Here is a 57,671-nt window from a genome sequence, read left to right as displayed (position 1 = left end):
ACTTTTTATACCGTTTTTCTAAAGGATGTCATCTGTGGAGATATGCACTACGGAAAGCACAGCTACGACTATCAGGAAGGAACCCTTGTATTTATCGCTCCCGGGCAGGTAAGCGGTGTTACCAATGAAGGGAAGTCGATACAGCCGGGAGGATATGCTTTGCTGTTTCATCCCGATCTTATCAAAGGAACCAATCTTGGTAAAAATATCAAAGACTACAGTTTCTTTTCTTATGATGTCCACGAAGCACTTCATCTGTCAGAAAAAGAAAGAGAAATTGTTCTGGAATGTTTTAAAAACATCAAACTTGAACTCGAACAGTCCATTGATAAGCACAGTAAATCACTGATCGTTAATAATATTGAATTGTTTTTAAATTACTGCATGCGTTTTTACGACCGCCAGTTTATTACCAGAGATCATATCAATCAGGGTGTCATTGGAAAATTTGAAAATCTGGTGGATGATTATTTTAAATCTGATAATCCTAAAAATATAGGTTTTCCGATGGTCAATTACTTTGCAGAAAAACTTAATCTGTCTGCCAATTATTTCGGAGATTTAATCAAGAAGGAATTAGGAATTTCAGCCCAGGAATTTATTCATAATAAACTGATTGATGCTGCTAAAGAACAGATCTTGAATCCGTCAAAATCCATCAGTGAAATTTCCTATGATTTAGGTTTTAAGTATCCACAGCATTTTACAAGATTATTCAAAGCTAAAGTCGGAGTTTCTCCAAGCGAATATAAAACCTTAAACTAACTCTTCTACCGTTCACATAGTGGCATTGTTTCATAAACATTGCAATTTCACCTATAAATATTGGTGAAGATTGGTGCTTCAATAGTCTTGCTGATATCGTATGGCTGAGGTTGCTGACACTTAAATTCAACAAAGTAATTTATACCCAATAAATTTTCTCATTTCAAAAAACTAAATTAATTTTAATAGATAAAATTTTTCACGGTTTTTAAAATGACAGTTCAGCACACCAAAACTCACATTTTTCAGACTTCTTTCGGGAAAATTATAGCCTTAAAGGAGGATGGCGTCATCAAAGCCAAAAGCATCCGTTATGCCCGTTCAGAAAGATTCAAAAGAGCTGTTCCAGAGCAGCCCTCAGATTCAGAAATTATATTTCCTGATAAAACACCGGTATGCCCGCAGACGATAAGCCCTCTGGTGGAAAAAATGATCGGCCCTACCCATATTGAAAATTTTCATCCCGATGAATCTACACAGTTTCTTTCCGTTATCCGCCCGGACAAATTTACAGAAAATGAAAAGCTTCCCGTTGTCGTGTGGATTCATGGAGGTTCACACGAGATCGGCTGCGGAGATCTGCCAACTTCTGACCCCAGTGAGTGGGTAAAAGAACAGCAAATTATTGTTGTTACGGTTTCCTACAGGCTGGGAATTTTCGGTTTTTTGGGAGGAGATCAAAAAAGACCACCTAATTTGGGACTGTTTGATTTAATAGAAGCCTTACATTGGATCAGGAACTATATCACTGATTTTGGCGGTGACCCAACAAATATTACTCTTTTAGGACAGTCCTCGGGAGGTGATGCAATTGCCCATCTGATGATTTCGGAAGGGGTAGAAGATTTGTTTCAGAGAGTGATCATCCAAAGTGCTCCTTTGGGTCTTCGCCATAGCCGGAATAAAATGTCTGCAGAATTTCTGAAGAAAACAGAATTTTTTAAAGATGAAACAGATGTTTTAAGAATAGCAGATGAATATAGAAAACACGTACCTGCTGTCATCAAATATGGACTGAAAGCAGCGATGCCTTTCGGAACCCAATATGGATTTCCTCCCTTATGCGAGGAAAATGAAACCGTTGGGAAGTGGAAATTAGCAGCCGGAAAATACGATATCCTTATTGGTCTGAATGATAATGAAACTGCATTTTACCTTAAAACGTCTGATGCTTTAAATAAATATTTCGGAAAAGGATTTGGTTTGAAAATTTTGGATAAAGCCGTACGAAAAACGACCGAATTCATCTATGGAAAACCTGCAGAGGATTTTGCACGAAACATCGCAGAGGCTGGTGGGAATGTTTATCTTTTCAGGATTCATTCAAAGCCGGAATACAATCATATAGGAGCGGCACACTGTATGGATCTCCCACTTATTTTCGGAAATGAAGAAGCTTGGGAGTCTGCGGGACTGCTTAAAGATATTCCCTGGGAATTTATTCACAAAAATGGTAAAAAACTGAGAGCAATATGGGCAGAATTTGCCAGAACAGGAGAGGTTTCCAATGTTTCTGAAAGACCAGAAATTCTTGAGATAAGAAAATATACTTGATTTGAGGAATGAATAAGTTAAATCCTTTATTTGTGATTAGTCTTTACTATTTTGGTTGATATTTTATTATATTTGGGTAATCAAATCTTAAAATACATTAACTATGAAAACGAAACTTTTTTTAAATGTTCAGAAACTGAATCGTGAGCAACTCAAAAATTTAAAAGGAGCAGGACCGATCCGTGACAGAGTATGCTGTACCTCCAACGAAGAAGGATATTGCTGTGAATGGGCTATTAATATACAGAACTGCCGATATATATTCTGCTAAACAGACCAGCTACAGCATCAGCAAAATACTAAAGCATACAGGGCCATCAATATACATCTTTAGCCATGTATGCTTTTTATTGATCCTTACAACTACTCAGAAATCCATACACTGACGTTACCGGCAGGAACCGGAAAATTTCCCCAGCCGTTCTCATCAATCACTACTTCATCCTTACTTCTATTCAGCATATCATGGAATTTTTTGCCGGAATAGCGTTTCCCCATTTCCATAGGCTTGCTGTAAGCTTCTTTATTACTGAGAACCACAGCACACCCGGAATATTCATCATCTCCTTCACGGACCCAGCCAAGACAATTGGCATCTTCAAAATAATCCCTCTGCGCTCCATATGCATGATCTTTCCGGGCTTTAAGAAGTTCTTCGATGCCGTCTACTTTCTGTAAGAAAATTTCCTGGTCATTTCCATCTCCACCTTTGTCAGTATAATGAGCACCATACAGGTCTGGATAAAATACACACGGATATCCATTTTCACGAAGGAGAATCAACGCATAAGCTAATGGCTTAAACCATGCTTCCACCGGAGCTTCAAGGTCCTGAAGAGGCTGTGTGTCATGATTATCTACAAGGCTTACTGCATGCATAGGATCTGCCTGGGTAAGCGTTTCATCGAAAATCCTCCGCAGATCATACGATCCACCCTCATTGGATGCAGTATGAAAATTATTCTGAAGCGAACTGTCAAAAAGGCTCATACAGCCTTCAGTCACCTCAATGTATTTTTGAAGCAGATTAAGCTGTCCGGGTGCCCAGTACTCTCCAACAGCAAAAATATTCTTTCCTGAATTGGAGCGGAGCATCGTCAGCCATTCCTTATAAAAATCAAATGAAATATGTTTTAGAGCATCGAGTCTTACTCCGTCAAAATCAGTCAGGTCAAAATACCACTCGGCCCAGCTGTTGAGTTCTTCACGTACAAAAGGATTGCGGTGCTCAATGTCGTTGTACATCAGGTAATCGTAATTTCCTTTCTCATCATCAATCATCTCTTCCCAGTCGTTACCGTATTCAGACTGTATTTTAAAAATATGGGAATCCATACCTTCAGCATAATCTACGCCACTGAAACACGTAAAGTTCCATTCAAAATCAGAATATTTCTTTCCTCTTCCGGGAAACGTGAATTTGGTATAGGATTCTATTTCGATGACATCGGAAATGATTTTTTCCCTGTTGTTTTCATCTACTTTTACCGCTTTGAATTTTTCCAGCTCATCGCCACCGGCCTTATGTCCCAGAACAATATCAACAATAATATTTATATTCCGTTCTTTTAAGGCTTTGATCGCTTTTAAATAGTCATTCCGGGTTCCGTATTTTGTGGGAAGGCTGCCTTTCTGATCAAACTCTCCAAGGTCATACAGATCATACGCATCATATCCTACCGAGTAGCCTCCATTCGTACCTTTATAGGCTGGCGGAAGCCAAACCGAAGTGATTCCTAATGTTGCCAGATGGGCAGCCCGTTCTTCTGCTTCCTTCCATAATTTTCCGTTTCCTTCAGAATACCAGTGGAAAAATTGAATCATCGTCGCGTTCATAGGCTTTTATTTGGTGGGTTTCCTACAAGATAGTGAAAAATTTTCACCTATTCATTTTCAAACTCTTCGAACGGGATTTTTAGTTGAATAGAAACCTGCTTTTTCTCTTCCGTGTTGAGGTGGGAGAGCGACAGTCCCAGTAATCGAACCGGTTTGTCAAAAGGTCTCAGTTCCCAAAGTTTTTTTCCGGTATTAAAATACTGTTCAGGAGAATTAAAATATTCTTCTTTTGTAAAGCTTCTTGTAAAAAGAGAAAAATCTTTATACTTAATTTTTAAAGTTAGGGATCTTCCAAGAATATTATTTTTTTGGAGCCGCTGATGAAGCTCCTGACTCAGATGGTCCAGTTTCTCGTTGATTTCCTGATCGTCAAACAGATCTTCAAAAAAAGTTCTTTCCACAGCGACACTTTTCTGGATCCGGTGCGGCTTTACTTCAGAATGATGAATGCCGCGTACAACATGATAATAATAGCCTCCTGATTTTCCGAAAAGCCTGACAAGTTCTTCAAGGGATTTTTTCTTTAAATCTTTTCCTTTATAAATTCCGAGACTAAACATTTTGTTGGCCGTAACCTTTCCGACACCATAAAATTTTTCCACAGGAAGCTCTTCAAGAAAACCCTCAATTCTATCGGGATGAATGGTTTTCTGTCCGTTGGGTTTATTGATATCGGAAGCTACTTTGGCGAGAAATTTATTAACCGAAATCCCTGCAGAAGCAGTAAGCCCGGTCTGTTCGAATATTTTCTGACGGATTTCTCTGGCAATCTGATTGGCAGATTCTATATCTTTTTTATTTTCCGTGACGTCCAGATATGCTTCGTCAAGAGACAAAGGCTCCACCAGATCGGTGTATTCATGAAAAATTTCACGGATCTGTTTTGATATTTCTTTATACCGTGCAAAGCGTGGTGGAACAAAAATAATGTGCGGACACTTTTCCTTGGCTGTTTTGCTCGGCATTGCAGAACGCACTCCGTACTTTCTGGCTTCATAACTGGCCGCTGAAACGACACCACGGTGTTCTCCTCCTACAGCAATAGGCTTCCCCTTGAGTGAAGGATCATCATGTTGCTCAACAGAAGCATAAAATGCATCCATATCAACATGAATAATTTTACGGGTGGGAAAAGAAGAATCCATACCGCAAAGATATGGATTCATTTATTTTGAATTAAATTTTGATCATGTTTTCATTCTCATCGTCACGAGTAATGATTCAAAGCCTGCTTTTTCATAAGCTTTAACGGCAGATTCGTTTTGGGCATAGACATCCAGTCTTATTTCAGAAATGTTTTTTGACTTTGCCCAGCTGATCAGTTCGTCCAGAATCAGCTTGTTGACCCCCTTTCCTCTGTGTTCAGGTTTTACATACATAAAACCCAGATAGGCGTACTCTTCAAAATTAGAATAATTATTATCGGGTCTTTTGATCTTTGCATAACCGGATGCGATGATCTCATCATTTTCTTCTGTGACAAGTACTAACGAATCTTCGGATTGTACCAAATGAAGCAGGTCATAATAATGAATCTCTCCATCCATGAGGGTGCTGTTAAAAGGTCTTTCTGCTAAGACTATTCCCTGTTCAAATTCTAAAAGGATTTTAAGATCCTGTTCTGTAGCTTCTCTTGTAATCATTATTTTAAAAGACGGTTTATCGTTTCCTGAATTTCCGGATCTTCGGGAGAAATGGCGTAATATTTTGCGATAGAAGACTTCTGATCTATGATCATATATCTTGGAATCCAGTTGAGGTCAATATAATTATTGAAATTATTTTTCCATCCGGAAGAAAACCAGTAGTTGTCTTTATCCTTCATATTGAATTTGTCCAGACTTTTGTTAAAACCTTCCTTAGATTTTTCAAGTGAAAGGAATACAAAATCTACATTGGGATTATTTTTCTCAAGCTCTTCGGCTTTTGGAAGCGCTTTCAAACAGTCTATACACCATCCGGCCCAGAAATCAATGATCAAAACTTTTCCTTTGTGCTGATCCAGAATTTGCTGGACAGTAATGTTTTTCCCTTCTTCATTCTCCAGTTTCTGTCCCAAAGCTTCTTTAGAAAATTTGGTTTTAAGTACTTTGGGCTGTTGCTGTGCAGAACTCAGTCCAAAAATACTGATCATAAAAATTAATGCTAAATTTTTCATGCTTTCAATTTCATATACAAATCTAATCAATGAGGCGCAATTTATGATTGAATTTTTATGAATTAGGAAAAATTTATGAAATCGAAAATTTCTATAAAGATCTACTGATAATTTTTGATCAGACCTTTTACTACAGCGATTACATTCGGCATAGCCTTGTTGGCAGCATTCAGAACTTCTTCATGAGAGACCGCAAAAGCAACATCCGGTCCGCCAAGGTCGGTAATCACGGAAATACAGAAAGCATCCATTCCCATATGTTTGGCAACAATGACTTCAGGAACAGTACTCATTCCAACCATATCGCCGCCGATAGCTTTAATCATACCGTATTCCGCGGGTGTTTCAAAGGTTGGCCCCTGTAAAGCTACGTAAACTCCCTGATGGATTTTAATATGGTTGTCGATAGCCGCTTTTTCAGCTACTGCAATCATTTTCTTGTTATAAGGTTCGCTCATATCCACAAATCGGGGACCGAACGAGTCTATATTTTTGCCACGAAGCGGATGTTCAGGCATCATATTGATATGATCTTTTAAGATAACAATGTCTGCAACGCTGTAGTCTGGATTGACCCCTCCGCAGGCATTGGAAAGGATAAGGTTCTTGATACCTAAAAGATGGAAAACTCTTATCGGAAAAGTGACTGTTTCCATAGAATGGCCCTCATAATAATGAAAGCGGCCGCTCATCATCAGAACTTTTTTTCCTTCTAAAATTCCGTAAATTAATTTTCCGCCATGACCTGCCACGGTTGTTTGCGGAAAGTTGGGAATTTCCGGATACTCCAAAATATGAATAGCTTCCACTTCATCCTGCAGCTTACCCAATCCCGATCCTAAAATGATCGCGAAGTCCGGAGTTTCTTTGATAATATTTTTAATGAAATCTGCGGTCTGCTTAATTTTTTCTAACATAATCTAAGATAATTTGGTTGAATTCTTCCTTTTTATCAATGATGACATTGATAGGCCAGTAGTAAACAATTTCTCTAAGATAGTCAAAAGTTTTCAGACGTACATAATCCTTTTCTGTAGTAAGGATCAGTTTGTATTCGCCTAATTTTTTATACTCTGCAGTGATTTTTTTAATATCATCATCTGTGAAATTATGATGGTCTCTGAATTTTAGATGCTTCACCCGTTGTGAGAATTTCGCAAGATGCTCAATAAGGGGTTTTGGATTGGCAATTCCTGTAATCAGAAGGATGTCATAATAATTCAGGTTGTTATCCGGAAGCATTTTGTCTCTTCCATATACATTTTCATCATAACCGATGGAGGAGAAAAATACTTTTTGGTTGTGTGAAGGTCTGATCCTTGAAATATAATACCGCTTGGTTTCTTCGGTAAGTTCGTCAGGACATTTGCTGACCATGATGATATCTGCTCTTTTCGAACCGTTTCTGGATTCTCTTAAGTCTCCGGCCGGAAGTAGGTGGTCCTTAAAGTAAGGATCATTGAAATCGGTCATCAGAATATTGAACCCTGCTTTGATCGCTCTGTGCTGTAAAGCATCATCGAGAACAAGTACATCAAGATCCATATCATCAATCACCTTTTTGGCGCCCGGTACTCTTTCTTCGGAAACAGCAATCACAAAACGGTTTTTGAAGCGCTCGAAAAGCTGCATGGCCTCATCACCCACAACCTTATAGTTGCTGTCATAATTGGTGACTTCGTAGCCCTTGCTCATTCTGCCGTACCCGCGTGAAAGCACTCCTGTCCTGTAATGTTTGGACAGGTATTGGGCAAGATACATCACCATAGGCGATTTTCCGCTTCCGCCCACAGAAAGGTTACCGACATTGATTATCGGAGTCTTGAATTTTGTCGACTTAAAAACCCCCAGATCATACATTGTGTTTCGGATACCCGTTACCAAATGATAACCAAGGGAAAAAGGATAAAGGTACCATCTTTTCATACGTTTGCAAAAATAGGAATTTTCACAAGGATTTTCAGTAATATTCTCAAAGACTTTTCAATAATTATTTCATTAAATTAAAGTATTTTTGTAGAGTTATTTTTATACATTGAGATACTTTATTGAATTTTCTTACAACGGGAAAAATTATTTCGGTTATCAGATACAGCCGGACGCCATTTCTGTACAGGAAGAGCTGGAAAAAGCTCTTTCCACTATATTAAGGGAAGAAATCAAAACGACGGGGGCCGGAAGAACAGATACCGGTGTTCATGCCAAAAAAATATTTGCCCATTTCGATACCGCGAAAGAGGTGGATGTGATCAATCTTCCTTATAAACTGAACAGCTTTCTTCCACCCGACATTTCCATAAAAAGAATGTTTCAGGTAAAAGATGATTTTCATGCCCGTTTTGATGCAACCTACCGAACGTATGAATACTATATTTCTCTCTCAAAAAATCCATTCACTCAGGAGTCGGCATGGCAGCACTGGAAAAGACCTCTTGATATTCATAAAATGAATGAAGCCTGCAAAATTCTCTTCGAATATGAGGATTTTACAAGCTTTGCCAAATTAAAAACGGATAACAAAACCAATATCTGCCAAATGTATAAAGCAGAATGGGAGCAGGATGGTACAGAACTTAAGTTTACCGTTTCTGCTAACCGTTTCCTCAGAAATATGGTCCGTGCCATCGTAGGAACCATGGTAGAAATTGGAAGTGGTAAAATAAAACCTGAGGATCTGCGTAAAATCATTGAAGATAAGCACCGCAATGCTGCAGGAACTTCAGCCCCCGGTCACGGATTGTTTCTTGTAGACGTCGGGTATGAATTCTAGCCCCTTTTTGTAATCAGTCCACCTAAAAAAAGAGATTTTTATTAATATAAAAGTTGCAAATGAGCTGTATATTATTCTGTTTGTTCAGTATACGGAAAAAAATACTATTTTAGCGGTCGGTGACTATTTCCGTGAAAAAACCCGTAGCATTACTTTTATTGTGTCAATATCTTGTATTATCTGCACAATCGTTGTACCATCCTTATTCTGATCTTGAAAAGAAAGTAGGAACGCATTTTCCTGTTGAAAATTTACCTGAATTTTTTAATATTTAAAAACACATAGTATGTTATCAATTTTTATTCTTATCGGAGCGTACAGATATTACGCACAACTTGCAGAAAGGTTTGGGAAAACAAAATGGCACTTCGGGATTCTGGCTATTGCTATATATCTGGGAACCCAGCTGTTCTTTGGTTTTTCTTATGGGATCTATAAAGGAATTTCAGATCCGTATTCCGTCGAAGAGGTCAGTTATACAGGTTTTTCATTAATAAATATTATAAGCTGGATCATTTCAATTATAGCTGTATATGGAGTTTACAAGTTTCTTGAAAAGAAATTCATGAAAGAACAGATCAGCAAACCTTCTCTGGAAATTGAAAAAATAGGAGATAAGGATTTGTAATCATTACTAAGGTACCGGGAGCTGTTAAATTGATTGACTTTGAGTGTCTCAGCCAACTTCGGCAGAGATTAAAAGAAGTGGTCTAAAGGTAACTTAGTATATTCATATTGTAAATAACCGTTATCTGAAATTTTCAATGACGATTTGATGAACTTGTAAAGGCTGTCAAATTATAAAGTCTTATTTTTGCATAGAATTTTAAATTCTTTCTTCAATTCGTACAATGAAAAAACAAGATACCTGGGGGATTGTTAAAAGGCTGTTCTTTATTGGAATGAAATTCCGTTCCTGGTTCATCCTTACTTTAATAATTTCCGTCATACTGTCCATAGTTTCTACTTACAGGCCTTATCTTACCATGCAGGTGGTGGATAATGATATCACCAGGCTGAAGGATAATGCCTTGATGATGAAGCATATCTACATTCTGGTAGGTCTGGTATTTGCAGAAACTATTTTAAACTTTTTCTTAGTTTACTTTTCAAATTATATTTCGCAGAACGTTATCCGTGATATCCGTGAGAGACTGTATGCAAAACTAATTTATTTCAGAACTGCATTTTTTGACAAAACTCCCATCGGACAACTCGTTACCCGTGCTGTTGGTGATGTAGAAACCATTGCAACGGTCTATACGGATGGTTTTCTGATGGTTTTCGGAGATATTCTTAGAATCGTATTTGTTCTGGTGATGATGTTCAATACCAATGTCCATCTGAGTTATATTACATTGGCAATCCTTCCTTTGATGGTCATGATTACCAGATTCTTCCAGAAAAGGCTGAAAAAAGCTTTTGGGGATGAAAGAACATGGACAGCTAATCAGAATTCTTTTGTTCAGGAAAGACTGACGGGAATGTCAATTATTCAGGTATTCAACAGGCAGGATGCTGAATTCAAAAAATTTGATGATATCAATATCACGCTGAAAAGTGCCTTATTGAGAACAGTTTTTATCTTCTCATTATTTTTCCCGGTCGTAGAACTTATTTCTTCGCTATTCATTGGTTTTATCCTGTTTTATGGAGGGTATATCACCATCAGTGCCGGTGTTGTTATTGCATTTATTCAATATATTTCGATGTTAATCCGTCCGTTAAGACAGATTGCGGACCGTTTTAATAATATCCAGAGAGGTATCGTAGGGGCAGAAAGAGTATTGGGCGTGATGGATGAAGATTATGCAATGCCCAATACAGGTACGGTAAAGAAAGATCATTTTGACGGAAAAATAGAATTTGAGAATGTTCGTTTTGCTTACGACGACAAACAGGAAGTACTGAAAGGGATTGATTTTAAAGTAAATCCTGGAGAAACGGTAGCGATTGTCGGAGCGACGGGTGCCGGAAAATCTACGATCATCAGCCTTATTACAAGACTTTATGATATCAATTCCGGAAGGATCGTGATTGATAATGTGGATGTGAAAGATTATGAACTCTACAATCTGAGAAGTCATATCGGTGTGGTGCTGCAGGATGTATTCCTTTTCCACGGAAGTATCTTTGAAAACCTTGCATTTGGTGACGAAACCGTTACTTTGGAAAAAATAAAAGCAGGAGCCAAAGAAATTGAAGTAGATCAGTTTATCGAACAGCTTCCGGGAGGTTATGATTTTGTGGTAAGCGAAAGAGGTTCCTCTATTTCTTTAGGACAAAGACAGCTTTTGTCCTTTCTTAGGGCCTATTTATCAGATCCTAAAATTCTTATTCTGGATGAAGCGACGTCATCTATTGATCATGAAAGTGAGAAACTGATACAGAGAGCCACAGAAAAAATTACGAAGAACAGAACATCAATCATTATTGCGCACAGGCTTTCCACGATTGAAAAAGCGGATAAAATCATTGTCATGGAGCATGGTAAAATTGTAGAAGAAGGAAAACATTTAGAACTCCTTGATCAGAACGGATACTACGCAACACTTTACAAAGCACAGCTGAGACATGAAGTAGAGTTGGAAGAAGAACAGAAATCAATCAATTGAGTGTATATCATAGAAAAAGAGAGCCATATGGCTCTCTTTTTTATTAGAATGTGTTGATTAAAATTTTAGTTTTTTAACGACGACTTTGCTATTTTCCAGAACAGCTGTTACAGTTACAATCGTATTCTTTTCATTCACCGGAAATCTGAATTCGGAAGATTTTATATCTGTTCTTCCGGTAAGCAGTCTTCCCGAAGCATCATAAATATGAAGGGAGGAAATTTTCAAATCACTTTTTATATAGACCGAATTTTCATCTTTAATGATTTCTGCCGTATTTACTTTAGCTGTATTTTCAACAGACAGTAAATTCTGGCGTGTAATGATTACTGAATAATCTTCTACCTGTCCGTATTTCGGAGTAGAGCATGCCGTAACAGCTGTTCCGTTGAATTCACCTATAACTCTCATTCGTAAAGCGGTATTGGAGACAGCATTTGCAGGCGGAGTTACCGATGCCGTGGCAACAGAACCATTACTGATTCCGCTTTGATTAAGGACAAGCTCTGTCGTTTCATTGAACTGTCCGTCATTATTATAATCAATGTATGCCTTTATAATATGAGGATTACTTGTTCCGGGTGCAACAGTCAGTGTGGTTGCGATATTGGCCGGAATAGAGGTTTTGGAAACACCGGAACAGTAATTTCCGGTAAAGTTTTCATAGAAATTATTAGAAGCCTGCTTATAGTTGGATGAATAATTATTGATGTCTGCAAATTTCACTGAAGTTACTCCTATGTTATAATTTCCCGGATTGGTCATAGAGGTTGGAGTACAGGCAGCTGTTAAAACAGAAGTGTTATTTGGAGTCACAGAAGAGGCTACCGGTGAGTTGATCAGCGACTGTCTGTATTGCAGGAGCTGAGCTGTAGCTCTGTCCGACTGTCCCTGTGTAAACAGATTTCTAAAACAGAATGTATAAGCCATAACATTTCTCTCTCCACCAGCATAGGTCTGGCTTGTACACGGATTAATCTGTCCTGTCTGGCAGGTATAGGGTACAGAAGAATGGTATAGACTTTTCATAGGTTCGGTATCGCATACCAAATCTCCCTGCAGGGTACAGTCGGTATTGGCAGGACATGCACCTGTGGATTCATTATATCCTTCATGCGTATGGCGAAGACCCAGCGCATGTCCAAATTCATGAGCTAAAGTCTGTGCATTCACGGCTGAAGCACTTGTAGACATGAAAGAATAATCATTACTGCCTCCCGGATAATAAGCAAATCCATTAAGACCTCCTGAATTGGAAGTCAGCTTTTTAACGACATAAATGTTATAATATTTACTGGTATCCCACATTCCAAGAGCAGTGATTTCAGAAGCCGTTACTGCATTCGTGGTGTTGTCATTATTAACCCCTCCGCTCACATATTTCGGAAGATGAGAAGCATTGATTCTGTTGATTCCGTTAGTTGGAGCGCAGCTGGGATCTACTTTAGCAAAAACAAATTTCACGGGAAGTACAGAACTTGTTCCGGACATTCCGCTGGATGAACTTCCGGAGAAAACACCGTTCGTATAATTTACCCATGCGATAATATCAGCATCCGATTTATTATTCACTGTTCCAACAGCACTTCCGTCACCTACGACATGAACGACAACAGGAATTTCATAAACCTGATTTTTTTTCAGAGTACTTGAAAACTTTCCGCTTTTGATAAGCCGGGATAACTCTAAATTAAAAGCATCATCCTGAGCCTTTTGTTCGGGATACTTTTCATAATGTTTTCGCATCAATTCATCAGTGCCACATTCCTGAAATTCCAACTTCTGTGAATAAAAATCAGAACACGTCAGCACCGAAACAATGATGAGTAGTAGTTTTTTCATAATATTATTTTTATGGGTTTAGGTAAGTTAAAAATAAATAAAATAAATAGTAAGTTGTGGTTTTATTTATGGTATTGATATGTTTTGTATTGAATTTATTTATAAACACTATTAATACTGATGAATAGGTGTGTATGTGATAAAGACCAGCGTCATTGAAGCTGGTCTGTCTCTTACAAAAGAAAAATATGATCTGAAATTAAAATAATGAATTGTGTCCACTGTTAAGCAATCACTTTTTTCTAAAACTGCAAAATATAAAATTCTGTGCGGTGTCAAAGGGCGTGATATGATCTTCCGTAAGGCATTTTATTTTTTCGAAATCCCTTTCAAAATTGGCTGCAAGTGAGTGATCATCATACTGCCGGATCTCCAATCCACTGCATTTTGCAGGACCATTTTTGGAAAAAGTTCCTATGATCATAAAACCGGTGGTATTTCTTTGTGCTATCCTGGTGTATTTTAAAACCTGCTCATCCGTTGTCAGAAAATGAAATGCAGCCCTGTCATGCCAGATGTCATAGGTTTCATCAGTTTCGAATTCAGTAATATCCGAAACAATCCAGTTTATTTTTTCTGCCTTAGCTCCTAATCTGGTTTTTGCCTTTTCCAAAGCTTTTTCCGAAATGTCAAGGACGGTAATGTGACGATATCCTTCGTCTATTAAAAAATCAACAAGATTGCTGTCTCCGCCACCAATATCAATAATTTTTGCATCCTTTCCCAATCCGAAAGAATCAATAAAATCCAGCGAGGTTTGTGGTTTTTGCTGTGTCCAGCTTACCTGGTCCGGATTTTTATTTTTATATACCTCTTCCCAGTGTCCCTTATTCATATCTTGTATTTTACATTCGTTAATGGCTGCAGGATCCGTCAGCTTTTTAACTGTCCGTTAATTTCTTCAAATGTATTGATTAATTCATTGAGTATAGATTCCTGTTTCTTTATTGTCTTGGAAATTTTTGATTTTCTTACATCTTACAAGAGAATATTCTTAAAAACCGTTGTGTTCTTGTGAAATTTCAACATATTTCACAATAATTAGCCTGATAATAACATAGAAATATGGCATGTTCTCAATACTTTATATTATCTGCTAAAATAATATTTTGCCAATGTTTTTTCCTGAATTAACGGGCTTTTCAAATAGATCTTCTGTAAAATTATATGGTTTTGAGATTGTTTGATTTTTGGTAAAAAATGTAAAATCTGTATAAAATCATCAAATTGAATAAAAAAATGATTCATAGATGGTGTTTATATTGAAAAATTCACTAATTTTATTAGAAATTTAGACGATGCCCCAGATTATTAGAGGGTATGAAGTGTAAAAAATATTTTTTTAACTAAAATCCAAAGATATAAATGAATAATATACAAGATGAATTTGAAGTCTTCAAAGACGAACTGAAGAAACTGAATATTGATGTACAGAAAGTAGTGAAAGTAGGAAACGGAAGCATGGATTTTCATGAGGTTTTTTACAAGTCACCAAGATACCAGGATGTGAAGAGCGTATATGTTCAGCGTCACAATCTGGATAGCATGATTGAAAAATTCAAAAAGGCTTACCATTAAAAATAGAATATGGCGCTGCAGAGAATCTGCGGCGCCATATTTTTTAAGGTCTGATCTTTTAATCTTTATCCAAAGCTGAAGTTTCTTTGGTGTCCTTCATTCCTGCATACACGATGAGAGAAAATAAAATACATCCGGTGATATACCAGTAAAAATAGGGTTCTATTCCAGCCTTTTTTAACCAAAGAGCTATATATTCAGCAGTTCCTCCGAAAATAGCCACTGTAAGCGCATAGGGAAGGCCTACACCCAGAGCCCTGATTTCAGAAGGGAAAAGTTCAGCTTTTACAACGGCGTTGATCGAGGTATAACCGCTCACAATGATGAGAGCTGCCATAATCAGGAAAAATGCACTCCACATCGAAGTTGTGGTACTTAAAGCTGTGAGAAGAGGAACGGTAAAGAGTGTACCAAGAATCCCGAAACCTAACAGCAATGGCCTTCTTCCAATCTTATCGGACAATGCTCCAAAGACGGGCTGCAGACAGGCAAATATAAATAATGAAACAAACGATATCAGGGTAGACTGTTCTTTCGTAAGATGAACGGTATTTACCAGAAACTTCTGCATATAGGTCGTATAGGTATAAAAAGCTAAAGTTCCTCCCAGCGTCAGCCCAATTACAGTGAGTAATGCTTTAGGATGTTTTAGAAGTTCTCCTACAGTACCTTTTTTCTTTTCGCTAACCTCTTTTTTATTTTCAAAAGCTTCTGTTTCATGCAGATTGGCTCTTAAATAGAGGGCAATTACAGAAAGTAATGCTCCGATTACGAAAGGAATTCTCCAGCCCCATTCTTCAAGCTGGGTCTCTGTTAAAATCAGTTTCTGTAAAATCAATTGAATACCCAGTGCGATCAGCTGTCCGCCTATCAGTGTTACATATTGGAAACTGGAATAAAAACCTCTGCGATTTTCAGATGCCATTTCGCTGAGGTAGGTTGCGGAAACACCATATTCTCCACCGACACTTAATCCCTGTAATAATCTGGCAATGAGTAATAATGCAGGTGCCAGAATTCCAATGGTCTTGTACGTTGGAGTAAGAGCAATAAGAAGCGAACCAAAAGACATCAGCAGTACAGAAAGAGTCATTGCTCTTTTTCTTCCTACCTTATCGGCAATACTTCCGAATATCCAGCCTCCGATAGGCCTCATCAAAAAGCCTACAGCAAATATTCCTGCTGTATTCATCAGTTGGGCATTCTGATCAGAATCCGGAAAAAATGAATTGGAAAAGTAAATGGCGAAAGCAGCATAAGCATACCAGTCGTACCATTCCACGAGGTTTCCGATAGAGCCGCCTACAATAGCCTTGATTCTCTGGGCGGTAGTAATGGGTGATGCGTTCATATGTATTGTACTCAATATAAGAATCAGTTTTTACCGAATATTCTTTTTATTTTGTTTAACAATCCAGGTCTTGATGATTGGGGTGGAGTAGATGATTCAGAAGAGTTTGGTTTTTGTGGCTGTAACGGTTCCTGTGGTTGTGAAGGAGCTGCTGGTACCACTGACTCTGCGACATCCTGATGCTGTTGGTTTTCCTTAATGTGGACTCTGTTAGGTTCCTGCACTTTTTGTCCTGTTAGTTTTTCAAACTTAGCTTTAGCTTTACTGAATATTTCAATTTCTTTTTCCGTTCTGTCATCCACGTGTCTTGCTTCCGGAATAATACCGGAACTCAATTTTACAGATTCACATTCGAAATCGTTCATGATTCCCTGATAAATTCTGGCAGCCATTTCAGTTTCTCCAACGTTTTGAAAATGTTCTGCAAACTGAAGCATATCTTCCCCTATTTCATGCTTTTCAAGGATATTGCCGATAGAGCTGCTGACTTTTGCTTTCGCTGCAGCAAGATTAGCAACTGCTTTTGCTTCATCGGGTCTGGTTTGAAGCAGATCCATGAATTCCTGAATTCCGTCTCTGATTTCGGGATAAACCTTGAATCGGTATACATGTCCCAGGTCGGTAAGATAGGCTCCCTGGCTCATTGCTTCACCCGCAAGTGACTGCACATGGGCGCTCATTAAAAATGCGAGATGAACTAAAAGGTTTGAAAACTGTTTTAAATAATCCGGACTGATTTCAGATTTTTCCAGAGCTTTAAAAAGCTGCAATCCTTCTAAAAATTCAATCTGGTAACCGTAGGGAGAAAAACTTTCATCATTAATTTCAACCTTTTGATCATTTAATATATCGTAAATATACTCATGGATCTGAAGGTCTTCAGAATTTTTTAAAGCTTCTTTGAAATCCTCAAATTTATTTTGCTGTATAAGTTCTATCATTTTTTCATGGAATAACGGAGGCCAAGATACAAATTTCATCAAAAAAATAAACCGTCCTTATAAAGAACGGTTTTTACAATATAGAAAACATGGTTTTTAAAATCGGTATCCGATGGACAATCCACTTCTGAATCCTGCCCAGGGACCGTCTACTTTCACTTTTGCGCCACTGGCATTGGTTTCTACGGTATAATCTACAAAGGGAATATCCAGGTTTTCAATTTCTTTTTTAAGCTGTGCCTGCATTTCCGGGGTAAGAACATAATCGCTGGTCATTGTGAAATCTCCTTTTCCTTTTCCGTAATGAGCTCCTGCGATCCAGAAATCAAGAACCAGATTTTGGCTTCTGGTTAGAAAGAACTGTACCCCGACCATCAGTCCGCCACTGTTTCCACTGGTGCTTCCCTGGCCTTTGAGAGGGATCTGGTAAGTGTTTCCATCGATGGCATCATAGTCGTAATAAAAATCAAAACTATTGGATGAAACATCAGAATACCGGTAATAGGGTGCAAAGTAAAATCCCTGTCCGTAGCCTTTTCCGATATAGAATCTGGGCTCAATGGTAAAGTTTGTTGCTTTCACTCTCAGATTCTGGAATCTTTTTTCATCTTCATCTTTCAAAAAAGCATTGATGAAAGGAACTTTTCCCTGCGTCATTGTTCCAAAACCTACATTTAGAGAAAACCATTGGGTGATCGCTCTTTCGTAAGACAGATTGATATTTCTGAATGCATATGCTGTAACATTGGTCTTAATGATATTCATTTTATCCGCAGGAACAGCCTGGACTTCCTGTGCTTCTGTTTTTGAAAACAGGAAACAGGGAATTAGAATGAGGAGCTTTTTCATGATTTCATATTTTGTGGTGTGAAATAGTATCAGCAAAAATTGGGCAGAAACTTAATAATATTTCAATATGAATTGATTTTTAATTTTAAAATGGTTGTATCGTTGTTATTTCTGTTATCTTATTTGTGGAGGTAGAGACTTACGGTAAGCAGTATATAAGTATAGGAAGAAGGATTGTAATAATAAAAATAAATGTTACAAATTTCTTCAATGCAGGATGTTTAAAGATGGCTAAGATATTCATAAAACGGAATTTTTAAAGCATAATAAGATTTCATGAAAAAATGTTTGATTTTCAGTTCAGTTAAAAGAATGTAACAGATTTTAGATGTGGGCTGTTTTATCTTTATCAATGTTATTCTATTTCTGATATGAAAAAAGTGATATGTTCAGTGTTTATTCTGTGCGGAGTTTTCGTACTCTCGCAGGATAATGTGAAAAAAGATACAGTAGAGCAATCTAAAACAGAGGAGATTCAGGAAGTAATCCTGAAATCTCAACGCAAAAAACAATTTGCGGATAAGGCTGTTTATACTTTTGATAAAGAGGCACTGGAAAAGGCCCGTTATGCAAAAGATTTATTAAAGACATTACCGGAATTGCAGCTTGATCCTGTTTCCAATACGCTAAAGAGTATCAAAGGAGGAACTACATTATTTTTGATCAACGGAATTGAAGCAACCGATATGCAGATCCGTAGTGTTCAGCCAGGCGAAGTTATCAAAGTAGAATATTATGATATTCCACCGGCAAGGTGGGCTTCAAGAGCGGATACTGTTATCAACCTGTTAACACGCTCTTCCGAAACAGGATATGTTTTCGGTGCAGATCTTACCAGTAGCCTTACAACAGGATTCGTAAACGGATCAGCCTATGCCAATTATACAAAAGGGAAAAATGATTTCGGTCTAGAATATTCTATTAATCTAAGAGATTATAGCAACAGGATAGTCCATAGTATTTATGATTATCACCTGGGAGGGGAGCATTACCGTTCGGATGAAGAGAGAAAAGATCATTTTGGATATACGTATCAAAATCTGGCTTTGCGTTACACCCGTCAGGTTCCGGATAATTATGCATTTCAGGCGAAATTGAATTTGGATATTCTCAATAGTTTTTTCAAAGGAAACGGACAGAGTATGTTCACAAAAGACGACCTTTCTGAAGAGCATCAGATGTTAAAAAATGGAGGATCAGATTATGTAACCCCTACATTGGATTTATATTTTTCAAAAAATATAAGCAAAAAAGATGAACTGAGTTTAAATGTTGTAGCCAATCGTTTTACAACCAATACTTCTGAGTTTGCTAAAGAGTGGATTATTTCTTCGGGACAATCTGTATTTGATAATGACATGAATCTGAAAGCAAAACAAACCGGATTTGTAGGAGAACTTGCTTATACCCATGATTTTGAAACCGGCAAACTTTCATCTGGATATCGGGTCTCTAACACTTCTATTTCTAATGATCTGCAGAATTTATCAGGCTTTTCCGAATATAGTGTGAATTATCTGGAGCAATATATCTACTCTGAATTTGCCGGAAAAATAAAGAAGTTTAACTACCGGATTGGAGCCGGACTTATTAATATTCATAATAAAAGTGCAGAAAATACTTTTGATGAATGGTCTTTCGTTCCAAAGCTTGTTTTGGGTTATCAGTTGAAGAATAACCAAAGTATACGTTTTACAAGCAGTTATAAACCAAAAAGTCCATGGAGTGCTGCTTTAAGCAGTAATGTAGTTCAACTGGCCCCCAATATAGTTCAGCGGGGAAATCCTTTTCTCACTGCTCAGCAGACCTGGACCAATAATCTGATTTATTCATTCAATAATAAACATTTCGATTTTAATGCGAATCTGTTTTACCATTATACCAATCACACCATTAATCAGTTTTATGTGATGGGTACTGCATTAGGTGGATATGCACTGACTTACGAAAATGCTCAGAATTCAAAACAGTATGGAGCCTTTTTAACAGGCTCTTATAAACCGTTTGGGAATAGTTTATTGGTACTGAAAGCGGTAATCTCCCCAACTTCAGAAACGGTAAGAACGAGCAACGGTGCTTTGATCAAGAATGATTATATAGGAAATAATTTTGTGCTGTCTTCAGAGTATAAATCATTCAGTCTGGAATATCAGATTAATATTCCCGTATATAGTCTTAGTGGCGCGTTTCTGGTCATAAATGAAAATCAAAATCATGTATTCGCCCGTTATAAGCATAAAGAATGGACGTTCTCAACAGGAATGTACTGGATTGGAATGCCTTCAGAATACAAAACAAAAAGCTTAAAAGAAAGTTTGGTTAATTATTCCAGGGTAGGGCAGATTATGAATAATAAATCAATGCTTGTTCTGGGATTAAGCTATGATTTTTCAAAAGGTAAAAAAACAGATTTACAGAGAAAACTAAATAACTCAACAGCGCCGGCTGCAACTTTCTAAGATTAAATAATTCATTAAAATATCAAGCCCGTTCAGAAATTCCGGACGGGCTTGATTACTTGTTATATAGACAGTTTTATTTTTTTATAAACTTCACTGTCTCTGTTTTGGTGTCGTTTCCGGAAACCTGTATAAAGTAATTGGCTGTCGGAAGCTCAGAGATCTGTACTTTTCCGGACTTTAAATCTGTTGTTTTGATCAGTTTTCCATCTAAACTGTAGATGTTGGCAGTCGTATATTTTTCCATATTTCCTTTAAACCCTATATAATCCTGTGCAGGATTTGGGTATACAGCAAAACTTTCTTTTCTCGCAGTGTCTGTAACGGCTAAAAATGTTTCGTTCAGAGCCAGAGCACTGGAAGTGGACTGATTGATACCCAGTATAGGAACTGAAATATTACCGGTTGTTGAAGTTAGTAATGCATATCTGTGCGAGGCGTCGTAGTAAGCGTATGCAGTATTGGTAAAAGTTCCTATTGCATTGGAATAGGTAATGTCAAAAGGAGCAAATAAACCGAAATTCTGGCTGAATTTTACTCTCAGTACGTTAGTGTAAGTTTTGCCTCCAATGATCAGCGTTCCGTGAGCATCAGCAACAGTAATCATGTTCCCGCTGAAAAGTCCGTTGGCCACCGATGAGGTGAAATTTCCTTTAGCGGTGTCATTTTGTGTAATTCCGAAAACGGTAGGATAATTCATATAAGTGCCGTTGTCGACAGCAAAATTCAAAGTAGCTTCAGGATTAATGACTCCTGTAATTTCCAGTTTCGAAGCAGATGATTTATAAAAAATGGTAGTAGCTCCGCTGATCATTTTAATCGTAGAACCCGGAAATGTCGTCAACTCAGCAGCAGAAGGAGTTGAATAAGCGGTTGGGGATGCCGTTCCCTGTGTCAGACCTCCGTTTGAAAATGTGACATTAGCTCCTAAAGCGGAATTATCTACTGTCCCTGTAACGGTATAATTATTCGCGGTATCACCTGATACGGGATCGTTGGCTGCTTTGGTCAAAGTGATCTGCGCAGAAAGTACACCGGAAATACCCAGCATAAAAAGTAATGTTTTTTTCATGGTCAAAATTTTTACTAAGATAAAGAAAAAGAGATATTAGTTTTTGTGTTAACTTGTTTTTAATGAATTATTTAAAAAAAATAACCGTCCGGTATGATCGGACGGTTGTTCAGTGCGTTAAATATTTTTTTTCTAGTTGCTCATGATCTTGCGGTAGGCATAGATATCTTCAATTGTTACCACGCTCATCTCTTTTGAGGACGCAAATTGAACGATCTCCGGCAGCCTTGCCATAGAACCGTCTTCATTGGTCAGTTCGCAGAGAACAGCATCGTCACCGAGATTAGCCATTTTCACAAGATCTACACTGCCTTCCGTATGACCGCGTCTTTCGAACACGCCACCTTCTTTAGCAATAAGCGGGAAAACATGTCCCGGGCTTGCAATATGATCGGCCTCTGCATTTTGTGCAACAGCAGTTCTGATCGTTGTTACACGGTCTTTTGCAGAAACTCCGGATTCAACGCCTTCCTTGGCTTCGATTGAAATGGTAAATGCTGTTTGATTTTTAGAGTTGTTGGTTTCCACCATTGGACGCAGATTGAGATGCCTGCTTTTTTCTTCCGAAATGCATAGACAAACGATACCGCTGCATTCGCGGATCAAAAGGGCCATGTCTTTTTCTGTAATGGTGGATGCGGGAAAGATGATATCCCCTTCGTTTTCGCGGTTTTCATCATCTACTAAAAGAATTCCTTTTCCCTGTTGTAGTTTTAAAAGTGCATTTTCTACACGTTCTGTGGAGGTTGCTCCAAATTGTTCTAATAATTTTTCCATGTTATTTTACTTTTAAAAGTTAAAATAGTCTTCGGTACATGGAAATGAAATACGGCACAATAAACCCGTAAGGAATCTTACTGGCCGTTTCATTTTCTTCTCCCATCCAGACTTTAACTGTCGGTTTTGGAATTTCACCAAATCAGTCCCTTCAAAAGAAAGGAGTCGCGGACTGTAACCGCCGGTAGGGAATTTCACCCTGCCCCGAAGAAAACTTATACTAAGTTTTACTGTATATTCTTATTTAAAATTTTATTTCATTGATTATATTTAACGCACAGACTGCAAATTTCGGGAAGTTTTTTGAATTGGAGAAGGGATTTTTGATAGTATTGGTCAATGCTACTTGGTAAATAGTTTTTTACTCGAAGTCCTTCAAATAGGTGACGATCTTTTTTTCCACAAAATCAGACAGTGAATTCGCAATTTTGATCACTTTCGGAGGAGAATGTTCATGGGCAAAAACGGCAATACTTTGATTTTCCAAATTGTACAGCAGCCGGTCGCCATCACCATACATCCAAAATTCACCGAGCATAAGATATTGTTTTTTTTGAATCAATTCAGGACTTAATTCCTGAAAATCGATTTCTATACCTTCCAGCTTTAAGATGGATACATTTTGATACCATGTGGTCAGATCTTCAGGAAACGGTATAGATAGTTCTTTTTCTTTATCCTGAATATCCTCCAGTTGAACGCCCGCTTCAATTACATCAGAATCACTATATGATTGAGTTAATTGCCTGAAAAATTTTGGATAGGTATTTTTTAGATATCCGAATTTATGTTCAACTTCTTTCTGAAGCTGTTTTTGCTTTTGTTTTTCCGCTTTACAGAAATCATCAAATTCTCTTTCCCACCCTTTTTTATAGAGATCAGAAAAGCCAACATTTATTTTCACAGATTTCAGCCAGTCAAAAGCGCCAAGCTGTCCGATGTACAGATTTCTGACTCCGCTGAAACTTTCCTTAGGTTTTATTTTAAGAAAGGCAGTTCTTCCACATATTTTTTCCACATCATCTTTATGATCAGAGAACCAGCTCAGCCATTCCTGAGCGGTGAGTTTTCCTTCTGAAAGGCGGCTGAATTTTTCAATGATTTCCTGTTGTATCATGGGCTGTCTGTTCTGTTCTGTTCAAAATTTATTTTTCTATCCATTCCCGGAAGAGACGGGTATTGCTCTGGCTTGTTATCAAATACCTGTCAAATCCCTCCATCTTTAAAGCTAAGGCATTTTTAGAATAGCGTTCAATTCTTTCGATTAACTTTTTGTTCACGAGCTCACTTCGGTTGATCCTGAAAAACTCCATAGGATCAAGCTGGATTTCGATTTCTTTCAGAGTAGATACATTTAACATATGTTTTTTTCCTGTTTTGTCCAAAGCAAAAACGACACCTTCATCAGCTTCAAAAAACAGAATGTCTTTAGTCTCAAAAAAGTAAATTCCCTGATTGGTATGAACGGAAAATCTTGTCTTGTATTTTTTTTCTGCCGTATTTCCAAGGATCTGATCCAGTTTTGAAAGCAGAGAATGATCGGTAGACTGATTTTTTCTCAGCAGCAGAAATTTATCCCAGGCTTTTTGAAATCTTTCCAGTGAAAAAGGTTTTAGCAGATACTCAATGCCGTTGCTTTCGAAAGCATCCATCCAAAAACGGTCGTAGGCAGTGGTGAAGATAATGGGACAGATAACCTGTACTTCACGATAAATATCAAATGCATTTCCATCCAAAAGTTCAATGTCTGACAGGATAAGATCAATAGAAACTGCTGTTTTTAGAAAATTCACAGCGTCCTGTACGGTATCTATTTCAGCTTCTACGGAAATGGGTTCTTTTACCTCATCCAGAAATCTTCTGAGCTTTTTTCTTGCCGGGATTTCATCTTCAACGATAAGAATTTTTATCATTTTTTCTTACTATGGGATTATTGGTAAAGTTACAGAAAACTCATTTTCCGTATGGATGATTTCAAACTGTTTGTTGGCCAAAAGAGTATATTGCTGTTTCAGATTCTTCAACGCCCTTCCGGAAGTCGATTTTGTTTTCCTTTTTACAATGGTATTATTGGATACGAGAAGAGTTTGATCTGCGTAGATACGGATCAGAACAGGATTTTTTTCCGTTCCCAGATTGTGCTGAATGGCATTTTCCAAAAGCAGCTGTAGGGTAAGTGGTATGATATTGCCTTCTATACTCTGGTTTTGAATTTCCAGCAGATAGGCATTACCATATTTATGCTGCATAAGTCCGAAGTATTTTTTTGCAAAAGAAATTTCTTCATCTATTGAGATCAGACTTTTATCAGAAACCTGAAGTACATAACGGTATATTTCAGCAAATTCATTCAGAAAATCAGAAGCTTTGTATTTATCCTCTTCAATTAACTGATCTAAAACATTCAGGTTATTGAAAAGAAAGTGGGGATTAAGCTGTGATTTGAGCTGGTTGATTTTTGTTTCAGAGAATGCCTGATTGTATTCCTCGATCTGCTTTTGTTTTTTTTTATTTTTTTTATAATAATAGAAAGCGAGAAAAAAGCTTCCATAGATAAAAGTGTCCATAATTTCGGAAAGCGTCGAAAGTATCAGGGTTTCCTGATTAAAGTTTCTTTCAAAAGTGTCAAAAGCCAGTGAGATGCACAGCCCCAATATCTTCATGACGGATAAATAGACCAGCATCGAGATGCTGAATATTTTTAGTGCTTCTCCTGTACTGAAAGTGTCCGATTTCTGCCAGTGTTTGATAAAAAGGTACATCACAAAAAACAGAATTCCGGCACTTATAAAAGACAGCACCGCTGCTTCCGGAGTGAAAATATACCAGTCAAGTTTTTTTCTTACCAAAAGCCTGATCTGTATAGATTGTGCATAGCCAAATAAAAATACAAACAGTAAGAAGTACTTGCTTTGCTGGATTTCATTCAAAATATTTCTCATAGATATTCTGTTCAGATGATACAAAAACAGCCCTATCATCAAATAAAGGGCTGATGATCACTTCAATTATTTTGTCGTATGATCAGGGAATGATGCGGTGACTTCTCCTTTGTCATTATAAAAATCAAGTTTTGCATTATTTTCTTTATCAACATAGAACATCGCTTTGGGCATTCCTTTATCGTCAAATAAAAACAGACCGTTGTTTTCACTTCTGGATTTTCCAAGTATAATTCTTGGAGCACCGCCTATCAGGTTCTTCTTTACATAGTCGTCATACTTCTGCTGCATGGCTTTGGGATCTTTTTTTCGGAGTTCACCAAGCTCTTTCATAATTTCGGCAGTTTTTATTTGTGATTCTTCAGAAGGGCGGTCATTGAAAGCAAGACTGCTGGAGACAAACCGCTTGCCTCCTTTCGTATAATCCTGAGTTAAAAGCTGCATGACCTGATCTCCGTCGTATTGATCATACGTTAATGATAAACCTGAGCTGTGTCCGTTTTCCTTTTTTTGTCCGTCATAGATAAAGCCGCCACATTCGATACCGTCTTCATTAAAAAACAACATCCCGGAACGTTTTTTCCGGCTTTCATTCGTCGGACGGGTATTTATTTTGTCGGTTCCATTGGGAAACCGGTCGACATTGGTAATGATCATTTTTACCGTTCCGTCTTTTTCCACGATATTGATTCTTTCGACATCAATTTCCGTGAATTTTTGATTTCCGTTTGTTTTAAAAGCTGATGCCGCCAGGAAAACCATCCCTATTACTGCCGCAAAAGCAAACGTTCTTAGAAAGATCAATTCTTTATTCATAGTATTGTTATATTATATAGGACAAAACTATTGAGATGTAAAATGATCATCAAGCCAAAAACAATGAGACAGGGAAAAATTCCTTTGAATAAAGGAATTTTGGGAATGAATTATTTGTTTAAAACAGGTTAAATAACGGATTAGGTATCACATGAAACATCATCCCATTCCTGATTCATATAAGTGATCAGCCAGTTCAGGGCGTAATGCCTTTCATACACAATACCGGGATCTATAGTTTCCATTTCCCTGTTGTTGATACGGGCATCTACACAGGCCCAGTCATATCTGTAATACAGATCTGCTGCATCAAGGATTTCAGATTTTGAACGGACCTCATGCGCGGCATTAATGAAATCGTTAGGATCACTGTCGCCCCCAACAGGATAATTTTCAGACGAAACATCATTCAGGTCACAAAGCTCATTGGGAAAGGGCAGAGTGTCCACTTTCTTCAATGCCCACAATAGGACCCAAATGCATTCACACTTCCAGCTTTCCTCAGATTTTTTGTCCTCTGTAGGATCATGTAAGAAATCTTTTTCGAGAGGAGTAACATCATTCCAGAGATTACCATCTTTAAGATAATCAATAGCTTCATCCGGATCGATAGAATCAAAGGCAATAAGATTGGTAACAGCGAGAACAGTTACTCTTCGCGCAATTTCTTTAGAAGTTCTCAGGGTAGTTTCCTCTTCCGTTTCTATATGGGGAAGGTTGAAATTGATTTTGACACCTTCTCTTTTGAGAATTTCTTCACTTTTTTCTTTTCGTGAGAGGTTGTCTTTTTCTGTTGAAATATGTAGCATGATAATAGATAAACGTGAATAATTTAGATAATTTCCTGAATAGTCTGCTCAAGCAACTGATTAAATGTCTCAGGGTTTTCCAGCATTGGATAATGACCTGTTCCTGCCATTTCAAGATAATTATAATCCTTTAAATACTTTCTGTTGTTCTCAATGTTGGTGGGGAAATTATCTGAATTGATGGCTCTTACTGGTACTGTAACTTTAGAAGCTGTTTCCCTGAAATCTTTTTTGTATAAAGGTCTGAGGAGATCGATCGCCCTTTCTGATGTGTTTTGCAGAAACTCATTCTGCAGCCTTTCTCTGACATCAGCCGGAGTACTTTCTGCAAAAAGATATTGAGGCAAAATATTTTCAACGGCATTTTTAAAATCATTACGATAGTGTACAAACATATATTGCTCAGCCTGTTCATCGTTAAAAGTTTCATCAAGATCCTTTATTGTATCTATGAGAATAAGAGCTTTAACTTTAGGTATTTTTAAAGAGGCTTCCAGGACATAAGCTCCGGACATCGAGTGTCCTACAAGAATGATTTCCTCTGAATTGATCTGTTCGGCTACCGCTTTGATGTCATCTGCATATAATTCGCTTGTCCATTCTTTTCTGGACGTGTCAGATTTTCCGTGTCCTGCAAGGTCCATTTGAACGATTTGATATGTATTGTTGAAATATTCCTGCTGGGCGTTCCACCATTCTCCATTCCCAAGCCATCCGTGTACGAATAGGATCGCAGGATTTCCCTGTCCGCTTTCTTTATAATGAATGCTTTGTCCGTCTGAGGATTGTGCGTATTTTTCCATAACTCATATATTGATTTGCTGTCTGTACAGCTTGTGATTAAAAGGCTAATGTACAAAAAGCCGATCGAAGGAGAATGGATTTCTTTGAATGATAGAAGAAAGTAAAGCCTTATTAAAATAGATATCTGATGTTTAGCTACGTAAAGGTTTGTATATTTGCAAACTTTCAGAAATTCAAAGAACTTTAGTAATGAAAAAACTCTATTTCGTATTATTTTCGATTTTAATGCATTTTTTTAATGCACAAAACATGGCTTTGGATCCATCATTTGGAACAGGCGGTTATTCTAATTTTGATACTTTTGATTCTACTTCAGATGCTGTCATGCTCCCGGATGGGCAATTTATTACGGCCACTTCAACAGGTTCCATCAGTATTAAAAAAGTGAAACAAAATGGAATGCAGGATACCGTTTTTGGCACGAAAACCTACGATATGGGGGCGAATGCATATGATAAAAGCGAATTAATCAAAAGAATTGTTTTACACAATGGTAAAATACTTATTTATGGCAGGGTCAATGCTACGCCTACCCATAGTCTATATGATTTGTTTGTTACAAGAATTAATATGGACGGTTCTTTGGATACCAGTTTTGGAACTAATGGTTTTACAACGCAGTCATTGGGACAAAATGGTTCAGCATATGATATGGCTGTAGATCCTTATGGCAATAGCTACCTGTATGCCTCTAATAATGGATACTATCTGACAAAAGTTAATTCGGATGGAATGATTGATACAGGTTTTGGAACCAATGGAAAATTAGCATTACCTTCTTTCACATGCTATAAGTTTTATATTCAGAATGATGGAAAGCTGGTCATGGCCGGATATCGATTGAATACATTAACAGGTCTGAACGAGTCTTATATGGAAAGAAGATTATCGGATGGTACATATGATCCTACATTTGGGAATAACGGAACTTTATTTATAACAGCTCCTGAGGGAGCTGTCATTAAAGGTTTTGAGTATAACTATTCAGACAATTCCATATTATGTCTGCATCAGTCGTACTCAGCGGCGGATACCTTCTTTTTATCCAAAATTAAAATTTCGGACGGAGCATTAGTTTCAAGTTTTGCCAATAACGGAAAAACATCTAAGTATTTCTTTGTAGATGCACCCCGTCTGAGGCTGAGTCAGATAACAGTACTGCCTAATTCTAAAATAGTAGTCATAGGAAGTGTAACGAGGTTCTTCAGCGGAGGACCCAATATCAATGAACAGTTATTCATGACAAGGTTTAACGCGAACGGAAGTATAGATTATACAGGTTCGAGCAGTGGATTCCAGATATTTATGACTACGCTACCACCTCCTGTTGCAGGAATCAGGGCCGATTATATTAATAAACTGATCAATCCCAATAATGGCTCACTTATTCTTGCCTATAGCGGAGGGAGTGTAACCACCGGTGATAAGTCATATTTGTGTAAGTTTATAGATTCATCCTATTTAGGGACGGATTCTGTACCGGATAAAGATCAGACTAATAAGTTTACACTATATCCCAATCCAGCGGGAAATACTCTAACTATACAAAACAAGAAGTATGGAAATGATGCTTTTAATTTCAAGATTTATGACCTATCAGGTAAAATGGTTCAGACCGGAGCTTCAAAATTGAATGACCGGATAGATGTTCAGTATCTGGAAAAAGGAAACTATACCATTCAGATTGAAACTAAAAAAGGAGATAAACATTCCGTGAAACTAATAAAAAATTAAAAGGATCATAAAAAAGACTTCTGTTTGTACGGAAGTCTTTTTTGTTTTTTAAGGTTTTACCATTTCCAGATCTGGGGTTCATCCTTCCAGATCAGCAACCTGAATTCTTCATAATGATTTCCATTACCAATGGTATGCGTATCTCTGCGGCCCTGATCTAATTTAAGTTGGTGCAAAATACCGGAATGAGCCCCAACCCAAAGTGTTTTTCCATCATCAGAAAGCGTCATACCGGAAATTGTGGAACCTAGGAAATGCCGCCACAATTTATTTCCTTTTTTATCAAATGCTTTAATATATCCGTAAGCATCCCCGAGGATGTAATAATCTTCTGTAGCTGTACCTGCATAAACTCTCATTTCCTCGTCGATAACCGTGTAATCATCACTCTCTGTATATGCTTCGATATCAGCACCCATATATTTATCCGAATTGATCCCTATTGTAATTCCATTATAAAAATGACAGGAATTCGTGATCAGCTGGCTGTCGTCTTTAGCAAACAAACAGAAATGTGGGTAGGATGACTGTGCTCCGACAGAGCCTACGGTATGGCCTTCGGGATCTAGAATTCTGTGATCATAACTTTGATCACCCACCACGATATATGAGTTGTCATTAGAGATTGTGGCGTTTTCCATGTCAATATCAGGAGTCCAGTCTTCCTCGTTGTTTTCGTTGATAGGATGAATCAGTTTTTCTTCCTTTTTTGAGATCAGATACATTCCGAATGATGTAACGAGAAGAACTTTGCTTCCATCGTTGAATGGGATAAGATCGGTAATGCCTGCTTCTAGGGGTTGCATAAGCTGAAATTCATTGATGAGTTCTCCGTCCCAATCCTGATAAACTGATATTTTTTCAGAGTTGGCAATGGCAAACACATGACGCTGTTTGGATTTTCCAATGGCCTGAATATTTTCGTCAAGCGCTGTCACCTGACCGTGATCCAGCAAATACGCCTGTCTTTTTTCATAAGAAGTTCCGGTCATGAAGACAATCTTCTGATCAGAAATAAAATGCAGCTGTTCAATACTTTGTGATCTGTTTTCAAATAAAGGAATGATTGGGGTATGTGCCGGAGGAAAATCTGCTCTGAAACTTTCTGTATCGCCATTCTGATTGGCTGTTTTAAGAAGGTTAAAAACCGCTTCTGCAAGATTTGATCTTGTATCTTCAGGTTCTTTACCTTTCCAGTTTTCCCAGCCGTTTTTTTCACCGAAATCAACCATTTCATTAATTTCTGTTGCATATTGTTCTCCTTTTGAGAACCATTCTTCCTGGATCTTAGTGTTTTGCATAATTGATGATTAAATAAAGTTGGAGTTTAAAATATTATTTAAAGTGTACCTGTTCGTCGTGGTTACCGTTGATATTAATCGTACTTCCTTTTAACAGCTGAGGATTAACTGTTCCGGATTTCTCTGCCGTGAATTCAAAACTCAGGATACTCAACGTTTCACCGGGCTTGGAGAATTTTTCTTTTTTTAGGGTATAACTTCCTGAAGGGCCAATTTTTATCGTATCCCCAGTCTGTTCCGCATACGTCTCTACATTACTTTCTTCTTTTGTTATTATTTTAACGCTTTTAGAGAGATAAAGTACATTAACGTCATAAAGACCGGACCACTGTATGGTAAAGTCCGAAGTCAGGGGAGCTTCTTCTTTATAAATGATATTTCTCGAACTGCTCTCTTTCAGAGAGGGAATGCTGGCCATAAAAAATTTTTTACCGTTAGCCAGTTGAATTTGGAATTCGTATTTATTATTTTCCGGGGATACCTTTTCAGTGTGGTAAAGATAATTTTTGATGTAATACAGGCCCTGTACGGTTCTGTATTCTGCTTTTTGACCATTCACCCATATATTCACAGAGTCATTTCCAAAGATTTTATCGTTTCTATCATGGAGAACAATGGATATACTGTTGTCATTGTCATCAGTCAATTTTTGGTAAATGTCGATTTCTGCTTTTAGATCAGAAATATCTGTAATCTTTGATGCCGGAGAAGGTTCTGAACAGGAATTGAACAGGAAATACATGAAGCATAACAGAATAGAAAGCTTTGTCTTTATATAGCCGTTGCTTTTCATAATAAAGTGTTTGGTAGTGGAAATATTTCCGGTGTGTTAAATTACAAAAAGAAACAGAACGGAAAGATCTGTAAAGTGAAAAAAAGTGGAAGATGGACGTGATATTTTGAATACAATCAAAAATGATAATAATCACGGAAGTCTTTTTTTTCAATAATCTTCCAGTTTTTAGCGGTAAAATCTACGGATGGACTCTGGATGATTTTACCGTCAATTTTCATCTCATAGAAATCACAACCCCAGCCCTTACTCATCATGGTGTAATGGGATCTGACCAGGTATTTGAAATCATAGATCTTTTTAACGGGCTCATTTTTGATTTTTATAAAAACAGTATCGGTTAAAAGCAGGTCATTTTTTAATATATAATTTCTTTGATTTCTTAAAGAATCAGAAATAACATCAGGTATTTTATCGGTGTAATTTTTAATGATTTGATTCCCTCTTTTTATGGTGATCCCAACAGAATCTGCATCTTTTGGAAAATACCCAAAGAAAGAAATATTAAAACCATCAATGGCAGTTTTAGCAGAACATTCTTTTTCAACTTTTGCAAGTCTTTCTTTATCGCTTTCACAGGAAAGCAGCAAAAGGAGTATGAAGACTAAAGGAATGTTTTTCATGTCAGTTTTTAAAATAGGAATCATTAATATTTCCTTCGAACTCATTGGATTAGTTTTAGGGTAAAAGTTCTAAACTGAGAACGGTAATTTTGCTTAAAACTTATAGAAGCATTCTTTTTATTTCAAAATTTTAAATTTCTATTTAATAATTTGCTTAGAATAATTATATACAGACTTATTATACCTCGGTAAATGTACGGACAGTGATTCCAAAGCCAGTGACAGAGCCTCTTTATCACGATTGGCTGACGAAAGGGATAGCGCTAAAAAGGCATTGACGGCATCATCCAGTTCATCGGAGTAGTTCTCTTTTTCTTCCCTGAGGATCTCAATACTTTCATCTATTTTGCCATTATTCCGTAGTGTACTGGCCAGTTGGATTCTAGCTCTTCTTCTGCGCAGTCCGGTAAGACCTGATTCTAAAGCCGATCTGTAAAGTGGTTCCGCATTTTTCTCAAATCCGGTTGAGTCAAAAGCACATGCCCTTTCAAAATCAGCAATGGCACCTGGCTGATCACTGGGTATTTTATCTGTATGTATTTTAATTTTATCAATAAAAGCATCATTGGAAATTACACCCAATTGATCCCAAATTGTTTTTAATTCTGCTTCCCAAAGTTTAAAATCTGTCATCTTTTTAATAGGTGTTTTTATCGGCGTTCTCAGGAAATTTTATAGTGTTATTGTATATGATATCTACTATATCCTTTATGAATTCATTCCTTGGATATCTTTCTCCGTTTATGATTAAGGTGATAGAAGTATCCGTCTTCTCATCAAATATCACGATAGTATTTGTTCCATAAGTTCCGCCTGTATTTCCGTAAAAATCAACAGTATGAAAATTAAATGTCATCAATCCTCTACCGTAGATTTCCTTTCCGATAACGGGTTTCATGATATCAACAGTTTCTTTTGACAGAATTTTATAGTTGAATAATAAATTGATAAACCGGTTTAAATTTTCGGTGCTGGAAGAAATATCCCCAACGCCTACAATGTTTTTAAAATAAAAATCTTTGGCTGGCTGCCAGACGTCACGTTCAAAAATATAAGAACCCGTAATTTGTTTGGGATTTTCAAGTGCCGATTTTGTTTGGGAAAGCTGGAAGGGTTTTGTAAGCTGTTCTTTCAAAACTTCGCTGTAATTTTTATCATATTCTTTTTCAATGATCTTTCCCAGCAGATAATATCCGGAATTGGAATAAAAGACATTCTCATCAGGTGAAAATAAAATCCTTTGACCAGTAATCTCCTGCATGATTTCCTGATCGGTTCTGGGATCTTTGAGCCAGATTATTTTCTCATCTTTTTTTACATAGTTATTCAGGCCGCTGGAGTGTTCCAGTAAATTTTTGATGGTGATCTTACCGGAATTTTTTACTTCCGGAAAGTACTTACTTAACGGATCATTGAGGGATATTTTATGCTGCTCAACCATTTTAAAAATTAATACTGCTGTAAACAGTTTGGTAACAGATCCAATCTGATAGGTTGTGTTTCTGTCTGTTTTTTGTTTTTCGATGTTTCCAAAAGATTTAAAATACACTTTTTTTCCTTTCTGAAAGACAGAAATAGAGCCTATATCTAAATCGTTTTTCTGAATATAACGGATATAATCATCCATTTTTTTAGTGTGAATATCCTGAGAAAATGCTTTCTGAGAAAATAAAAATGGAATAAAAAATATTAAAATCTTACCTGTAATTTTCATAAATATTCGGGTCGTAGTACAATCAATCTTCAATGGCTTCAATGCCTTGTTGTTTCAGTTTTTCGAGGTGATCCCTCATGGTTTTGAGCTGTTCCGGAGAATGGCCCTGCCATTCTGTAACTTCTCCTGTAACTTTAAATGGATGGAGAGAACGGTACGACTTGGTAGGATTGCCGGGGAATTTTTTATCTGTTAAATTGGGGTCATCTTCAATCGGGCCTGTCGGTTCCACAATATAGATTCTTTCTTTTCCATCTCCATAGGCCAGTTCTGCACCCCAGGTTGCGGCTTCTAAAGTCGCAGAAAGGTAAATATACTTTGCTTTTCTCTTGGTTCCATAATTTGAACTGAAACCAATTTCGATGAGGTCGCCGGTTTTGAGATCTGCTTTAGTGCCGTGATAGTAGATGGGGGTCTCCTGAATAAGGTCTGAATTCATAAAGCGGTGTTTTTTATTTTACGGTCTTTTTTTTACATACTCCAAATACTCCATTTTGATTTTATCAAAGAAGGATTCATTTTCTCAACTTTCTGATAGAAGTCGAGAAAATTCCTGTTCCATAGGGTGTAATTGTGCGCGAATTTGAAGATCACTTCTTCATTGTTGGTATTAATTTTTACCTGCCAGATACGGCTGTTATTAATTTGAACTGTTGTTTTACTTATTTCTGTAATATCTTTTAAATCAAATTTTGCGGTCTGATGGTCTTTATTGATGGCATAAAAGTTTGCATCATCAAAATAAAATTCATGATCGGAGATGATTTTGTTTTCCAGCCCAAACAAAAATGGTTTTGTTGAAATTTTATGTAAGTCTTTGAAGCTGGAGCTTGTATAAGTTAGCTTGTTATTTTTTTGTTTAAATGTGGAAATATTTTTTTTATAAACTAAAGCAACAACCAGAAAAGCATAAATAATACTTAAAATAACGATGGCAATCAGATAACCATCACCTTTTTGTGACAGTGTCAAAGTGATGGCTATCACTAGAAGTGCATAAATAAGAGATATTATAATTATTCTTTTTATCATAAATTCATGGATCAGCTAAATTTGAATACTCTATTATTTCTGGTGTTTATTCTGTTTGAGAATCCTTATAAACATTCCAGAAGTTGTAGTCTGTCATTGGGGCATCCGTTATTCCCACGTTTCTTCCCATCGTTACGATCTGTCCTCTGTGATAAGTCCCATGAATGATCACATGCTGGATATATTCATATTTGGAAAAATCACACTGAAACCACGGAGATTCGATTTTCACATTTTGGGCCAGATCCTCCTCGGATAAAGTTTCTGCATAATCTACCAGCTTTTGAGAATTATTTTTTATACCGGTAAAAATTTCTTCTTTAGTCAGTGAAGCTGAAATTTTTTCAAAATCGAAATCGTTGTTTTCTGCAATATGGCTCCACCAGTATTCCTGCGTCTGCCAGATGTGATGAAGAGTTGCTAAAATTGTTGGAAAACTTGAGATTACCTCTTGGTTCAGCTGTTCATCGGACTTGGTTGACAGCCAGTCAATATATTTACCGACTACCCAATTATTGTATTGTACAGTGTGATCGATTAGCGTTTTTAAATTCATGATGATTAATATTTTGGTTAAAATTTGGTGACCTAAAAATAAATAAAATACCGATTGAATTTTGCGAAAATAAAAACCGATCAGAAAAAGATCGGTTTTTGTTGTTTCTGAGGATAAATTATATCCTATTGATCAATTAAGTTTTGTCAGCTGTATCTTAAATTCATCTGCAGTGATAGCTCCCATAGCAAATTGATACTGAAGATTCTCACGTTTTTCGTTTTTTGTCAATACTCTGTTATTAATAATTTCTAAAATCTCATCCTCATCCGGTAATGGTTGCATGATGTGAGTTTTTGCCTGAAAAGCTTTAAAATATCTGATCCCAAATCTTCTCTGGGAAGCAGCATTAAAATGAATATGGTCCGGATTAGCAGTCAAGCCTTCAGCAGAAACAAAGTAACAGTGTTCGTGGTCCTCTGCAAATTGCATGAGGGCTTCATTAACTTCATGATGCTCGTTAAAATACGGACCATAAATACCATCCTGTAAAAAATCTCCCAATCCCCCAACGATCAGCGGGATGTCCGGAACATTAAGCTCTTCTCTCAGGGTTTTTATAATCAGGGCTAATTTTTCTTTATAGAGCAGATGCTTCTGTCCGTTGCTGTCGTTCTCTCCCTGGTGCCACAGAATTCCGCTCAGTGTGCTTATTTTTTGTGCGGCTTTTGCCTGAAGGACAGCATTCTGAAATAATGCCCCTTCTACAGACCAGTCTTCCAGACTTGTACCACCATCGGCACATGGAATTAATGCAATATTATCCTGCTGATTACAGAATAGACGCCACGAAGAAGCAAAAGAAGCTGCCAGACTGATCCCTGAAGTAGATCGGTCGTAATTAACGGGCTCAGCCATCATTTGCCATCTTCCGTTTCTCAGCATTTTAATCTTTTCGTCATAGATAGGAGGGACTTCCTTCAGAAAACCGCGGCCTGCCATATTAGATTGGCCTATCATTAAAAATGAGTGTGTCATTGTACCTGTTGCTTATTATGCTGTTCTTTATTTTTTTAGTGCTTTGCAGACCTTTTCGAAAGTAATCCAAACCATTTCATCCGTTAAAACAAAAGGTAATCCGTTGATATTTTTTCCCTGTTGGTGAAAGCGTAATAAGGTATACAGCGGAGAAAAAGCGACAGACCAGAAAATTTCAAATGGGACTTCCTCAAGTTCTCCGCGCTGTACGGTATTATGGACGAAATTTAATAGATTGTTCTTAAACTCGCTCATAAACATTCCCGGTTTTTCATTAAACATTTCAGCAAATTGATGACTGTAATGAGAATGGGTAATCTGTTCAAAGAAAGGCATAACAAGGGGATTTTTGATTGCATAATGATATCGGTTTTTCCACTGTACACGGAGTCCTTCTTCCAGGGTAGAATTCGGATCAAAGCCTTCATTGATTTCTGTTTCCATTTTATTTCCTGCCTCTATAACCAATTTGACAATGAGATCATCCTTATCCTTATAATACACATAAGGAGTACCTACAGAGACATTACATGCTTTCGCTAATTTGTTAATAGTAAAGCCATCCAATCCATCTTTTACGATGATTTCAATTGCTTTTTGTTTAATCATATTTTCTTTGTTAAGATCACGCGTCCGCATACTTGTCTTTTTATCAGTTATTTATAATTAAATGAACGTTCATTTAATTATGAATGCAAATGTATATTATTTTTAGATATATACAAAAAGACTAGAGGTTAAAAATTTTATAAATGAATGATAATACTTTCGCTGCGTGGGAAATTTATTATTTTGTAATCCTGCTGATGGCATCCAGTTTTAAAAAGTATTCTTCAAGAAGATCATAAATTGCTTTCTGATCTTTGGATTATAGTCCGAAATGACGGTTGTTATCTTTGTTTTCCGGATTAATGAGTGCTTTATTGCAGTAAGTGGCCTTTTCAAAATCATTAATATTGACGGAGAGAAAAGAGATATCAGCGAATAAGCCGGTAAGCTGAGTACAGATTTGTTTTGAGAGCTCTGCTTTTTGTTCTGTACTGCGTCCTTCCATGATATATCCGAAAACATGAAGGAAATCTTCCTTCTGGTCCCCAAGTCTGTAATGTTCGTATGGCTTGAGTCTTACTTTTATATCATTGGGAGCAAACAATCCTGTTGCATCGGCTGCTTCATAAACAACATTTATTATGTCTTCCGGTGTTCTCTGCTGAAGGATATTCTGTGAGCATTCTATAATGAAATGAGGCATACATAATATTTTTGTGGGTTGATTTCAGGTAATTTAAAAATAAGGAAAAATTTCAATTAGTACACAAAATAAAAAACCACCCTGATAGCAGGGTGGTTTGAAAATGTGTTGTATGAATATTATTTTTTTACTGAACCGATTTTTTGATACTGTACTGTGGCTTTACCTGATTGGTCATATCCAGTATAATGTCGTAAACTCCAGTTTCTTCTATTAGAAAATCATAGGCGTTGATGGCGATACTTTTACCATCATTATTCAGTCCCAGATTATATCCCCAGTCATTATCAAATCTGAATTTTAATTTTCCTTTATTCAGCCTGTAGTTTTTAAGAAAATAGATATTGGGATTTTTAAGATCAGTCTGCAGCGAAATATCTTTTCCGTCCCAGCCGTTAGGTGTAGCATCTCCAATAATTCCCCACACAAAATTTTTGTCGCTTCTTGTTGCTGTTTTTACACTGCCATCACGGAAATGAATAGTTACTGAATCGGTTTCCCTGGTTAAACCCGGTTTAAAAGTACAGGTAAACTTCTCATCCAGTTGGTATACTGTATTACTGACAGGAATTAACGAGCACATGGAGTGACTTTTTTCTCTGAAAATAATCTTTCCATCTATGATAGAGATAAAGAAATCTGTATTCTCGTTGGAATAAGTTCCAGCCACTTTTGTTAGGTTTTTTGGATCAGTTTTCCCTATTGCCGGGATGCTGTAAGGCTTTTCATATAATATCTTCTCAATGGTTGGGATAATGAAATCGGTGTGTGACAATTCAGAATTGGACATTACAATCACACAAATATCATCATCTAAAACTCTGTAATATCTGGATCGGTAACCGGGACCGCCGCCATCATGGCCCACTCTTTTTTTATCAAAAACGGTTGAAATCTGAAAGCCGAGTCCGTAATGATCTTTAAGATAGGGAGTGATCGCTTTATCCATAGTTTCTTTCTTCAGGACTTTGTAATTTTTAAGAGCTTCGTTAAATTTGAACAGATCTTCAACGGTAGAATACATTGCTCCTGCGGCAAAAGGATGATCTGTTTTGAAGCGCAATCCTTCATTAGAAAAATGATCGGATAAAAATTCATATCCCAAGGCTTTGTTTTCATTGGTAAGACTATCGAAATGAAATCCGGTATGAGTCATTTGCAATGGCTGCAGGATATAACTTTCTATCGCTTTGTCATAGTCTAATCCTGTCACTTTTTTGATGATATGCCCAAGAATATAAAATCCGGAATTGGAATAGTTCCAGTTTGTGCCTGGTGAAAAATCCAATGGCTTTGAAGAGATATATTTGATAAGAGTCTTTTCATCAACAGTATTATCAGAATTTTCATCACTTGGAATTCCTGAAGTATGGGAGAGAATATTGGCGAGAGTGATGCTGTCACCCTTCGGGAAATCTGGATAATACTTGGAGAGTTTGTCATTGACAGATAATTTTCCCTGCTCTTCCAGCTGCAGAATAACAGCGGTGGTAAATATTTTCGTGGTTGAATAAATTCTGTAAAGGCTGTTATTGGTGTTTTTTTCTTTCTTAGGGGCATTTCTGTAGCCATAACTTTTTTCAAAAATAATTTTCCCCTTTTCAGCAATCAGAACAGAGCCGCTAAACTGACCAGCTTTATCATAGGCTGCGAATAATTTTTCCAGTTGCCTGGATTTTTGTGAAGAAAGAGTGTTAGATGCTGCTAATAAAATAATACAGATTAAAATAGATCTCATTTAGTTTTTTAGATAAGACACTTGTCATCGGGCTGGTGTTACATTCCGGACGCATAAATGTTTATAAAAGTAGGGAAGATAGTTGGGGGATTATATACCTGAAAAAACCGCTCTGGAATGTAGAACGGTTTTAGAATGTTGCGTATGTTAATAATCTATAATTACAAAATCGGTATTTCTGGTCAGAAATAAAAAGTTATCAATATATTCTTCAGTGGGAGCGTGTTCATATTCTTTTTCTAATTCGGTAATTTCTTCTTGAGACATTCCCTTGGTATTTTCTTCAGAGAGTTCTGATTTTTTCATTTCCTCCCAACTATTGAGATAATTTTTTAATTCCGTTTTGTAATCTTCTGTTTTTTTATATTCATCAAACCGATTCACCTTAAATCCGATAAATTCATCTTTGTTCAATTGTTTTTCTTTTACAACTGTATCATTCTTCACAGTCATCAGTTGGTATTGATCATATAGTGAAGAATACCCGAAATTGGCAGCTTCAATGAATTTTCCTGTTGGTATAATCAGTATTCCGGAATAGTTAAGAACGATTTTTTTGTTGCCAAACAATTTCTGATAAACAGAAATATACTTCCTCTTCTTTGAATTAATCTTTTGCACTTTAAGATCTACCAGGCTTAATTGATTGTTTTCAATTTTGAATAGGGCAATATAACCCCTGTAATTGCTTGTACGGAAAGGTATAGGCAGGACTTTTTTTTTGTACTTATTGAACATCCTGATCTTATGCCCGTAGATGGGATGATCATCAGGATGATTTTCAAAATATTTGTCCAAAGGATTATTCAGAAGAGCATATTCTTTGTTGTTGATGATGATTCTGTCAGGCTCCTGGCTGGTTGCAAAAATTTTAATAATGGAAAAAGTGAACAGGAGAATTAATATTTTGAATTTCATTTTTGAGAATTGTTTTTATATAGTTTCAAAGGAATCTTATTTTCCTTATCCCATTCTTATCGTTACTTTTTGATAAAAATTAATGGAGCCTTCAACAGTAATTTTTCATTTTTATTCTAATTATATAAATATTTAAAATCCCAATAATCCACCAAACTGGAATTTTAAGGAGTATATATAAAACATTGAATCCATCAACAATCTGAAATTTATTGTGAACATTGCTTAATTCAATTTTTGTAGAAACCAATGGGATTATGATGAGAAAAAATATTCCGACAACGATTTTAACTTTTCTGGTTAGTTTTAACAATTGCTTTGTGAGCAGGACATATAGAATAAGATTAATAATGATTAAAATCAAAAAATCAGAATAGCCGAAAAATGTGAAAGGCTCAGCCGGTTCCCTAAAAACATTATTCATAAAGGGAGTTCAGTTTTTTTCTTTTTCAACTGAAATACATTCCCTTCCGGGTCAGTTCCGTCACACAGCCAAAAATCGTAGTGATCAAATGTTTTGATTTCTCTCATCTGGATATTTTTTGACACCAATTCATGCCTGGCTGACACGATATCTGTATCAATTTGAAAAACAAGTTTTGTATTGTTGTCAAATTGATAACCTTCCTCAATTGTATCGAGATACTGATCCCCGATTTTGTGAAGTCCGATATGTATTGCTCCTGCATTCAAAAGAACCCATTCCGGATCTTCTTCAATCACTTTTAAACTAAAATTTTCTACATAGAAATTTTTAAGTATTTCAACGTTTTTAACGTACAGGATGATGGAGTCAAATGTTGTATTCATGGATACATTTTAAGGATAGTAAATATAACAAAAAAGCCATTCTGAAACAGAACAGCTTTTGATCATAGGCAGTCATACTTTTAAAATAATGGTTCACCATTTAAATCGGTAGTAAGCACATCGCTCATATAATCAAAAAAAGGACGCATCGCTAATAAGGTTAATACCGCTTCTTTCTGAAAGCTGCCCGACATAACTTCCTTATCTGTAAATTTCCTCATGACTACATATTGCTTTTTTCTGATCAGATCTATGGCGGGATGATTTTTGTCAAAACCTCTTGGAGCTGTTTTTACAGACTCTCCATTGATTTTTCCAAAATATTTGACGAAGGTTTCATCAGCGGTAATCTTTTCTATTTCTGAGGTATTGATCTCGAATTCTTTGCGGATACGAAGCAGATCTTTGGCTTCAGGTCCCCAAAATCCACCGCCTACAAAACTGTTATTAGGTTCTATCTGAATATAATATCCTCCTCTCAACATCGGTTTTGAACGGGAATATCCAACGCCGAAATTGGTTTTGTAAGGATTAGACTGATCTTTGGAAAAACGGAGATCCCTGTAAATCCTGTACATATGAATGTCTTTCAAATGATCATGTTCCTGAAGTTCGGTGTAGATCTGATTAAAGAAGGCTTTATTTTCTTTAGCCACAGAATCATATTCAGATTTATTTTTGGCAAACCATTCCCGATTGTTATTTTGGCTTAGAAGTTTAAGAAATTCAAGTGCTTGTTTCATTTTGTTCTATGAATGTTAGAGGTTAAAATTTTGAACAGCTTTATGGTCTGCAGCCAGATCAATATCTTTACCCTCTGTTTTATTTTATATTTTTTAATTGCTCATTATAAAGTCCTACCAGCAGGCTGTTTCCATCTTTATCAATTCTTACACCGCCATATTTTGCACGTTCATATTTCTTTGCCTGCCCTTCCTGAAAGAAGAAAGATTCTGCTCCGATATTAATATTCCATTCGTTGGGAGCTGTGTATTTAATCAAATATTCATCTTTATTCAATGGTGTTGTTTCTTTCTGGAATCTTACTTTTTCTGCGATCCCTTTGCTGTCAAGACGTACAACACAATAGCCTCTTTTAGGAAGATGTTCCGTACCTGTATTGTTTGATATGGCATACCTTAAATTCATGTAATCGCCCTGCATCAGAGAACGGGGATCAACAGGAGCAAGCTGTAGAAGAACCAACTGTCCGTCTTTTAAAAGTTCTTCTTTTTTAGAAACAGAATAGTTGAAATACACCAACAGAATGATGAGGTTCAGCAATATGATGATCCATTTATACTTTTTCATTCGATGTCAGTTTTTTATGAGTTAATAAATACAGCCCCAGAAACAAAATACCTGACGAAAATAAAATAATGGATTTGGTAAGCAGGGTAAAGTGAAGGTCATAATAATATTGTGCAACAAAGTAAATGAAGGCAGCAATACCAATGACCAGACTGGTTTTGTAATTCACCAGAAAGCTTAAAAGAATAATTAAAATAGCTCCTGATATCGCAGGGGATAATATCGTTGGTGACAGGATTACAATACTTAGGATATAAATTCCTGCTTTTTGTTGCGGCTTGGAAATATTCAATATTTTGAAAAGCTGAGAAAGTACATAGAGAATGTTCAAAATAATCACAATGGATGATATCCAAAGATGATCTCCCGGTACGTCAATAAGATCGCCTTTGCTCAAAAGAACCAATCCTGCCAAAAATGAAAAAACCAATCCTATGCGAACCGGATCATATAATTTGGAAAACGATGGATGCGTTGAGATTATTTTTGCTTCCTTCAGAAATAGTACTGTTACGATGGTGGCAAGACAGGAGGTATACAGATGAGCCCAATCAAAATGATCATTGGATATGATCAGCGCAAGTATTCCTCCACAGATAATTAAAACAGAAATAAAGGCAAGAATATAGCTTCTGACGATCGCTAATGAGACTGCAGCAATCAGAATAAAAACAAGGCTTAATGTATTCGGGTCCATTTTCATTTTGGACAGACCTACGCCTATCAAGATAAATCCAATAAGATAAGATGACACACTTACCGTATCGATGACCGTTTTATTATAAATCTTATTGATGAATACGCCTCCAATGATTGAAAGTGTCCCAAATATCAACAAACCTGAAGTGGAATCGTATATTCCTGTGATAAACAGAGCCGCCAAAAAGGCCATGCTTGCCAAAATTCCGCCAAAAATGGACAGGATTTTTATGGACAGAGACTGATGATTATCATTTTTCTGATAGGCAGAGTAGATGGCTTTTTCATCTAATTTTATATCATTATTTTCTGTGGTCCGGAAATAATCCAGCAGTTCTTTGATCTCTTCTTTATTTCTCATGGTTCCATTTTTTTTGAAGTTTCAGCAGATTCATAATAACCAGGGTTACACTGACGATGATAAACAGACTGATCAGTAAAAACATCCCTTCATTGTCTGATATTTTAAGGAGTAAAGCGGAAATAATGATGATCATACTCAACGGAATTACCGAAAGATAAAATCCATTTTTTGACTGTATTCCATGCCATATTCCGAGTGCAAAAACCGCTAAGACGATCCCAATTAAAGCAGGAGATACAGGTTCGTATCCATCAAGAATTCCAAAAATCATTCCCAGGGTAGCGAAGGTCACAGAACCTAAAGCCAAAATATAGGTAAACCATTTCGGGACCTTCGGAATTTTCTTATCCTTATCAAGAAAGATGAAGCCAATCAGTATCGCTGTATTAAACAGAAAAAGTAAAGTGATGATCAGTATTGCCGGCCAGTCTTTGGCCACCTGTTCGGTATACAAAAAAAATGTGGTGTTGATCAGAACAATATACAGCAGCCACAAAGGAGCAAAGCCGGATACCATCACCCACAACGTTATAAAGAGAGTCCAGGCCAGAAAAAAGTCGTAGGCATTGGCGCCTGTCTGATAAATCTGTCCGAATACGGCAAATAAGACCCCAACCAAAAATGAGGATCCGGTAAGGATAATATTTCGGGTAGAAGCGTTTATTTTCGGAAGCAGAACAATGATGGTTGTTGCGATGACCAGGATTTCGGTTAATCCGAGTTTGGCAAATTTATTCAGGTCTGCCCAATTATAGGCGAAAAAGAAAATAATTCCGGCCGTGGTAAAACCAATACCAAGAGTGATGAAGAACAGGCGAAGAAATTTCTGCCACATTTCCTGATCATTGTATATATTTTCTTTCAGGGCTCTTTCGATTCCCTGTTCTGTCACATTGCTGTGGCGGCTGATGATATGGATATCTTCCCGCTGGAGATTTTTCATGAGTGGTGTTTTTTTTAGTGCCTGATGGATATAGGTCTGATCAGGGTACAGAACAACTAAGCTACAAAAAATATAGCCTTCAGACAGAATTTTTATCTCAAATTCTAATGGTGCAGTTTATATTTGATCTAAGTGGGAATGATGAGGTATCTTTTCCGTGATGGTAAGATCTTCAATATCTTTCATTGTGGACAGAAGCTCTTTTTTCAATAGAAAATATTGTCTGTGAAGAAAATAGGTCAGCATATTGATCGAAGTCATCAAAAGCTGCAGATGGCTGTCGATATATTGACCATTATTGAAATACATAAGATCTTTTTCCAGATAATATTTTAGGTCTTTTATAGTCTGCTCCTCCAGATCTGCAGTCAGATGATTATTATTTAAACACAGAAAGATTTCCTTTTTCAGTTGTTCTTCCAGAGGCTTAAGGCTGCTGAGGTTTTTACTGATCTGCTCGACAGGAGTTCTTTCGGTAATGAATACAGTCGCATTGGAAAGTTCTGTACACAGACTAAACCTCGCTTCAAATTCGTTATCATAAGCCGCAAATTTCCGGTAGATATTTTCAAATTGATCTTTTCGGTGATGATCCGTGGCTGATTTCAGGAAGTATGAGTAAATATCCGAATCATTCTGATGGATCTGACTTTTTATTTCTGCAATAGAATGATCGATTTGCGGAATAAGTTTTCCCGCTTCTGAAGCATTGTACTTCTTGCCGTCGTAATCGAATGTTTTTAAAATAACTTCCTTGCGGATAATGGCTTCTATAACTTTTTTGTCGCTTTCAAGGGCAATTAATATGTACACCATTTCTACTTTTTCTTTGCTGAAAAGCTGATCAAAATATAGGTCTTTCCCCACAGTATTTTCCGAAATACTGAAATCAGGATTCTTATTGTCGTAGTATCCGTTGAAGATTTTATCAAAAGAATCTTTGCTGTACTGCTCTTCAAATTCTGAGATAAAGGTTTGTAAGTCGAGATCAGTTTTTCCTTTTTGATATTTTACATTGGAAAAAAGTTTAGCGGTCAGTTTTATTTCTGTTTTTTCAAAATTCACAAAAAGATTTTTGGCAGGTCCATTTTCTGCATCTTTTATAATATTAAGTTTTTGAAGTCTGGCGATTCTGTCTTCATTGGAAGGGTGGGAGGCCCATTGGTTTTCAATATTCAGTTTTGATTTATTAAAAAGCCCGGATTCGGAACTCTTGACATGGGGCAGGTCATATTTGGATTCCAGTTCGCTGTGTTTAGCCAAAAAGTTCATGACAAAAAACTGCTCTTTATAAATATTTTGGCTGGCCTGATTTTTCGAAATTCTTTCTTCGTAGAATGTAATTACATTTTGATACGAATTGTTGGCAAGTTCCATTCTCAGAAGAGATTCTTCCAATGAAAGAGAGCCGGCAATATTTGCAGCTACTTCATCGGCATGGAATTCCATTTCCCTTGAAAGGGCCATATGACGGATGTTGACAAAAGAGTACATTTTCGTGAGAATCCACTGAATCTTATGGGTGATGAAAAGGGAAAGGAGTGCAAAAATTGAAAAATAACCACTCATGCCCGCCCATTTTTCTATAGAATTACGGTAAGACTGATCATCATTCACCAGATTGAAAATAATCTTATTAACATTATATACATAGCTTCCTACCTTCATAGAGCGTTGGGAAAAGTGTCCGAATTCATGTGAAAGAACAGCTTTCAACTCCTGCTTTGTGGAAGTGTTGATCAGGCCAAGTCCGATTGTCAGATTTTTTTTAATCGGGTAGAACATACTCCAAAAGCTGGAATCATAAAAAACGCTGGCATTCACATCATAGGATAAATAAACTTTTTTAGGAAAATCTGTACCTGCTTCCTGTACGATGTCATCAATCATTTTGAAAAGTTCAGGCTCATCTGTTCTTTTGATTTCGGTAAGATAACTGAGATCATTAATATGCCTCTTAAACAGAAATTTGATGATAAAGAAAAATATAAAACCTCCCGTTCCGGCAAGCCCTGCACCCAGCATAATGGTTAAAAACATAGGTTTTATGGCAATGAGCCAAATTCCTCCGGCAATACACCCGAATGCTAAAAGAACGGTAAGAAGGAACATTAGAATATAGACAATAATAAAAACAGCAATGGCGAATACGGCGGATTTACTTTTCTTTTTGAAATCCTCGGAAACCTCAATATACATGGAAATAATTTTTTTACAATAATACATACATCAGTTTAATGAGGCAAGAAAAAATAAAAAACCGTCCTGCTTTTCCAGAACGGTTTATATCATCGGGAAGCCATCGCTTTCCGAAGTCTCCTGACGGTGGAGGGTGTTATTAAAAACGTAATTTGTCTTATGACTCAAAAGTTCCCAAACGATCGTATTGGTTTTATTTAGGCATTGGTTAGCGAGTCAATAGTTAATTTTGCGCTGGCCTCGAGTTCTACCAGAGATTGGTCGATTTTTGCCAATGCTTCTTTCCGTTTTTCAAATAAACCATCTAAATTACTTTTTACCTTGATGTAGTCATCATCGGTTTCGGGTACAGATTTAGCGATGAGGTTTTTCAGAGATTCTGTAATCTGATTAATAGCCGGATCAAAAGCATTGTAAATGAGTTGTTTTTGTTCCGTAAGATTATCTCTGAAACAATTCATCATGGCAATTGCTTTGGGTACAATTTCAATTTTCATTCTTTCTTTTAAAGATTCCTTTTTTTGATCCACCAGCATTTTGGTTTCATTGGCTAATGCTGCTGCTTCGTCTGAAACTTCTTTGCCGATGTCTGCTCTGGTTTTGATGGTAATGGAGGGCAGATCAAAGCTGATATCCTGCTGTTCCATGGTAATTTCCGGAACGCCTACCACAAACTTCTGTTCGTTCATGTAGAATTCGGGAATTCCAATCACGATTCTGTGTTCTTGCATAAACGGTTCCGGTATATCTGCCCATATAGGAGACCATTTTACGGTGCATTGAGGCGGGAATCCATGACAGGTAACTTCGGGATATTCGCCTGTTTTTACTCTTTTCATTCTGATAGAAGGAAGATTAAAAATAATATCAGTATCCTTAACCGTAACCGCCGGTAAATCAAAAATCCAATCCTGATCTTTAATTGTAACCTGTGGTAAGTCCAGACTGATTTTAACGGTATTCATTGTAGTTTCCACGACAAAGAATTTTGTTAAAAAATCAGCCACGTAAGCGCCTGCAGCACCTCCGGCAGGACCTCCTAATGAGGTGCCGATGGCAGTACCTGCACCTGTGATAACGCCCTGTGTAAGATCATTATTTCCTTCTGCTTTTTCAGACAGATCTTCTGTTTTGCCTTGAGTAGCAGCAACAATTTCATTTATTTCTTTTTTTAGTGTTTCCTGAATGAGTGAAATTGAATCTTTGAAATCATTTTGTTTAGTTGAGCAATCCATGATGTAAGTTTTTTATTTTGCCTACTTTTTAAACAGTGTTCGGCTAGTCTGTATTCTTAATGAACAATTCAAAACTAGGCAATACCTAAAGCTGATGAAATAACCCGTTTTCGCTATTTTTCATCGTGGCTTTATTTAAAACAAAAAATCCTCCCTGTAATCAGAGAGGGTGGATTATCATTGAAATAAGGGTTTCTTTGATTTTAACTGACGGGAGGCAGCGGGGCTATTTCAATTTCCGGAAGCTTTTTCAGTGCTCTTGTTTTTCTGATGGTTTCCAGAATATTTTCTGTAAACTCATTTTGCTGACCTGAATTCTCAATCAGAAGATTCACCTGATCTTTTAATTCATTGAGCCATGTTCCCGAATGGGTGGCCTGTAACAATTTCTGAAAATAATAATTTCGTTCTTCTGCATCATGGGTCAATCCACAGATGGTTCCTTTATGATAACTTCCCCAAACGTCCTCGCTGGTGTAGGTCTGGCTTAGTATGAATGATTTGGCTTTCTGGAGATTCTGGAAGTGTTCTCTGTATTCAAGTACTTTGTTGAGCGCGAGTTCACAAAAGTTCTCAACCTCTTTTGAAAACACTTCTTCATTTCCGTCGTATTCCACAAAATCTACATCCTGCCTGTAACTGATATCAAATGAAAAATAAGTCTGTTCATGCCAATTGAAGTTGACCCCGACATTAAGCGTGGTTCCCTGCCTTCCCGAAAACGGCTGAAACTCGATGACGGTGGTGTACCAGCCCTGATCGTCAAGCCAGATTCTCGATTTCCCCTTTTGTTTGATGCCATAAGGAGTGAATATTTTTTTTGCTGTTTTATTAATGATTTTTGAATGGTCTGGTGGGAGCATATTGTTGTTGTGTAAAGGGGTTGAGCGTTCTCTGAGTTTTTTAGGATGGTTTTGACTTTACTGTTTTGATATCTTTATCTTTTTACTGATCAGATCATAAATCTTTTTAGTGTTTTCCGAAACTGTCGTCCAGTCTCCTACAGAATAATATTCACAAACTAAATTCATATTTCCCGTATCAAGTTTAAGAACAACGTTTCCTACATAATCTGTTGCCAGAACGTTCGTAAATTTCGGCTGAGTTACAGATTCATAAATATATTTACTCAGGCTATCCTTTTCTGCTTTGGTAAAAAATATTTTTTTCTTTTCCTGTTTATCATTCTCTGCTTGATATTTGGGTTCAGTAAAAGTTTTAAATTCTCCTTTGCTATCGGTTATGTAATAATATTCGGCAGAATCAGAAAATTTAGAAATGGTTAAAGTCTGATATCTTGTTTTAATTTCAAGGGTTCCCCAATTCCTGTAGGGTTCTCTTACCGTGTTTTTCTGCTTTTTACTGCATGATGTACATAGGATTAAACTCAGTAATAATAATTTTATTCCTGACATCTGATTTAATATTATTTGACATTCTAATGTACACATTGTTTTTCTATCATAATGATAGATTTTGGTCATTTTGGGAAGGGATATCGGGCTTTTTTAACTCAACGTTTTTATTGAGCACTTTGCTCACCAGATTCAATATTTTATATTGATGTCTTTATTTTTATTGCCCTTCCCCGTAGACCAGTATTTCTGCAATTTTTTCAATACCCAGTTTGTTTTCCTGAGTAACAGTCTCCAGACGATTGGAAAAATGCTGCAATTCTTTTTTTGCTGTTTCGACGGCCATTCTAAGACTGGATTTATTTACTTGGATCTCCTTAAAAGAAATGGGAGGAGAGAAGGCTTCCTGAATTTCAGTATTTACAAAATCAAAAATTACATGAGAATCTGACTGGATAATTTTGGGGGAGGGATGACCGGAATAAAAATGGTCTTCATTATCATCACCGACTAAATTTTCCCATTCTTCAATATCTGCTAAATGCGAACAGCATTGGGGATATAAAATATCCTGGCCATCAACTTTAAGTATATATCCTCCATCTAAAGGGCATGTTAAATCTTCAAAGCCTTTTTCTTCATCCGTCTGTTGTCTTTGTATTTCAAGTTGAATTAACGTCAGTACATCTTTATTAGAAATCGTACTGATTTCATAGAGGGAAGAACCTTTTTTATATGATTGTAGTTGCTTAGAAAAGCCTAGGATCTCATTACAGGTATTATTATAATTTTCCCACTCCTCACAATATTCCCAATGGGGCCCATGTTCGGGTAATTCTACTTTTGGATTGGATATGGAAATCTCAACGACAGGTATAAGTTCTACTTTTTGCTGTTTCATAAAATTTGAGTGATAGAAGATTCTTAAAGGTAATGTTAAAGATAGTGGTCATACATAATTTAACTCTAAAATTATCTTTCGTTCAATATAAAATGGACATCTTCTTCAATTTCTTTTTTTTCAATTATTTTTTCTGATAGTGAATTTTTTATCTTTGTTTTTTTCCAAAATGGATATACCAGGAATGCTGAAGTGCCAATATTAATGAGTTGCGAATTTGGAAACTCTATTTCGGTAGTTACCTTGTAAACAGTTTTTCCTTTTATATATTCCGTTGTTTTAATGGTGTTGGTTAATAAATCAAAAGCCTGAATAATTCCATCTTCTAAATTATTATAGCTTTCACTAAAATGGGTGTGGTTTAAGCCATAACCTACTGTAAACTCAGATTTGTCGATCATGAGCCAAAAGGGAGAATCGGTTAACTCCAGATATTGAGAACCGTTTTCTTCGTAAACTTTAATTCTTTCTCCCAGTTTTTTCTGTAGAAGTTCTGTGATTTGATTAAATATTCTATGATGTCGTTCCATTGGTAAAATACGGTTGTTGTATTTCAGTTTTGTACTGAATCATTTTTCAAATTTTTGTTCGACATTTGCTAAAATTTCACAGTCACAATAGCCTCCGTTTTCAGCCAGCCAGCTTAAAACATTTTCAACATTTATTATTGTATTCTTTTCCAAAAATCCTGTTGTTAATTTATTGGTGTTGTCACAGCCCATTTTTCGTAACTGATCATCCAGGCAGTCAAATAATTCCTTGAAGCTGGGTCTCTCCATTGGCAGGTTTTTTTCAAATTCTTCCTGTTGTTTTTGTCTTAGCTCATTTCGGATTTGTTTTCTTCTCTCTTTTTCTTTTTTGTCCATACTCAATAATTATATTCTGGTGTTGACAGCGTTTTTGTTTATTCAAAATTATATGGATAACCAATCTCGTCAAGATCAGTCTTGAGCTGTTCCCAATCTTCCAGTTCTTCTACCATAGTTAAAACCATTTCCTTTGTCAGATCCTGACCGTCGTAAATTTTTGTTACAGTTTCCAGGGGGATTCCGGATTCTTTATAACAGTCTTCAAAATATTCTTCAGCCCAATTTATGTAAGTTTTAGGATTTCCGTCGAATATATTCAACATTTCTTCGGAATTGTCTTCGTCGTTGTCTAGTTGTCCTGTTTGCCAGTTTTTTTCTTCAGTGGTCCACAGACAAAAAGTGGTCCCGATTGAATTGACAGGTTCTCCAAAGATAAATGAATCAAATTGGGAGGGTAGGTTTACTGTTAACTTTTGTTTGTCCTGTTGTCTATACTCGTGAGCAAAGCCATTGATAACACATCCGTTTGGTGGAAATAAAATAAGCATTTGATCTCCGGAACCATTCCGCATTTCAAAAAACTCTTCCTGGTCTGACCATTTATTGTTGTAGGAATAATAGCGGAATTCCCATTCCTGGGAGAGAATGGCATCCAAAACGGAAATCGCCTTGCATATATTTTGCAGTGATCCGGTGCCTGGTAGTAGGCTGTAATCTTTGGTTGAAATCATATGATATCTGTTTTTTGCTGATAATCAAATCTACATATTACGTTGATATGATGTCTCTGTAATTGAATTAATATTGTCTTTTAAATCTTTTTTAGGCTGGCTATTGAAAATTTAAGATATACTTCTGCAAAAATTACCAAAATCCTGCACAACCCTGTTTGTCATCTGCCCAGGGACTCCGGAAGTCAGAAACATATACGTTTGTAATAAAACAACCTCTACGGAAGTTACCAACATAGGTGTTTATAACTTCAGGAGAGGTCCGGAAGTCTCCCGCAGTCTGCTGGAGACCAAGGAAGGTCTACGCTTGTTTCCAACAATAGTGTTGGTAAGTAAATACGGACAATAAGCTCAGACGGATTCTGAATCCTCGAGATTTAAATTTATTATTCTATTAATGTCAGAATTCACTCTGTTCATTATCCATTCTTTTTCTTCGGGAGATAAATCGTTTAAAAGATTGTTATTGTTTTCATTAAAATCTGTTATGACATCCTCTGAAAATTCTGTTTTAATTTCAGAAACCCGAAGTTGATTATTCATATCCAGCTTACCTATTTTAGAGATAGCACTTTTTAATCTGTTTTGAGTAACGTAGTTCCTCAATTCATCTACGATAAAAGAAAGATCTTCTGTTTTACAAGAAATATTGGGAATGAACGACCATTTTTCTGCTTCATGAAATTTATCTTCTTCGTCAAATTCAGGGTTTTTTAATTTAATGATTGGCCTTGAAAAAAGAGTTGAATCTATTTGATTAAAAGGTTTTATAACCACTCCTTCAATTAAATTATCCTTTAGTTCCGGAAGTTTAAATTCTTTAGGAATAGCTGAATTAATTCTAATATTGAAATTCATAGCCTCATTAAATCTTCCAGTCAATAATGGTTGTGCATAAAAAATTCCAAACTGTTTAAAATAGGCCACGGAGGTCTCATAATCCAGATAGTATTTGGAATCTGAGCCATCGGTTTCAATGGCAATATCAAAAGCACAAAATTCGATGGAAGGTGTATAGTATACTCCAGTTTGAATGGCATGAAGATCCTTTACAGGTTCGACGTCCGGGTGTGGATATTTACCTCCGAACAATTCACCATAAACAATATATTTCTTCCCAGGTATTTCGTTGCTTAGATTTTCAAATAGGCGCAAAAGGTCATCTTCCAGTTTGTTGACAATTAATTGGAAACCAAAAAAATCATCCGTCCACTTTAAATATTCTTTTCGTTTAGCACATTTCAAGTTACCGTTTTCATAAATGAAACTAAAGTTGGCTCCATGGACTTTTTCTGTAACCACCCATTTTAATTTTTCCATTTGGGAAAAATCATTTTCGCTCAGACCTAGTTTTTTTAAGTTGTTGGGCATTTTTTCATACCCTGAAAATTCACTCATTGTTTTATTTTTAATTTGTGCTCATGTTTCACGGCTTGCGGACAGCATACTCTGCGTAATTAGAATGGTATTATGATGGGCAATTTAATTGTCTATCATATTTTTATCAAATCCTATGTTTGCATTATTTCCCTGCCAAATTATTTTAAATCCAATTGGGAGAGCCATAAATTGTACGATTTCCGGTCTTAGGGTCATTAGTTGCCCTACTGTCATTCCTTCGAAGGACATTGTTTCTTCATTAAATTTTTCTGTCATGGCAACCCATCCGGAATCTGGATAATCTCCTTTCCAACGGAATAAATTTGCCTGTAATCCTGTTTTTATTAGCGGATCTATGGTAACGATTTGGTCAAATTGAGGAAAATCCGGTTCTGCTTTTAACTGATTACAAACAGAAAGTTGCTGTTTCAATATATGAAGTGTACGGGTGAGACCTTCGCCAAAGCCTTGCTGTTCCGGGATTACTTCCAGAATTTCAAAAAAGTCTGCAACTTCATGGAATAAAATACTCCAGGAGAAGCATGTTATTTTTTCTCCATTTTTAATAGCAGGTTTTTCGTCCTGAATAAATTCGACCAGGTATTGCAGAATTGGTTTTAATTCCTCTAATGTGAGATTGGTTTTTGCAATTTTTATTTCTTTGTGAATAGATGATTTTAATCCTTTGGAGTAATGATAGTCATTATCAGATTGAAATTCTATATTTCTAATCTTAAGTGTTTTATTTCTGCTGAAAAATCCCATAGATATTGGTTATTATGTTTTTTTAATGAGGTAGATGTTTTTGGGAACAGTTACTTATTTTCCAAATAATTTTTTCCAAAAACCTCCTTCTTTGGATTTACGATTCTGTCTGCTGAAAAACGGTGTTGGAATATTGATGTCACTGTTATCTTTTGCCAAATTTTTAATTCCATTATACAAAGGCTGTTCGTTTTTTGTAATAGTGGATATAGAGGTCAGAGGATAAAATCTTTCAGATGCATCCATTCCAACCGGGAAGTTTGTTCTTTTTAACCAAAAAGGCTCCAGCAAATCACTTATAGGCTCCATATGTATTTTATCATCAAAACTTTTTCTTGCTTTTTTGATAAAGTCTTCATCCCAGTTTGAGGTGACGCTCTCAAAAAAAATTAAGCTTTTTGCAGGGATGTGCAGCAGGAAGATTTGAGTTTTACCTTCAAGTTTATAAATGTCAAGAACTTTGAAATAACTGTCAAGATTTAAACAGCAATGACCAAACCTTTCATTGTCCGGATTTACTTTATAGAGTTTTGCAGCTTTTGCAGAGGCAATTAAAAATCTGGTATTAAATTTTATACCACCGCCTCTGGCACTTACATCAAGAAAAAATCCATTTCTAATGAGTTGGTCCTTCGTGAATTTTTCAGCGACAGAAGGTTTTAAATCACAATCTTTATAATATAACGTGGCTCCCGGATAAGTCCAGTTGGTTATTTCTTCATTGTTTTCAAAAAGGCTGTTTTCTATTTCATTCATAAGTTTAGTTATTTTTTCTGATACAGGTTTAAAGCCGGAAGGCATGGCAGAGTGGGTTAGATTTTAACACTACCAGTTTAGCAGGAGGTTTTATCTATCCTATTTTCCTGTTCCAAAATGAGCTTGTATTGATTTTCTTTGTCTTGATCTTTGAATAGAGTGAAAAAATATCTTTAGCGATCCCTTTTGATAAATTGTCAGCCCAATGGATAATGTCACTGCCAAACATTGAAAGGACAATTTCTTCATGATCCAGTATTAAGAACCGATGTCCAAAATAGGGAAATATGGAAGGGACATTTTGGTCATTCATAATCTCTGCAGTCACTTTATTTGCGTCCATTATCCATTCAATTGTTAATTGTATTGTGGGAACGTCATTCGGATATGAATAAAATATAGGACCAAAATCAATTTCTTCCGTGCCGCCATTATTGTCTATTCCTGGTTTATCAAGCCCATTCATTGTTCGGTAAAAATTCTTTAGTGGTTCAGGAAAGGTGATGTTCAGTTGTTTCTGAAAATCTTCCAATTCTGATTCAGACAGTCCTTTTTTCCATCGGCTTCCTTCCTGAATCTGAAATCCCCAGCAATCCTGTAGATCAACCTGCTCCCAATATTTTTCACTTTCTTGTTTTATAAGCAGAAAGCTTGAACGTGAACAGTCCAGATAATTAATTTCTTTTATTGTCATCATATTTCTTCTTCGATTTTGAGAACCTAAACAGCATCTTTGATCATTTTTCCAAAGAACCTTTTTCTTGCATTCATTTCTTTAATGTTTTCATTTTTGATGGTCCATGCGATTTCGAACAACCCCATTAAATTTGACATGGCAAGAGATCGGGTAGGATCTTCAGGACAACAAAAAAAATGAGCCTGCTCAGAAACTACACGGCCTTTACCATCAACTGTTAAGGTTACCCAAACTATAGACTTCGCATCAGCACCGGACATTCCTGAGTCCGTGTCCCATTTCCATCTTTGATTGTCTGTGGCGCCAACCAGGATCACATTTTTATCTATATCAATCCAGTTCACTACAAGATGTGTAATTTCTTCTCTCATTTTTTTTTTACCACTACTTTTTTAGCTGTATTTTTTATTGGTTTTTCCAATTATATTTTGTCATCTTATGGGTCAGTTTTTGGTCAGCTATTTCGATGTTTAACTCTCCGTTTTCTTTTGTCAGTATAACCATACAGCCCTTTTCTAAGATTCCACTTTCATTAAATTCCAGTTCTTTTATTTTTATAGATTGTGTTATCCCATTGAAATCTGTTTCCTGTTTAAATGGTTCGCCTGTATGTCCATAAAAATGATAATGAAAAATGATATTGTCCAGAACTTGTCTGATTTCAGACATTCCATAGCCTTGGCTGCTGTCATCCTTGTCGTGAGTGATTAAGATATCAAACGTATCTTTTGTTTTAAGCAGTTTTTTGATTTGCTTTCTTTCATACTCCTGAATAAATCGCTTTTCTGTTCTTCCTTTCCTGTCCCCAATTCTTCCAATACCTACAAAAGTTAAGACTTCGTTTTTAGTTTTTAATTCCTGTATGAAGCCTGATTTACAGACAAAAACTTTTTCATAAATATCAATGGGAAAACGGCTGGTTTGAGAATTTTCATTTTCAAGATTGTCTAAAAAATCGTGGTCCTCATGGTTTCCCCGAACGCAGATCATATCTATATTGAGCTCGTCTAAAAAAGATTTGATGTTTGGATTTATTATGGTAAAGTCGTCATGAAATCCCAATTCATCCCTGTCATATTGAGCGTGCTTTATAGTCGCCTTGTCGAGGTTGTCGATATTGGGATAGGCTCCTATGTCTCCACACTGCAAAATAAAATCGATGGTATTGCCGGTCTCTTTTTGGTAGAGATCAGCCAATTTGAAAGGCAATAATATTTTACCGTGTATATCAGAAAAAATGGCTATTCTCATGATGTATATTAGTTTTTCTTACTGCCCGGATGATCCTGAAATCTTCATACTTCAAAGCAGGTTTTAAAAATACTGTTTTTATTTTAATGGCCCACAGCCTGGTAATTTCTGCTAAGAATTGATGGCAATTATTATTTATTTTTGTAAGCCTCAATTTTTTCTAATAACCTTTTGGCTAAATAGTCATTACCTTCCTTTAAATACTCATAAATAATTTGGGCTTCTTCAAGATATTTTTTCTTTTTCGATTCGTTCCAATAATAGGGTGGTGCATATAAATTACAGATTCTATCTGCCATCTTTACGGCCCATATTTCTTTTGGCTGTGCTTTTATCCGGTCCAGACTGTCTTTCATTTGATGCTCCTTTTCCAGATTTGTGTTTTTTGTCAATGCCAAGACACCTTCCCGAACCTGTTTGCCATATTCTTTTTCCAGATCTTCTATACTCAGGTTGGTATCTTCTATGGTATCATGTAAAAACGCGCATTTTATGGCAAGCTCTGCATTGAAATCAGAGGTGTTTTTGGCAGCATTCATTATTTCAAATACAACACTGCCGATGTGGTTGATGTATTCTATTTTTTCGTTTTTATTCTGTCCTCCATAGGTTTGCCCGCTATGCAGGATGCTTACCTTTTGCCATATATTTTGGAAGTCATCAATTGTAAAAGTATCGTTCATTGTGTTATGGTTTTATTTAGTGTTATTTATTTAAGCTTCAGTCAATCTTCGAAGTACTGCTTTCTCATCAGTTCAATGACCGGAACCAATAGATTGATATCTTCTGTTGATGCTTTCCATGTGTAGTCAACGTTTTTATCAGCCAGACTGATTCCGAATTTCCATTCGGAACCATCTAAAATAATTGCTTTCTCATCGCTTATAC

General features: G+C 36.5%; 62 protein-coding genes and 1 riboswitch (2 of these 63 only partly in view). Of the genes, 9 read left to right on the top strand and 53 right to left on the bottom strand.

Annotated elements, in window-relative coordinates; translation table 11 throughout:
* The 3 genes from IW16_RS21775 to IW16_RS26755 all read left to right on the top strand — a co-directional run.
* Positions 1–765: the 3' portion of a helix-turn-helix domain-containing protein gene (locus tag IW16_RS21775; protein ID WP_034749598.1), read on the top strand. 138 nt of this gene lie to the left of the window's left edge; the window shows 765 of its 903 coding nt (coding positions 139–903); the start codon falls outside the window, past its left edge; its stop codon occupies positions 763–765.
* A gap of 213 nt (positions 766–978) precedes the next feature.
* A complete protein-coding gene (locus IW16_RS21770; RefSeq protein WP_051890570.1) occupies positions 979–2,319 on the top strand; it encodes a carboxylesterase family protein in 1,341 nt (446 codons plus the stop codon).
* A 103-nt stretch (positions 2,320–2,422) separates the two neighbouring features.
* Positions 2,423–2,590, top strand: coding sequence for a hypothetical protein (locus tag IW16_RS26755; RefSeq protein ID WP_165572019.1), 168 nt, complete (start codon positions 2,423–2,425; stop codon positions 2,588–2,590).
* 92 nt (positions 2,591–2,682) lie between these two features.
* Here IW16_RS26755 and IW16_RS21765 read toward each other — a convergent pair whose 3' ends face one another.
* The 6 genes from IW16_RS21765 to lpxK form a co-directional block, all read right to left on the bottom strand.
* The gene (locus IW16_RS21765) at positions 2,683–4,155 is read right to left on the bottom strand and encodes an alpha-amylase (protein WP_034749596.1); all 1,473 of its coding nucleotides are present in this window, start codon (positions 4,153–4,155) and stop codon (positions 2,683–2,685) included.
* A 47-nt stretch (positions 4,156–4,202) separates the two neighbouring features.
* The gene (gene dinB, locus IW16_RS21760; RefSeq protein ID WP_034749595.1) at positions 4,203–5,300 is read right to left on the bottom strand and encodes a DNA polymerase IV; all 1,098 of its coding nucleotides are present in this window, start codon (positions 5,298–5,300) and stop codon (positions 4,203–4,205) included.
* A gap of 42 nt (positions 5,301–5,342) precedes the next feature.
* A complete protein-coding gene (locus IW16_RS21755; protein WP_034749594.1) occupies positions 5,343–5,798 on the bottom strand; it encodes a GNAT family N-acetyltransferase in 456 nt (151 codons plus the stop codon).
* A complete protein-coding gene (locus tag IW16_RS21750; RefSeq protein WP_034749593.1) occupies positions 5,798–6,313 on the bottom strand; it encodes a TlpA family protein disulfide reductase in 516 nt (171 codons plus the stop codon). The genes IW16_RS21755 and IW16_RS21750 overlap by 1 nt, the downstream gene beginning before the upstream one ends.
* A 101-nt stretch (positions 6,314–6,414) precedes the next feature.
* On the bottom strand, positions 6,415–7,230 hold the full coding sequence (locus tag IW16_RS21745) for a purine-nucleoside phosphorylase (RefSeq protein WP_034749592.1): 816 nt from the start codon (positions 7,228–7,230) through the stop codon (positions 6,415–6,417).
* Positions 7,214–8,239, bottom strand: a complete 1,026-nt coding sequence (gene lpxK, locus IW16_RS21740) for a tetraacyldisaccharide 4'-kinase (protein ID WP_034749591.1) — start codon at positions 8,237–8,239, stop codon at positions 7,214–7,216. The genes IW16_RS21745 and lpxK overlap by 17 nt, the downstream gene beginning before the upstream one ends.
* 109 nt (positions 8,240–8,348) lie before the next feature.
* Here lpxK and truA point away from each other — a divergent pair, with 109 nt between their 5' ends.
* The 3 genes from truA to IW16_RS21725 all read left to right on the top strand — a co-directional run bounded on the left by truA (position 8,349) and on the right by IW16_RS21725 (position 11,698).
* Positions 8,349–9,083: a tRNA pseudouridine(38-40) synthase TruA gene (gene truA / locus IW16_RS21735; protein ID WP_034749589.1), complete on the top strand. Its 735-nt coding sequence runs from the start codon at positions 8,349–8,351 to the stop codon at positions 9,081–9,083.
* A gap of 286 nt (positions 9,084–9,369) precedes the next feature.
* Complete coding sequence (locus tag IW16_RS21730; RefSeq protein ID WP_034749587.1) at positions 9,370–9,711, top strand: hypothetical protein; 342 nt, start codon at positions 9,370–9,372, stop codon at positions 9,709–9,711.
* Positions 9,712–9,934: 223 nt separating this feature from the next.
* Positions 9,935–11,698, top strand: a complete 1,764-nt coding sequence (locus IW16_RS21725; protein ID WP_034749585.1) for an ABC transporter ATP-binding protein — start codon at positions 9,935–9,937, stop codon at positions 11,696–11,698.
* A 57-nt stretch (positions 11,699–11,755) separates the two neighbouring features.
* Here the strand turns inward: IW16_RS21725 and IW16_RS21720 are convergent, their stop codons facing one another.
* Together IW16_RS21720 and IW16_RS21715 are read right to left on the bottom strand one after the other, a co-directional pair.
* Positions 11,756–13,540, bottom strand: a complete 1,785-nt coding sequence (locus IW16_RS21720; protein WP_034749583.1) for a GEVED domain-containing protein — start codon at positions 13,538–13,540, stop codon at positions 11,756–11,758.
* Positions 13,541–13,772: 232 nt separating this feature from the next.
* The gene (locus IW16_RS21715; RefSeq protein WP_185116425.1) at positions 13,773–14,375 is read right to left on the bottom strand and encodes a class I SAM-dependent methyltransferase; all 603 of its coding nucleotides are present in this window, start codon (positions 14,373–14,375) and stop codon (positions 13,773–13,775) included.
* Between the two features lie 530 nt (positions 14,376–14,905).
* On the opposite strand from IW16_RS21715, the gene IW16_RS21710 reads away from it, so the two are divergent.
* Positions 14,906–15,118 (top strand): hypothetical protein, encoded by a 213-nt coding sequence (locus IW16_RS21710; protein WP_034749580.1) that lies wholly within the window; start codon positions 14,906–14,908, stop codon positions 15,116–15,118.
* Positions 15,119–15,176: 58 nt separating this feature from the next.
* On the opposite strand, the gene IW16_RS21705 is transcribed toward IW16_RS21710, so the two are convergent.
* The 3 genes from IW16_RS21705 to IW16_RS21695 form a co-directional block, all read right to left on the bottom strand.
* Complete coding sequence (locus IW16_RS21705) at positions 15,177–16,484, bottom strand: MFS transporter (RefSeq protein ID WP_223878223.1); 1,308 nt, start codon at positions 16,482–16,484, stop codon at positions 15,177–15,179.
* Positions 16,485–16,492: 8 nt separating this feature from the next.
* Positions 16,493–17,410: a hypothetical protein gene (locus IW16_RS21700; protein WP_131327954.1), complete on the bottom strand. Its 918-nt coding sequence runs from the start codon at positions 17,408–17,410 to the stop codon at positions 16,493–16,495.
* A 96-nt stretch (positions 17,411–17,506) separates the two neighbouring features.
* Positions 17,507–18,259 carry a DUF3575 domain-containing protein gene (locus tag IW16_RS21695; protein WP_034749574.1) on the bottom strand — a complete coding sequence of 251 codons (753 nt, stop codon included), beginning with the start codon at positions 18,257–18,259 and terminating at the stop codon, positions 17,507–17,509.
* Positions 18,260–18,630: 371 nt separating this feature from the next.
* Here IW16_RS21695 and IW16_RS21690 point away from each other — a divergent pair, with 371 nt between their 5' ends.
* Positions 18,631–20,718: a TonB-dependent receptor plug domain-containing protein gene (locus IW16_RS21690; RefSeq protein WP_034749572.1), complete on the top strand. Its 2,088-nt coding sequence runs from the start codon at positions 18,631–18,633 to the stop codon at positions 20,716–20,718.
* Between the two features lie 76 nt (positions 20,719–20,794).
* Here the strand turns inward: IW16_RS21690 and IW16_RS21685 are convergent, their stop codons facing one another.
* From IW16_RS21685 to IW16_RS21650, 8 genes are all read right to left on the bottom strand, one after another.
* Entirely contained in the window at positions 20,795–21,790 is a 996-nt protein-coding gene (locus tag IW16_RS21685; protein WP_034749569.1) for a T9SS type A sorting domain-containing protein, read from the bottom strand.
* 132 nt (positions 21,791–21,922) lie between these two features.
* Positions 21,923–22,567, bottom strand: a complete 645-nt coding sequence (gene ribB, locus IW16_RS21680) for a 3,4-dihydroxy-2-butanone-4-phosphate synthase (RefSeq protein ID WP_034749567.1) — start codon at positions 22,565–22,567, stop codon at positions 21,923–21,925.
* A 90-nt stretch (positions 22,568–22,657) separates the two neighbouring features.
* Positions 22,658–22,783, bottom strand: a riboswitch (FMN riboswitch).
* Between the two features lie 145 nt (positions 22,784–22,928).
* Positions 22,929–23,684 (bottom strand): SMI1/KNR4 family protein, encoded by a 756-nt coding sequence (locus IW16_RS21675; protein WP_034749564.1) that lies wholly within the window; start codon positions 23,682–23,684, stop codon positions 22,929–22,931.
* A gap of 28 nt (positions 23,685–23,712) precedes the next feature.
* A complete protein-coding gene (locus IW16_RS21670) occupies positions 23,713–24,480 on the bottom strand; it encodes a LytR/AlgR family response regulator transcription factor (RefSeq protein WP_034749561.1) in 768 nt (255 codons plus the stop codon).
* 9 nt (positions 24,481–24,489) lie between these two features.
* Positions 24,490–25,509, bottom strand: coding sequence for a sensor histidine kinase (locus IW16_RS21665; RefSeq protein WP_034749558.1), 1,020 nt, complete (start codon positions 25,507–25,509; stop codon positions 24,490–24,492).
* Between the two features lie 66 nt (positions 25,510–25,575).
* The gene (locus IW16_RS21660; RefSeq protein WP_034749555.1) at positions 25,576–26,325 is read right to left on the bottom strand and encodes a hypothetical protein; all 750 of its coding nucleotides are present in this window, start codon (positions 26,323–26,325) and stop codon (positions 25,576–25,578) included.
* A gap of 140 nt (positions 26,326–26,465) precedes the next feature.
* On the bottom strand, positions 26,466–27,134 hold the full coding sequence (locus tag IW16_RS21655; protein WP_034749553.1) for a DUF4272 domain-containing protein: 669 nt from the start codon (positions 27,132–27,134) through the stop codon (positions 26,466–26,468).
* A gap of 23 nt (positions 27,135–27,157) precedes the next feature.
* Positions 27,158–27,937, bottom strand: coding sequence for an alpha/beta fold hydrolase (locus tag IW16_RS21650; RefSeq protein WP_034749551.1), 780 nt, complete (start codon positions 27,935–27,937; stop codon positions 27,158–27,160).
* Positions 27,938–28,127: 190 nt separating this feature from the next.
* On the opposite strand from IW16_RS21650, the gene IW16_RS21645 reads away from it, so the two are divergent.
* Entirely contained in the window at positions 28,128–29,672 is a 1,545-nt protein-coding gene (locus IW16_RS21645; protein ID WP_034749548.1) for a T9SS type A sorting domain-containing protein, read from the top strand.
* 56 nt (positions 29,673–29,728) lie between these two features.
* On the opposite strand, the gene IW16_RS21640 is transcribed toward IW16_RS21645, so the two are convergent.
* The 34 genes from IW16_RS21640 to IW16_RS21470 form a co-directional block, all read right to left on the bottom strand.
* Positions 29,729–30,973: a hypothetical protein gene (locus tag IW16_RS21640; RefSeq protein ID WP_034749545.1), complete on the bottom strand. Its 1,245-nt coding sequence runs from the start codon at positions 30,971–30,973 to the stop codon at positions 29,729–29,731.
* A 34-nt stretch (positions 30,974–31,007) separates the two neighbouring features.
* The gene (locus IW16_RS21635; RefSeq protein WP_034749542.1) at positions 31,008–31,766 is read right to left on the bottom strand and encodes a hypothetical protein; all 759 of its coding nucleotides are present in this window, start codon (positions 31,764–31,766) and stop codon (positions 31,008–31,010) included.
* A gap of 116 nt (positions 31,767–31,882) precedes the next feature.
* Positions 31,883–32,434 (bottom strand): hypothetical protein, encoded by a 552-nt coding sequence (locus IW16_RS21630; RefSeq protein ID WP_034749541.1) that lies wholly within the window; start codon positions 32,432–32,434, stop codon positions 31,883–31,885.
* A gap of 93 nt (positions 32,435–32,527) precedes the next feature.
* On the bottom strand, positions 32,528–33,022 hold the full coding sequence (locus IW16_RS21625; protein ID WP_034749538.1) for a tetratricopeptide repeat protein: 495 nt from the start codon (positions 33,020–33,022) through the stop codon (positions 32,528–32,530).
* A 4-nt stretch (positions 33,023–33,026) separates the two neighbouring features.
* A complete protein-coding gene (locus tag IW16_RS21620) occupies positions 33,027–34,016 on the bottom strand; it encodes a serine hydrolase domain-containing protein (protein WP_165572017.1) in 990 nt (329 codons plus the stop codon).
* Positions 34,017–34,125: 109 nt separating this feature from the next.
* Positions 34,126–34,542, bottom strand: coding sequence for an NAD(+)--rifampin ADP-ribosyltransferase (gene arr, locus IW16_RS21615; protein ID WP_034749533.1), 417 nt, complete (start codon positions 34,540–34,542; stop codon positions 34,126–34,128).
* Positions 34,543–34,574: 32 nt separating this feature from the next.
* Positions 34,575–35,135 (bottom strand): hypothetical protein, encoded by a 561-nt coding sequence (locus IW16_RS21610; RefSeq protein ID WP_131327953.1) that lies wholly within the window; start codon positions 35,133–35,135, stop codon positions 34,575–34,577.
* 46 nt (positions 35,136–35,181) lie between these two features.
* Entirely contained in the window at positions 35,182–35,691 is a 510-nt protein-coding gene (locus tag IW16_RS21605) for a DinB family protein (protein ID WP_034749528.1), read from the bottom strand.
* Between the two features lie 132 nt (positions 35,692–35,823).
* Complete coding sequence (locus IW16_RS21600; RefSeq protein WP_034749525.1) at positions 35,824–36,669, bottom strand: sialate O-acetylesterase; 846 nt, start codon at positions 36,667–36,669, stop codon at positions 35,824–35,826.
* Between the two features lie 27 nt (positions 36,670–36,696).
* Positions 36,697–37,308, bottom strand: a complete 612-nt coding sequence (locus tag IW16_RS21595) for a TetR/AcrR family transcriptional regulator (protein ID WP_034749522.1) — start codon at positions 37,306–37,308, stop codon at positions 36,697–36,699.
* A gap of 229 nt (positions 37,309–37,537) precedes the next feature.
* Positions 37,538–37,921, bottom strand: coding sequence for a 5-carboxymethyl-2-hydroxymuconate Delta-isomerase (locus IW16_RS21590; protein ID WP_034749519.1), 384 nt, complete (start codon positions 37,919–37,921; stop codon positions 37,538–37,540).
* A 127-nt stretch (positions 37,922–38,048) separates the two neighbouring features.
* Positions 38,049–39,659 carry a serine hydrolase gene (locus IW16_RS21585; protein WP_034749516.1) on the bottom strand — a complete coding sequence of 537 codons (1,611 nt, stop codon included), beginning with the start codon at positions 39,657–39,659 and terminating at the stop codon, positions 38,049–38,051.
* Between the two features lie 147 nt (positions 39,660–39,806).
* Positions 39,807–40,577: a hypothetical protein gene (locus tag IW16_RS21580; protein ID WP_034749515.1), complete on the bottom strand. Its 771-nt coding sequence runs from the start codon at positions 40,575–40,577 to the stop codon at positions 39,807–39,809.
* Between the two features lie 420 nt (positions 40,578–40,997).
* Positions 40,998–41,387, bottom strand: coding sequence for a VOC family protein (locus IW16_RS21570; RefSeq protein ID WP_034749509.1), 390 nt, complete (start codon positions 41,385–41,387; stop codon positions 40,998–41,000).
* Between the two features lie 80 nt (positions 41,388–41,467).
* Positions 41,468–42,130 carry a DUF2461 domain-containing protein gene (locus tag IW16_RS21565; protein ID WP_034749506.1) on the bottom strand — a complete coding sequence of 221 codons (663 nt, stop codon included), beginning with the start codon at positions 42,128–42,130 and terminating at the stop codon, positions 41,468–41,470.
* A gap of 79 nt (positions 42,131–42,209) precedes the next feature.
* Positions 42,210–42,698: a GDYXXLXY domain-containing protein gene (locus IW16_RS21560; protein ID WP_034749502.1), complete on the bottom strand. Its 489-nt coding sequence runs from the start codon at positions 42,696–42,698 to the stop codon at positions 42,210–42,212.
* A complete protein-coding gene (locus tag IW16_RS21555; RefSeq protein WP_034749499.1) occupies positions 42,685–43,758 on the bottom strand; it encodes a DUF4401 domain-containing protein in 1,074 nt (357 codons plus the stop codon). The genes IW16_RS21560 and IW16_RS21555 overlap by 14 nt, the downstream gene beginning before the upstream one ends.
* On the bottom strand, positions 43,748–44,704 hold the full coding sequence (locus IW16_RS21550; protein WP_034749496.1) for a DUF2157 domain-containing protein: 957 nt from the start codon (positions 44,702–44,704) through the stop codon (positions 43,748–43,750). The genes IW16_RS21555 and IW16_RS21550 overlap by 11 nt, the downstream gene beginning before the upstream one ends.
* Positions 44,705–44,821: 117 nt before the next feature.
* Positions 44,822–46,903, bottom strand: a complete 2,082-nt coding sequence (locus tag IW16_RS21545; protein ID WP_165572015.1) for a M48 family metallopeptidase — start codon at positions 46,901–46,903, stop codon at positions 44,822–44,824.
* Positions 46,904–47,100: 197 nt separating this feature from the next.
* A complete protein-coding gene (locus tag IW16_RS21540; protein WP_034749493.1) occupies positions 47,101–48,138 on the bottom strand; it encodes a hypothetical protein in 1,038 nt (345 codons plus the stop codon).
* A gap of 203 nt (positions 48,139–48,341) precedes the next feature.
* The gene (locus IW16_RS21535; RefSeq protein ID WP_034749490.1) at positions 48,342–49,001 is read right to left on the bottom strand and encodes a hypothetical protein; all 660 of its coding nucleotides are present in this window, start codon (positions 48,999–49,001) and stop codon (positions 48,342–48,344) included.
* Positions 49,002–49,058: 57 nt separating this feature from the next.
* Positions 49,059–49,553, bottom strand: coding sequence for a hypothetical protein (locus tag IW16_RS21530; RefSeq protein ID WP_034749487.1), 495 nt, complete (start codon positions 49,551–49,553; stop codon positions 49,059–49,061).
* A gap of 160 nt (positions 49,554–49,713) precedes the next feature.
* Positions 49,714–50,394, bottom strand: a complete 681-nt coding sequence (locus IW16_RS21525; protein WP_034749484.1) for a hypothetical protein — start codon at positions 50,392–50,394, stop codon at positions 49,714–49,716.
* Positions 50,395–50,465: 71 nt separating this feature from the next.
* Positions 50,466–50,924 carry a hypothetical protein gene (locus IW16_RS21520; RefSeq protein WP_034749480.1) on the bottom strand — a complete coding sequence of 153 codons (459 nt, stop codon included), beginning with the start codon at positions 50,922–50,924 and terminating at the stop codon, positions 50,466–50,468.
* A 39-nt stretch (positions 50,925–50,963) separates the two neighbouring features.
* On the bottom strand, positions 50,964–51,260 hold the full coding sequence (locus IW16_RS21515) for a DUF2695 domain-containing protein (protein WP_034749477.1): 297 nt from the start codon (positions 51,258–51,260) through the stop codon (positions 50,964–50,966).
* Between the two features lie 38 nt (positions 51,261–51,298).
* On the bottom strand, positions 51,299–51,934 hold the full coding sequence (locus tag IW16_RS21510) for a hypothetical protein (protein WP_034749475.1): 636 nt from the start codon (positions 51,932–51,934) through the stop codon (positions 51,299–51,301).
* Between the two features lie 351 nt (positions 51,935–52,285).
* Positions 52,286–53,332, bottom strand: a complete 1,047-nt coding sequence (locus IW16_RS21505) for an RNA ligase family protein (protein WP_034749474.1) — start codon at positions 53,330–53,332, stop codon at positions 52,286–52,288.
* An 84-nt stretch (positions 53,333–53,416) separates the two neighbouring features.
* Positions 53,417–54,079, bottom strand: coding sequence for an immunity protein Imm33 domain-containing protein (locus IW16_RS21500; RefSeq protein WP_034749472.1), 663 nt, complete (start codon positions 54,077–54,079; stop codon positions 53,417–53,419).
* Between the two features lie 54 nt (positions 54,080–54,133).
* A complete protein-coding gene (locus tag IW16_RS21495) occupies positions 54,134–54,835 on the bottom strand; it encodes a hypothetical protein (protein WP_131327952.1) in 702 nt (233 codons plus the stop codon).
* A gap of 94 nt (positions 54,836–54,929) precedes the next feature.
* Complete coding sequence (locus IW16_RS21490; protein WP_034749469.1) at positions 54,930–55,532, bottom strand: SMI1/KNR4 family protein; 603 nt, start codon at positions 55,530–55,532, stop codon at positions 54,930–54,932.
* 23 nt (positions 55,533–55,555) lie between these two features.
* A complete protein-coding gene (locus IW16_RS21485) occupies positions 55,556–55,903 on the bottom strand; it encodes a hypothetical protein (protein ID WP_034749466.1) in 348 nt (115 codons plus the stop codon).
* 34 nt (positions 55,904–55,937) lie between these two features.
* Positions 55,938–56,783 (bottom strand): metallophosphoesterase family protein, encoded by an 846-nt coding sequence (locus tag IW16_RS21480; protein ID WP_034749464.1) that lies wholly within the window; start codon positions 56,781–56,783, stop codon positions 55,938–55,940.
* A 131-nt stretch (positions 56,784–56,914) separates the two neighbouring features.
* The gene (locus IW16_RS21475; protein ID WP_034749461.1) at positions 56,915–57,466 is read right to left on the bottom strand and encodes an HD domain-containing protein; all 552 of its coding nucleotides are present in this window, start codon (positions 57,464–57,466) and stop codon (positions 56,915–56,917) included.
* Positions 57,467–57,507: 41 nt separating this feature from the next.
* On the bottom strand, positions 57,508–57,671 hold the 3' end of the coding sequence (locus IW16_RS21470; protein ID WP_034749458.1) for a hypothetical protein. 343 nt of this gene lie beyond the right edge of the window; 164 of the gene's 507 nt are visible here — the last part of the coding sequence; the start codon falls outside the window, past its right edge; the stop codon is at positions 57,508–57,510.

Source organism: Chryseobacterium vrystaatense (genome assembly GCF_000737765.1).
GTDB classification, from domain to species: Bacteria; Bacteroidota; Bacteroidia; order Flavobacteriales; family Weeksellaceae; genus Chryseobacterium; species Chryseobacterium vrystaatense.
The sequence above is the reverse complement of the archived record's forward strand: the minus strand, read 5'-3'. Positions and strand labels throughout refer to the sequence as shown.

Coding starts and splice junctions, on each gene's coding strand:
- IW16_RS21770 (WP_051890570.1), top strand. CDS start 979: ATGACAGTTCAGCACACCAAAACTCACATTTTTCAGACTTCTTTCGGG.
- IW16_RS26755 (WP_165572019.1), top strand. CDS start 2,423: ATGAAAACGAAACTTTTTTTAAATGTTCAGAAACTGAATCGTGAGCAA.
- IW16_RS21765 (WP_034749596.1), bottom strand. CDS start 4,155: ATGAACGCGACGATGATTCAATTTTTCCACTGGTATTCTGAAGGAAAC.
- dinB (WP_034749595.1), bottom strand. CDS start 5,300: ATGGATTCTTCTTTTCCCACCCGTAAAATTATTCATGTTGATATGGAT.
- IW16_RS21755 (WP_034749594.1), bottom strand. CDS start 5,798: ATGATTACAAGAGAAGCTACAGAACAGGATCTTAAAATCCTTTTAGAA.
- IW16_RS21750 (WP_034749593.1), bottom strand. CDS start 6,313: ATGAAAAATTTAGCATTAATTTTTATGATCAGTATTTTTGGACTGAGT.
- IW16_RS21745 (WP_034749592.1), bottom strand. CDS start 7,230: ATGTTAGAAAAAATTAAGCAGACCGCAGATTTCATTAAAAATATTATC.
- lpxK (WP_034749591.1), bottom strand. CDS start 8,239: ATGAAAAGATGGTACCTTTATCCTTTTTCCCTTGGTTATCATTTGGTA.
- IW16_RS21730 (WP_034749587.1), top strand. CDS start 9,370: ATGTTATCAATTTTTATTCTTATCGGAGCGTACAGATATTACGCACAA.
- IW16_RS21725 (WP_034749585.1), top strand. CDS start 9,935: ATGAAAAAACAAGATACCTGGGGGATTGTTAAAAGGCTGTTCTTTATT.
- IW16_RS21720 (WP_034749583.1), bottom strand. CDS start 13,540: ATGAAAAAACTACTACTCATCATTGTTTCGGTGCTGACGTGTTCTGAT.
- IW16_RS21715 (WP_185116425.1), bottom strand. CDS start 14,375: ATGAATAAGGGACACTGGGAAGAGGTATATAAAAATAAAAATCCGGAC.
- IW16_RS21710 (WP_034749580.1), top strand. CDS start 14,906: ATGAATAATATACAAGATGAATTTGAAGTCTTCAAAGACGAACTGAAG.
- IW16_RS21700 (WP_131327954.1), bottom strand. CDS start 17,410: ATGATAGAACTTATACAGCAAAATAAATTTGAGGATTTCAAAGAAGCT.
- IW16_RS21695 (WP_034749574.1), bottom strand. CDS start 18,259: ATGAAAAAGCTCCTCATTCTAATTCCCTGTTTCCTGTTTTCAAAAACA.
- IW16_RS21690 (WP_034749572.1), top strand. CDS start 18,631: ATGAAAAAAGTGATATGTTCAGTGTTTATTCTGTGCGGAGTTTTCGTA.
- IW16_RS21685 (WP_034749569.1), bottom strand. CDS start 21,790: ATGAAAAAAACATTACTTTTTATGCTGGGTATTTCCGGTGTACTTTCT.
- ribB (WP_034749567.1), bottom strand. CDS start 22,567: ATGGAAAAATTATTAGAACAATTTGGAGCAACCTCCACAGAACGTGTA.
- IW16_RS21675 (WP_034749564.1), bottom strand. CDS start 23,684: ATGATACAACAGGAAATCATTGAAAAATTCAGCCGCCTTTCAGAAGGA.
- IW16_RS21670 (WP_034749561.1), bottom strand. CDS start 24,480: ATGATAAAAATTCTTATCGTTGAAGATGAAATCCCGGCAAGAAAAAAG.
- IW16_RS21665 (WP_034749558.1), bottom strand. CDS start 25,509: ATGAGAAATATTTTGAATGAAATCCAGCAAAGCAAGTACTTCTTACTG.
- IW16_RS21660 (WP_034749555.1), bottom strand. CDS start 26,325: ATGAATAAAGAATTGATCTTTCTAAGAACGTTTGCTTTTGCGGCAGTA.
- IW16_RS21655 (WP_034749553.1), bottom strand. CDS start 27,134: ATGCTACATATTTCAACAGAAAAAGACAACCTCTCACGAAAAGAAAAA.
- IW16_RS21650 (WP_034749551.1), bottom strand. CDS start 27,937: ATGGAAAAATACGCACAATCCTCAGACGGACAAAGCATTCATTATAAA.
- IW16_RS21645 (WP_034749548.1), top strand. CDS start 28,128: ATGAAAAAACTCTATTTCGTATTATTTTCGATTTTAATGCATTTTTTT.
- IW16_RS21640 (WP_034749545.1), bottom strand. CDS start 30,973: ATGCAAAACACTAAGATCCAGGAAGAATGGTTCTCAAAAGGAGAACAA.
- IW16_RS21635 (WP_034749542.1), bottom strand. CDS start 31,766: ATGAAAAGCAACGGCTATATAAAGACAAAGCTTTCTATTCTGTTATGC.
- IW16_RS21630 (WP_034749541.1), bottom strand. CDS start 32,434: ATGAGTTCGAAGGAAATATTAATGATTCCTATTTTAAAAACTGACATG.
- IW16_RS21625 (WP_034749538.1), bottom strand. CDS start 33,022: ATGACAGATTTTAAACTTTGGGAAGCAGAATTAAAAACAATTTGGGAT.
- IW16_RS21620 (WP_165572017.1), bottom strand. CDS start 34,016: ATGGATGATTATATCCGTTATATTCAGAAAAACGATTTAGATATAGGC.
- arr (WP_034749533.1), bottom strand. CDS start 34,542: ATGAATTCAGACCTTATTCAGGAGACCCCCATCTACTATCACGGCACT.
- IW16_RS21610 (WP_131327953.1), bottom strand. CDS start 35,135: ATGATAAAAAGAATAATTATAATATCTCTTATTTATGCACTTCTAGTG.
- IW16_RS21605 (WP_034749528.1), bottom strand. CDS start 35,691: ATGAATTTAAAAACGCTAATCGATCACACTGTACAATACAATAATTGG.
- IW16_RS21600 (WP_034749525.1), bottom strand. CDS start 36,669: ATGACACACTCATTTTTAATGATAGGCCAATCTAATATGGCAGGCCGC.
- IW16_RS21595 (WP_034749522.1), bottom strand. CDS start 37,308: ATGCGGACGCGTGATCTTAACAAAGAAAATATGATTAAACAAAAAGCA.
- IW16_RS21590 (WP_034749519.1), bottom strand. CDS start 37,921: ATGCCTCATTTCATTATAGAATGCTCACAGAATATCCTTCAGCAGAGA.
- IW16_RS21585 (WP_034749516.1), bottom strand. CDS start 39,659: ATGAGATCTATTTTAATCTGTATTATTTTATTAGCAGCATCTAACACT.
- IW16_RS21580 (WP_034749515.1), bottom strand. CDS start 40,577: ATGAAATTCAAAATATTAATTCTCCTGTTCACTTTTTCCATTATTAAA.
- IW16_RS21570 (WP_034749509.1), bottom strand. CDS start 41,387: ATGAATACAACATTTGACTCCATCATCCTGTACGTTAAAAACGTTGAA.
- IW16_RS21565 (WP_034749506.1), bottom strand. CDS start 42,130: ATGAAACAAGCACTTGAATTTCTTAAACTTCTAAGCCAAAATAACAAT.
- IW16_RS21560 (WP_034749502.1), bottom strand. CDS start 42,698: ATGAAAAAGTATAAATGGATCATCATATTGCTGAACCTCATCATTCTG.
- IW16_RS21555 (WP_034749499.1), bottom strand. CDS start 43,758: ATGAGAAATAAAGAAGAGATCAAAGAACTGCTGGATTATTTCCGGACC.
- IW16_RS21550 (WP_034749496.1), bottom strand. CDS start 44,704: ATGAAAAATCTCCAGCGGGAAGATATCCATATCATCAGCCGCCACAGC.
- IW16_RS21545 (WP_165572015.1), bottom strand. CDS start 46,903: ATGTATATTGAGGTTTCCGAGGATTTCAAAAAGAAAAGTAAATCCGCC.
- IW16_RS21540 (WP_034749493.1), bottom strand. CDS start 48,138: ATGGATTGCTCAACTAAACAAAATGATTTCAAAGATTCAATTTCACTC.
- IW16_RS21535 (WP_034749490.1), bottom strand. CDS start 49,001: ATGCTCCCACCAGACCATTCAAAAATCATTAATAAAACAGCAAAAAAA.
- IW16_RS21530 (WP_034749487.1), bottom strand. CDS start 49,553: ATGTCAGGAATAAAATTATTATTACTGAGTTTAATCCTATGTACATCA.
- IW16_RS21525 (WP_034749484.1), bottom strand. CDS start 50,394: ATGAAACAGCAAAAAGTAGAACTTATACCTGTCGTTGAGATTTCCATA.
- IW16_RS21520 (WP_034749480.1), bottom strand. CDS start 50,924: ATGGAACGACATCATAGAATATTTAATCAAATCACAGAACTTCTACAG.
- IW16_RS21515 (WP_034749477.1), bottom strand. CDS start 51,260: ATGGACAAAAAAGAAAAAGAGAGAAGAAAACAAATCCGAAATGAGCTA.
- IW16_RS21510 (WP_034749475.1), bottom strand. CDS start 51,934: ATGATTTCAACCAAAGATTACAGCCTACTACCAGGCACCGGATCACTG.
- IW16_RS21505 (WP_034749474.1), bottom strand. CDS start 53,332: ATGAGTGAATTTTCAGGGTATGAAAAAATGCCCAACAACTTAAAAAAA.
- IW16_RS21500 (WP_034749472.1), bottom strand. CDS start 54,079: ATGGGATTTTTCAGCAGAAATAAAACACTTAAGATTAGAAATATAGAA.
- IW16_RS21495 (WP_131327952.1), bottom strand. CDS start 54,835: ATGAATGAAATAGAAAACAGCCTTTTTGAAAACAATGAAGAAATAACC.
- IW16_RS21490 (WP_034749469.1), bottom strand. CDS start 55,532: ATGATGACAATAAAAGAAATTAATTATCTGGACTGTTCACGTTCAAGC.
- IW16_RS21485 (WP_034749466.1), bottom strand. CDS start 55,903: ATGAGAGAAGAAATTACACATCTTGTAGTGAACTGGATTGATATAGAT.
- IW16_RS21480 (WP_034749464.1), bottom strand. CDS start 56,783: ATGAGAATAGCCATTTTTTCTGATATACACGGTAAAATATTATTGCCT.
- IW16_RS21475 (WP_034749461.1), bottom strand. CDS start 57,466: ATGAACGATACTTTTACAATTGATGACTTCCAAAATATATGGCAAAAG.